General features: G+C 41.9%; 54 protein-coding genes, 2 pseudogenes, 2 riboswitches and 1 other annotated feature (2 of these 59 running past the window's edge). Of the genes and pseudogenes, 17 read left to right on the forward strand and 39 right to left on the reverse strand.

Annotation, left to right across the window (positions count from 1 at the left end; genetic code table 11):
* Both AAZR19_RS16490 and AAZR19_RS16495 read right to left on the reverse strand, forming a co-directional pair.
* A protein-coding gene (locus AAZR19_RS16490) for a heptaprenylglyceryl phosphate synthase (protein ID WP_041108669.1) crosses the window boundary here: on the reverse strand, nt 1–561 show its 5' portion. It extends 132 nt beyond the left edge of the window; 561 of the gene's 693 nt are visible here — the first part of the coding sequence; it begins with the start codon at nt 559–561; its stop codon lies off the left edge, out of view.
* Nucleotides 562–748: 187 nt separating this feature from the next.
* Nucleotides 749–1,264 (reverse strand): hypothetical protein, encoded by a 516-nt coding sequence (locus AAZR19_RS16495; protein ID WP_117612521.1) that lies wholly within the window; start codon nt 1,262–1,264, stop codon nt 749–751.
* 563 nt (nt 1,265–1,827) lie between these two features.
* Between AAZR19_RS16495 and AAZR19_RS16500 the strand changes: the two genes are divergently transcribed.
* Entirely contained in the window at nt 1,828–2,178 is a 351-nt protein-coding gene (locus tag AAZR19_RS16500; RefSeq protein ID WP_041108670.1) for a DUF2283 domain-containing protein, read from the forward strand.
* A 47-nt stretch (nt 2,179–2,225) separates the two neighbouring features.
* On the opposite strand, the gene AAZR19_RS16505 is transcribed toward AAZR19_RS16500, so the two are convergent.
* On the reverse strand, nt 2,226–2,456 hold the full coding sequence (locus AAZR19_RS16505) for a hypothetical protein (protein ID WP_039176971.1): 231 nt from the start codon (nt 2,454–2,456) through the stop codon (nt 2,226–2,228).
* 139 nt (nt 2,457–2,595) lie between these two features.
* Between AAZR19_RS16505 and AAZR19_RS16510 the strand changes: the two genes are divergently transcribed.
* Nucleotides 2,596–4,176 (forward strand): FMN-binding glutamate synthase family protein, encoded by a 1,581-nt coding sequence (locus tag AAZR19_RS16510; RefSeq protein ID WP_041108671.1) that lies wholly within the window; start codon nt 2,596–2,598, stop codon nt 4,174–4,176.
* 248 nt (nt 4,177–4,424) lie between these two features.
* Here the strand turns inward: AAZR19_RS16510 and AAZR19_RS16515 are convergent, their stop codons facing one another.
* Both AAZR19_RS16515 and AAZR19_RS16520 read right to left on the reverse strand, forming a co-directional pair.
* Nucleotides 4,425–4,739, reverse strand: a complete 315-nt coding sequence (locus tag AAZR19_RS16515; RefSeq protein ID WP_024424524.1) for a YerC/YecD family TrpR-related protein — start codon at nt 4,737–4,739, stop codon at nt 4,425–4,427.
* A gap of 560 nt (nt 4,740–5,299) precedes the next feature.
* Nucleotides 5,300–7,042 carry an adenine deaminase C-terminal domain-containing protein gene (locus tag AAZR19_RS16520; RefSeq protein WP_024426688.1) on the reverse strand — a complete coding sequence of 581 codons (1,743 nt, stop codon included), beginning with the start codon at nt 7,040–7,042 and terminating at the stop codon, nt 5,300–5,302.
* A gap of 125 nt (nt 7,043–7,167) precedes the next feature.
* On the opposite strand from AAZR19_RS16520, the gene AAZR19_RS16525 reads away from it, so the two are divergent.
* Nucleotides 7,168–7,389 (forward strand): YgaP family membrane protein, encoded by a 222-nt coding sequence (locus AAZR19_RS16525; protein ID WP_024426689.1) that lies wholly within the window; start codon nt 7,168–7,170, stop codon nt 7,387–7,389.
* 32 nt (nt 7,390–7,421) lie between these two features.
* Here AAZR19_RS16525 and AAZR19_RS16530 read toward each other — a convergent pair whose 3' ends face one another.
* The 4 genes from AAZR19_RS16530 to AAZR19_RS16545 are packed head-to-tail and all read right to left on the reverse strand — an operon-like array spanning nt 7,422 to nt 11,406.
* The gene (locus tag AAZR19_RS16530; RefSeq protein ID WP_226015358.1) at nt 7,422–8,687 is read right to left on the reverse strand and encodes a peptidase; all 1,266 of its coding nucleotides are present in this window, start codon (nt 8,685–8,687) and stop codon (nt 7,422–7,424) included.
* 14 nt (nt 8,688–8,701) lie between these two features.
* Nucleotides 8,702–9,367 (reverse strand): 3-oxoacid CoA-transferase subunit B, encoded by a 666-nt coding sequence (locus AAZR19_RS16535; RefSeq protein WP_041108675.1) that lies wholly within the window; start codon nt 9,365–9,367, stop codon nt 8,702–8,704.
* Nucleotides 9,343–10,029 (reverse strand): CoA transferase subunit A, encoded by a 687-nt coding sequence (locus tag AAZR19_RS16540; RefSeq protein WP_041108676.1) that lies wholly within the window; start codon nt 10,027–10,029, stop codon nt 9,343–9,345. Before AAZR19_RS16540 ends, AAZR19_RS16535 begins: the two co-directional genes overlap by 25 nt.
* Before the next feature lie 12 nt (nt 10,030–10,041).
* Complete coding sequence (locus AAZR19_RS16545) at nt 10,042–11,406, reverse strand: aspartate aminotransferase family protein (RefSeq protein ID WP_041108677.1); 1,365 nt, start codon at nt 11,404–11,406, stop codon at nt 10,042–10,044.
* Nucleotides 11,407–11,597: 191 nt separating this feature from the next.
* On the opposite strand from AAZR19_RS16545, the gene AAZR19_RS16550 reads away from it, so the two are divergent.
* Nucleotides 11,598–13,256, forward strand: coding sequence for a PucR family transcriptional regulator (locus AAZR19_RS16550; protein ID WP_041108678.1), 1,659 nt, complete (start codon nt 11,598–11,600; stop codon nt 13,254–13,256).
* Here the strand turns inward: AAZR19_RS16550 and ablB are convergent.
* The 21 genes from ablB to AAZR19_RS16655 all read right to left on the reverse strand — a co-directional run bounded on the left by ablB (nt 13,251) and on the right by AAZR19_RS16655 (nt 32,687).
* On the reverse strand, nt 13,251–14,096 hold the full coding sequence (gene ablB / locus AAZR19_RS16555) for a putative beta-lysine N-acetyltransferase (RefSeq protein ID WP_041108679.1): 846 nt from the start codon (nt 14,094–14,096) through the stop codon (nt 13,251–13,253). The genes AAZR19_RS16550 and ablB overlap by 6 nt on opposite strands.
* Before the next feature lie 21 nt (nt 14,097–14,117).
* Nucleotides 14,118–14,312, reverse strand: a complete 195-nt coding sequence (locus AAZR19_RS16560) for a hypothetical protein (RefSeq protein ID WP_041108681.1) — start codon at nt 14,310–14,312, stop codon at nt 14,118–14,120.
* 111 nt (nt 14,313–14,423) lie between these two features.
* Entirely contained in the window at nt 14,424–15,698 is a 1,275-nt protein-coding gene (purD, locus tag AAZR19_RS16565; RefSeq protein ID WP_041108683.1) for a phosphoribosylamine--glycine ligase, read from the reverse strand.
* Between the two features lie 12 nt (nt 15,699–15,710).
* Complete coding sequence (gene purH, locus AAZR19_RS16570; RefSeq protein WP_041108685.1) at nt 15,711–17,249, reverse strand: bifunctional phosphoribosylaminoimidazolecarboxamide formyltransferase/IMP cyclohydrolase; 1,539 nt, start codon at nt 17,247–17,249, stop codon at nt 15,711–15,713.
* Nucleotides 17,250–17,264: 15 nt separating this feature from the next.
* Complete coding sequence (gene purN / locus AAZR19_RS16575) at nt 17,265–17,834, reverse strand: phosphoribosylglycinamide formyltransferase (protein WP_041108687.1); 570 nt, start codon at nt 17,832–17,834, stop codon at nt 17,265–17,267.
* The gene (purM, locus tag AAZR19_RS16580) at nt 17,831–18,871 is read right to left on the reverse strand and encodes a phosphoribosylformylglycinamidine cyclo-ligase (protein WP_024424511.1); all 1,041 of its coding nucleotides are present in this window, start codon (nt 18,869–18,871) and stop codon (nt 17,831–17,833) included. The genes purN and purM overlap by 4 nt, the downstream gene beginning before the upstream one ends.
* A gap of 96 nt (nt 18,872–18,967) precedes the next feature.
* Complete coding sequence (gene purF, locus AAZR19_RS16585; RefSeq protein ID WP_024424615.1) at nt 18,968–20,398, reverse strand: amidophosphoribosyltransferase; 1,431 nt, start codon at nt 20,396–20,398, stop codon at nt 18,968–18,970.
* A complete protein-coding gene (purL, locus tag AAZR19_RS16590) occupies nt 20,374–22,605 on the reverse strand; it encodes a phosphoribosylformylglycinamidine synthase subunit PurL (RefSeq protein ID WP_041108689.1) in 2,232 nt (743 codons plus the stop codon). Before purL ends, purF begins: the two co-directional genes overlap by 25 nt.
* Nucleotides 22,589–23,272: a phosphoribosylformylglycinamidine synthase subunit PurQ gene (gene purQ / locus AAZR19_RS16595; protein ID WP_024426699.1), complete on the reverse strand. Its 684-nt coding sequence runs from the start codon at nt 23,270–23,272 to the stop codon at nt 22,589–22,591. Before purQ ends, purL begins: the two co-directional genes overlap by 17 nt.
* Complete coding sequence (purS, locus tag AAZR19_RS16600) at nt 23,269–23,523, reverse strand: phosphoribosylformylglycinamidine synthase subunit PurS (protein WP_003214349.1); 255 nt, start codon at nt 23,521–23,523, stop codon at nt 23,269–23,271. The genes purQ and purS overlap by 4 nt, the downstream gene beginning before the upstream one ends.
* Nucleotides 23,516–24,238: a phosphoribosylaminoimidazolesuccinocarboxamide synthase gene (purC, locus tag AAZR19_RS16605; protein ID WP_041108691.1), complete on the reverse strand. Its 723-nt coding sequence runs from the start codon at nt 24,236–24,238 to the stop codon at nt 23,516–23,518. The genes purS and purC overlap by 8 nt, the downstream gene beginning before the upstream one ends.
* A gap of 72 nt (nt 24,239–24,310) precedes the next feature.
* Nucleotides 24,311–25,606 carry an adenylosuccinate lyase gene (purB, locus tag AAZR19_RS16610; RefSeq protein ID WP_008355754.1) on the reverse strand — a complete coding sequence of 432 codons (1,296 nt, stop codon included), beginning with the start codon at nt 25,604–25,606 and terminating at the stop codon, nt 24,311–24,313.
* Nucleotides 25,603–26,745, reverse strand: a complete 1,143-nt coding sequence (purK, locus tag AAZR19_RS16615) for a 5-(carboxyamino)imidazole ribonucleotide synthase (RefSeq protein WP_087976377.1) — start codon at nt 26,743–26,745, stop codon at nt 25,603–25,605. The genes purB and purK overlap by 4 nt, the downstream gene beginning before the upstream one ends.
* Nucleotides 26,738–27,226 (reverse strand): 5-(carboxyamino)imidazole ribonucleotide mutase, encoded by a 489-nt coding sequence (gene purE / locus AAZR19_RS16620; RefSeq protein WP_024424506.1) that lies wholly within the window; start codon nt 27,224–27,226, stop codon nt 26,738–26,740. Before purE ends, purK begins: the two co-directional genes overlap by 8 nt.
* A gap of 169 nt (nt 27,227–27,395) precedes the next feature.
* A riboswitch (purine riboswitch) is annotated at nt 27,396–27,497 on the reverse strand.
* A 79-nt stretch (nt 27,498–27,576) separates the two neighbouring features.
* On the reverse strand, nt 27,577–27,777 hold the full coding sequence (locus AAZR19_RS16625) for an NETI motif-containing protein (protein ID WP_012009137.1): 201 nt from the start codon (nt 27,775–27,777) through the stop codon (nt 27,577–27,579).
* Nucleotides 27,774–28,328: a DUF2179 domain-containing protein gene (locus tag AAZR19_RS16630; protein ID WP_024424505.1), complete on the reverse strand. Its 555-nt coding sequence runs from the start codon at nt 28,326–28,328 to the stop codon at nt 27,774–27,776. The genes AAZR19_RS16625 and AAZR19_RS16630 overlap by 4 nt, the downstream gene beginning before the upstream one ends.
* A 204-nt stretch (nt 28,329–28,532) precedes the next feature.
* A complete protein-coding gene (locus AAZR19_RS16635; protein WP_226015361.1) occupies nt 28,533–29,324 on the reverse strand; it encodes a hypothetical protein in 792 nt (263 codons plus the stop codon).
* Nucleotides 29,325–29,545: 221 nt separating this feature from the next.
* Nucleotides 29,546–29,725, reverse strand: a complete 180-nt coding sequence (locus AAZR19_RS16640) for a YezD family protein (RefSeq protein WP_434703776.1) — start codon at nt 29,723–29,725, stop codon at nt 29,546–29,548.
* A gap of 11 nt (nt 29,726–29,736) precedes the next feature.
* Nucleotides 29,737–29,898 carry a hypothetical protein gene (locus tag AAZR19_RS16645; protein ID WP_434703778.1) on the reverse strand — a complete coding sequence of 54 codons (162 nt, stop codon included), beginning with the start codon at nt 29,896–29,898 and terminating at the stop codon, nt 29,737–29,739.
* Between the two features lie 205 nt (nt 29,899–30,103).
* On the reverse strand, nt 30,104–31,429 hold the full coding sequence (locus AAZR19_RS16650; RefSeq protein ID WP_056767517.1) for an NCS2 family permease: 1,326 nt from the start codon (nt 31,427–31,429) through the stop codon (nt 30,104–30,106).
* A 144-nt stretch (nt 31,430–31,573) separates the two neighbouring features.
* A riboswitch (purine riboswitch) is annotated at nt 31,574–31,675 on the reverse strand.
* A gap of 115 nt (nt 31,676–31,790) precedes the next feature.
* Nucleotides 31,791–32,687 carry a LysR family transcriptional regulator gene (locus tag AAZR19_RS16655; protein WP_326349907.1) on the reverse strand — a complete coding sequence of 299 codons (897 nt, stop codon included), beginning with the start codon at nt 32,685–32,687 and terminating at the stop codon, nt 31,791–31,793.
* A gap of 100 nt (nt 32,688–32,787) precedes the next feature.
* On the opposite strand from AAZR19_RS16655, the gene AAZR19_RS16660 reads away from it, so the two are divergent.
* On the forward strand, nt 32,788–33,975 hold the full coding sequence (locus AAZR19_RS16660) for an MFS transporter (protein WP_226015365.1): 1,188 nt from the start codon (nt 32,788–32,790) through the stop codon (nt 33,973–33,975).
* A gap of 18 nt (nt 33,976–33,993) precedes the next feature.
* Here AAZR19_RS16660 and AAZR19_RS16665 read toward each other — a convergent pair whose 3' ends face one another.
* The gene (locus AAZR19_RS16665; protein WP_202739351.1) at nt 33,994–35,439 is read right to left on the reverse strand and encodes a DUF4179 domain-containing protein; all 1,446 of its coding nucleotides are present in this window, start codon (nt 35,437–35,439) and stop codon (nt 33,994–33,996) included.
* Nucleotides 35,408–35,953, reverse strand: a complete 546-nt coding sequence (locus tag AAZR19_RS16670) for a sigma-70 family RNA polymerase sigma factor (protein WP_163115525.1) — start codon at nt 35,951–35,953, stop codon at nt 35,408–35,410. The genes AAZR19_RS16665 and AAZR19_RS16670 overlap by 32 nt, the downstream gene beginning before the upstream one ends.
* 179 nt (nt 35,954–36,132) lie before the next feature.
* On the opposite strand from AAZR19_RS16670, the gene AAZR19_RS16675 reads away from it, so the two are divergent.
* The 5 genes from AAZR19_RS16675 to AAZR19_RS16695 all read left to right on the forward strand — a co-directional run bounded on the left by AAZR19_RS16675 (nt 36,133) and on the right by AAZR19_RS16695 (nt 39,857).
* Complete coding sequence (locus AAZR19_RS16675) at nt 36,133–36,318, forward strand: hypothetical protein (protein ID WP_041108705.1); 186 nt, start codon at nt 36,133–36,135, stop codon at nt 36,316–36,318.
* Between the two features lie 4 nt (nt 36,319–36,322).
* Nucleotides 36,323–36,883, forward strand: a complete 561-nt coding sequence (locus tag AAZR19_RS16680) for a GNAT family N-acetyltransferase (protein ID WP_041108707.1) — start codon at nt 36,323–36,325, stop codon at nt 36,881–36,883.
* 748 nt (nt 36,884–37,631) lie between these two features.
* The gene (locus tag AAZR19_RS16685) at nt 37,632–38,561 is read left to right on the forward strand and encodes a S8 family peptidase (protein WP_159145461.1); all 930 of its coding nucleotides are present in this window, start codon (nt 37,632–37,634) and stop codon (nt 38,559–38,561) included.
* Between the two features lies 1 nt (nt 38,562).
* Nucleotides 38,563–39,411, forward strand: a complete 849-nt coding sequence (locus AAZR19_RS16690) for an SAR2788 family putative toxin (protein ID WP_041108711.1) — start codon at nt 38,563–38,565, stop codon at nt 39,409–39,411.
* Nucleotides 39,387–39,857 (forward strand): hypothetical protein, encoded by a 471-nt coding sequence (locus tag AAZR19_RS16695; protein WP_041108713.1) that lies wholly within the window; start codon nt 39,387–39,389, stop codon nt 39,855–39,857. Before AAZR19_RS16690 ends, AAZR19_RS16695 begins: the two co-directional genes overlap by 25 nt.
* Nucleotides 39,858–40,386: 529 nt before the next feature.
* Here the strand turns inward: AAZR19_RS16695 and AAZR19_RS16700 are convergent.
* Nucleotides 40,387–40,593: pseudogene (locus AAZR19_RS16700) on the reverse strand (glutamine-hydrolyzing GMP synthase); the annotation flags it as partial.
* An 88-nt stretch (nt 40,594–40,681) separates the two neighbouring features.
* Here AAZR19_RS16700 and AAZR19_RS16705 point away from each other — a divergent pair.
* From AAZR19_RS16705 to AAZR19_RS16720, 4 genes are all read left to right on the forward strand, one after another.
* The gene (locus AAZR19_RS16705) at nt 40,682–41,569 is read left to right on the forward strand and encodes an AraC family transcriptional regulator (protein ID WP_349905957.1); all 888 of its coding nucleotides are present in this window, start codon (nt 40,682–40,684) and stop codon (nt 41,567–41,569) included.
* Between the two features lie 220 nt (nt 41,570–41,789).
* Nucleotides 41,790–42,054 (forward strand) — a binding site (T-box leader).
* 57 nt (nt 42,055–42,111) lie between these two features.
* On the forward strand, nt 42,112–43,773 hold the full coding sequence (locus AAZR19_RS16710; protein ID WP_434703784.1) for a 2-isopropylmalate synthase: 1,662 nt from the start codon (nt 42,112–42,114) through the stop codon (nt 43,771–43,773).
* Complete coding sequence (locus AAZR19_RS16715) at nt 43,774–44,829, forward strand: helix-turn-helix domain-containing protein (RefSeq protein ID WP_434703786.1); 1,056 nt, start codon at nt 43,774–43,776, stop codon at nt 44,827–44,829.
* Between the two features lie 109 nt (nt 44,830–44,938).
* The gene (locus AAZR19_RS16720) at nt 44,939–45,415 is read left to right on the forward strand and encodes a YbaK/EbsC family protein (protein ID WP_326349905.1); all 477 of its coding nucleotides are present in this window, start codon (nt 44,939–44,941) and stop codon (nt 45,413–45,415) included.
* 88 nt (nt 45,416–45,503) lie between these two features.
* On the opposite strand, the gene guaA is transcribed toward AAZR19_RS16720, so the two are convergent.
* From guaA to AAZR19_RS16745, 5 genes are all read right to left on the reverse strand, one after another.
* Entirely contained in the window at nt 45,504–47,045 is a 1,542-nt protein-coding gene (gene guaA, locus AAZR19_RS16725; RefSeq protein ID WP_326349904.1) for a glutamine-hydrolyzing GMP synthase, read from the reverse strand.
* 186 nt (nt 47,046–47,231) lie between these two features.
* A complete protein-coding gene (locus tag AAZR19_RS16730; protein WP_434703788.1) occupies nt 47,232–49,436 on the reverse strand; it encodes a transglutaminase TgpA family protein in 2,205 nt (734 codons plus the stop codon).
* Between the two features lie 9 nt (nt 49,437–49,445).
* Complete coding sequence (locus AAZR19_RS16735) at nt 49,446–50,636, reverse strand: DUF58 domain-containing protein (RefSeq protein ID WP_326349902.1); 1,191 nt, start codon at nt 50,634–50,636, stop codon at nt 49,446–49,448.
* Complete coding sequence (locus AAZR19_RS16740; RefSeq protein ID WP_024424484.1) at nt 50,633–51,595, reverse strand: AAA family ATPase; 963 nt, start codon at nt 51,593–51,595, stop codon at nt 50,633–50,635. The genes AAZR19_RS16735 and AAZR19_RS16740 overlap by 4 nt, the downstream gene beginning before the upstream one ends.
* A 102-nt stretch (nt 51,596–51,697) precedes the next feature.
* Nucleotides 51,698–52,597, reverse strand: a complete 900-nt coding sequence (locus tag AAZR19_RS16745) for a cation diffusion facilitator family transporter (protein WP_434703791.1) — start codon at nt 52,595–52,597, stop codon at nt 51,698–51,700.
* A gap of 482 nt (nt 52,598–53,079) precedes the next feature.
* Here AAZR19_RS16745 and gabP point away from each other — a divergent pair.
* The 3 genes and pseudogenes from gabP to AAZR19_RS16760 form a co-directional block, all read left to right on the forward strand.
* Nucleotides 53,080–54,476, forward strand: a pseudogene (gabP, locus tag AAZR19_RS16750) (GABA permease); the annotation flags it as partial.
* An 89-nt stretch (nt 54,477–54,565) separates the two neighbouring features.
* Nucleotides 54,566–56,098, forward strand: a complete 1,533-nt coding sequence (locus AAZR19_RS16755) for a multicopper oxidase family protein (protein ID WP_202739357.1) — start codon at nt 54,566–54,568, stop codon at nt 56,096–56,098.
* Nucleotides 56,099–56,371: 273 nt separating this feature from the next.
* Entirely contained in the window at nt 56,372–56,743 is a 372-nt protein-coding gene (locus AAZR19_RS16760) for a carboxymuconolactone decarboxylase family protein (protein WP_041108735.1), read from the forward strand.
* 214 nt (nt 56,744–56,957) lie between these two features.
* Here the strand turns inward: AAZR19_RS16760 and AAZR19_RS16765 are convergent, their stop codons facing one another.
* A protein-coding gene (locus AAZR19_RS16765; RefSeq protein ID WP_076841145.1) for a hypothetical protein crosses the window boundary here: on the reverse strand, nt 56,958–57,671 show its 3' portion. Its footprint extends 336 nt past the window's final position; only the last 714 of its 1,050 coding nucleotides appear in the window; its start codon lies beyond the right edge, outside the window; it ends in the stop codon at nt 56,958–56,960.

Below are 57,671 nucleotides of genomic sequence, written 5' to 3' on the forward strand. Positions count from 1 at the left end.
GCCATAAAAAAGAACTGTTTCATCAAGCACTGCTTTTGTTTCTTTGACAAGCTCTATGTCTCCAAGCGTTCCGCTGTATTCCAGATAAAAAATGGGCAGCTTCATCAAATGCTCTGCCACTCTTGCATATGCCCTGACGTCATCGATATCCAGCGCTGTATTTGCCTCTGTGAGCTTGGCCGCTTTACAATCTTCATTTAAGATGACATAACCTTCAGGCACAATCTCTTCCATTGACATCAAATCACCGAATTCCTTCATTGCGTCCTTATGCAGCCCAACAATCCAGTCAGGGTGAGAGCTGTTTAAAACGGTCGGGATGAAATACAGATCAAAGCCAGGCACAATCATCTCATGTGTGGAGATTTCGAGCACACATGGCACTAGAAACCGGCGGACCTTTGACATCAATTGAAGCACATTGTCCTCTGTCACATGATCACTTCCGCCAATCAATATGGCATCCGTCCCAGATTCGCAAATCGCTTCTAGCTGTTCATCGGAAATTTCTTTATTTGGATCGAGTTTAAAGACATGCTTCCACTCGGTAACATCATACATGAAAAACGTTCCTCCATTCGTTTCATTCCATTTAAATATTATAACAAAATCAGTGTCTGCAAAAAATGGGTAACCTCCTTTAGCTAAAAGTTTCATTCTTTTGAAAATGGGTGGCGTAATTTAAAGATTTAGAAACAAAAAAGCAGATGCTAAGCATCTGCTTTTTTAATAAATGAACACAGTTTTTTTATTTTTCAAGTGGAGCAACTTGTGCTGTTGGTGCACCACATAGCAAGAAAAAGCCAAATAATACAGGAGGTGATACCGCAATTCCAGTTAAAGTTAGGAACCCTAGAACACTTAACCATTCACCTTTTTCAATAGCCTTTTGAACCTGATTTAAAGCCCCCTTGGTTATACCAAGAGCATCTTCAAGACAACGTTGAACAGTGTTTTTTTGTGTAGTAGCAATACCTTTTTGTTGATTCATATAGTTCGCAAAAGCGATCATGCCTTCTTTTTGATAAACTGGGTATGAAGCTTTTTCTAATTCCTTTTCGTTAACAACATAACCTGCTTCGTCATCAAATACTAGAATTTTAGTAAAGATATACTCTATTTCAGCTACAGATTTTTCAATTTGTTCTTTTGTTAACCCTTTCAATCCAGCCTCAGGATTTACTGAATTTTCAGCTGATGCTACTGGCACTATTGTTGCAATAGAAAGTAATAAAGCCAATGTGAATACAAATAATTTTTTCATCAATGTATAAACTCCCCTTTTCCTTAAAATAACCTAACAAATAACCATAAATTTGATTTTATGGTTATTTTTGATAATAACATATAGTGTTAGTTTAGTTTTCGTTTTAAGGTAGAAATAATTTGTTTTTACATAAATAGTGCTAATTCGACTTTTTTCGCAGAATTATGAGACTGTTAAAACCACAAATGAGATTCCCCAAGTTAATACTCCAAATAAAATAAAATATTTTAGAAAAAGTTCAAAATTAGTGAGCTTCCTCTCATTTCTAGTTTTCTTAAGTCTCCAATAAAAAGCATATGCGCACAACACAAGTACTATATGGCTCAGTTCAGACATTTTTTCAAAAAAATACAAATCCGCCATTTATAATTCATCTCCAATATAGTTAATTTATCCCTTTAAAGTATATACAAATATACATTCGTTGCACATCCTGCTATGTTCTTAATTTTAGTTTATTATAATAATTGATATTCTTTAATTTATCTTCGATACCCATTCATAATTTCAAATCTCGTTAATTAGCTACAGTTAAAATTAAAATGAAGCAGGTGACCCCATTGAAAAGAACGATTACATATGAACAAAATATAGACATCGGTTACATCTATATCACCCCGCAAGCGGAGCATATGAAAATCAAAGAAACCATTGAATTAGATGTCAATGAATGTGTCAATGTAGATATCGACAAAGAGGGCCGAGTGGCTGGCTTGGAGTTATTTGCAGAAGAATCCAAGGTCCTGCAGAACGTACCGGTTTATGAGGATGAGCTTTCTTTACGTTTGACGGATCAGGAAATTCTCTCAACCTATCAACTGTCAGGCGTTGAATTTCAATTCTCGACACCTGATCACAATGGGCTGATCGGTTTTACTATTGTCGATCCAATTCGCTATAACGTCAAATGAAAAACAAGAAAAACCCGTTTTGATCTTTCAAAACGGGTTTTTTCAAATTATTGTCTCGCTTCATTAAAATAATGGACGGATGTCATGGCTCCTTCGTCGACCATTTTGTTGTCTTGGATATCTAATGGATCTGGGTGGCCGGCTTTTTCAGGAACCTTTTCATCTGACCGGAACATGCTTGCCCATTTTTTCAGATGCTGTTTATTTTTTACCGCTAATAACACAGCTCCTCCAACCCCTAATCCTGCAAGTACATACGCATTTGGACGCTTATTCATGTATGTTCCCTCCCCTTATGATCTTATTTGTAAGTTACCCCGCCTTTTCATTTCTAAACGTCACAATATGCTGATGTGGTTTCTCTTTCATTAAAAAGTGGAATATCAACAGCAATGAAAGAGAAAAGAGGGGATCTTCATGACAACAACTTTAATTGTCATCGGCACATTGCTAGTCATTTGTTTGATCATCCCAATCATTCTATTGATCTGGATTTGGATGAGGGATGAAAAACAAGAAGAACATTCAGTTCTGCGAAATTATCCGGTCATTGGAAAGCTGCGGTTTATTTTTGAAAAAATAGGACCTGAGCTTCGCCAATATCTGTTTCTGAATGACCGAGAGGAGCTGCCCTTCTCAAGAAGAGAATACGAGCAGGCGGTCATGTCAGGGAAGTACAAAAGCCGGACAATGGGCTTTGGCTCAAAACGTGATTTTGACAAGCCAGGCTATTACATTCGAAACGTCCTGTTTCCAAAGCAGCGAAATGAACTTCGAATCGATCAATCTGAAAAAATCAAAACAAAAGTATATCAGATTGATCAAGACAATTTACTGCGAAGAAGTGAACATTTCAAAGAAGTCGAAGCAAATCCTTACTTTCTCCATCAAGAGGATGTACAAGTCATTGGCGAACACACATGTCAAAAGCCTTTCCGTGTGAAAGGACTGATCGGTCAATCTGCCATGAGCTACGGCTCCTTAGGCGACAGGGCGATTACAGCTCTATCCTCAGGATTAAAAATGGCCGGCGGGACGTGGATGAACACAGGTGAAGGCGGGCTTTCTCCTTATCACCTCAAAGGCGGTGCAGATATCATTTGCCAGATTGGGCCCGGTTTATTTGGCGTCAGAACAGAGGATGGCGCATTTTCCTTTGAAGAATTCAAGAAAAAAAGCGAACACGAGGAAGTCAAAGCCTTTGAACTCAAGCTGGCACAAGGAGCAAAAACACGCGGCGGTCATATTGACGGCGAAAAGGTGACGGAAGAAATTGCGAATATCCGTAAATTACCGCCTCACCAATCCATTGACAGCCCAAACCGCTTTGAGATGTTCCACTCCATTCCTGACATGTTTGATTTCATTGATCAGCTGCGGAGTATAGGCGGAAAGCCAGTTGGAATCAAACTTGTTGTCGGACATAAAGAAAATATTGAAGAGCTTGCCAGCTATATGAAAAAAAGCGGGAAACACCCTGATTTCATTACAGTGGATGGCGGAGAAGGCGGTACAGGCGCGTCCTTTCATGAATTGGCGGATTCCGCAGGGCTGCCGATTTTCACGGCACTCCCAATGGTTCATCAAATATTGAAAGAATACGGTGTCAGAGATCAAGTGAAGCTCTTTGCTTCTGGCAAACTTCTCTCGCCTGATAAAATTGCGATTGCCCTTTCAATGGGAGCTGACTTTGTGAATATTGCCAGAGGACTCATGTTTTCAGTCGGATGCATTCGCGCCCAAGTCTGCCACACGAATAAATGCCCAGTCGGGGTCGCCACGACTGACCCAAAGCTGCAAAAGGGTTTATCGATTGAAGAAAAAAAATACCGAGTGTGCAATTATATCCTGTCTCTTAGAGAAGGTTTGTTTAATTTATCCGCAGCTGCGGGAATAGAATCTCCTATTCATTTTAATGAAAAACATATTATCTTTAGACAAGAGAATGGTGAAACAAGCGAAGTGCCGATGTTCTCAGGCACACAGCCATCTGTCTAGCTCGAAAAGGTGCGGAAACGCGCCTTTTTTGACCTTTTCACTCAATCGCGTATAAAGTTTGCAAACAGTAGAGTTTAAGGAAATCATCTCTAGTGAAGATGGCATCTCCTATGAAGGAGAAAGATGGTTTATAGGCGAGCTAAAGTAAAAAAACAGGGACACTTTATCAGCCCCTGCCCGCCTTTTCATAAAAAAACTGCAAACAAGTCCATTTTTCGTGAAAAGGATTGTTTACAGTGAAAGCTGCTTTATTTTGTTTCGTTATTTTCCTGCTGTTCTGCTACGCGGTCAAGTGCCATCGTATAGGCATCGTTTCCGTAGTTCAAGCAGCGTTTGACACGTGAGATGGTTGCAGTGCTTGCACCTGTTTCCGTCTCAATTTTATGATACGTGTTTCCCTCGCGAAGCATACGCGCTACTTCAAGACGCTGTGATAAAGATTGGATTTCATTGATGGTACATAAATCATCAAAGAATCGATAACATTCTTCCAGGTCTTTAAGGGATAAGATGGAGTTGAATAACTGATCTAAGCTTTTGCCCCTTAATTTATCAATTTGCATCTTAATACATCTTCTCCTTTACTATTGCCACACCGCTTCGCACGATCTTCTTCTAAGAAAGCGGTATCTTTCCTGACTAATTTTTTAAAACCTCAGCAATGAGCTTTGAACAGATCATGACAGGTTTGGTTCCACGCTGAAAATGCCGTCAGGTTCTTTCGTAAGCCGAAGCTTCTTTATCGTAAACAAATTCGACAAGTTCTGTCATTTTCCTTGTATGACAATCTGACAAACTTGTTTGCTTCCGGTATAAAGATGACTTCTGCTTGGTTAGGTCTTCTGCCCTCATATACAGGCTTGCAGAAAGCTCGGCGAGACCACAAATATGCGCCCCGCCTTGCTCAGGTTATTCAAAATATGTTGGCCGGTCAGCGTAACCGGCAAAATCATTTTACAATTAAAGTACTTCATTCGTCATGTCAAAGCCCTCTGCTTTGTCAATAGCTCCACATAAGATCATTTTCACTTACATGGCAGTGAAGAGAACCATGGCTCACTTCTGCCCTATAACAGCAGTCAGAAAATGCGGCAAAGATGATACAGCTCCACTCTGTTATATTTTAACGCATTATAGACGGAAAGAGTACAGTTTTTTTCATGACATCAAATATTCCTCTTGGTGTCACTCGAATATACGGCAAATGTGTACTTTGGAAAAAGACAAGTGTATCAATTGGGCAGTCAAATGGATAGCCGCGCTCAATGAGCAGCTCACGCAATGTTTGTTCCTGCTGAAGAACAGTCTCAAACGGTTCAGCCGATGCACAGCCTGATAATTGCAGCGGGATTTCGTGCAAAATTTTCCCGTTCTCTGTGAGTACGATCCCCCCGCCAATTTCTTTCATCCGCTTATGTGCCAGCATCATATCTTCTTTATTTTTCCCGATCACTAAAATGTCACCCGTGAGCGAAAATGAGCTGACAAAGCCCTGCACTTTATTTGCGAACCCTTTTAGCATCGTATTCACACGCCACTCGCCTTTTCGGTCAATCAGGCTAAAGAAGCTTTGATCATGGTCACATGACAGCTGGTTGATTGAGTTATCAATTTCCACTGTATAAGGCTCCATGATGACAGCATTTCTCATCTTCACACCTAGCGGCATAGAGAATTGCAAATCACTCATCGTGAGGTCGTAGCTTAAATCTAATGGAGCAAGCCCGCCATTTTCCCATTTTGTTTCTTGGAATTGATGCTGGTTCTCGCCATCTAATTTGAGAATAACCCCTTTAGATATCACCGTTTCGGGATTTGGGTTCATTGGATCATCTAAAATATTTAAAGAAGCCAGCCGGCCTGGGCCAACAACGCCTAATAAATCATCAATTTGATAGTATTTTGCAATGTTAAATGTCGCCATATTATACGCATCAATGATCGGCACGCCTTCTTCAAGGGCAATCGAAATCAAACGGTTAATCATGCCTTCCTCATAAAAGTGAGGGGCAGCACCATCTGTTGTATAGAAAAAGTGATCATAGTGTCTAAAGTCACGCTCATGCAGTTCTCTTAAAATGTTCACTAAATCTGGGCGGATGGAAGAATGCCGCAATGAAACATGATAGCCAAGGGACAAGCGTTTTAACACATCGTCCGCATTCATCGCTTCATGATCACTGTCCGCGCCAAACAGCTTCATTTTTGTTAGCGTTTTCTCAGAAGCTCCAGGGAAATGCCCTTCAATTCGTTTTCTCTGCTTCTTTGTTTCTTGCATGCAATATAAAATGAGATCATCACCGTCCATCAATCTTGGCCAGCTTGTTAATTCGCCGCCTTGGAGGACGTCAGGATGATCAATCCATTCCTTCCGGTAGTTGACTGGCAGCATCTCATCTTCATATCTGACTTCCGTTTGAAGATCGTATCTGGACCACCAGAAATACTGAAATGGCTGCTTTTTTAATTCACATAGAGTGGAAAGCGCTTTCTTTTCATTGCTTTGCAAAAGAAGAAATAAGTTATCGCTGACCATTGTTGTTGTGCCAAATTGAGACACATATTCTGCAAGTGATTGGGGATTATAAATATGGAACGGATGCGCGTGAGGCTCTATATACCCAGGCACAATGTATTTCCCTTCACAATCAATCACACGTTTAGCTGATTTATTTTGAGGAAGCTCTGCTCCGACATAAACAATTCGATCATCATGTATCCAAATATTTGCCTTCACCCATTGCTTCAAAAACGGGTTAAGCACGAGTCCATTCGTTAAAAGGAGTGTTGGAACTATTTTTGAGTCGACTACATCGATTTGTGTGCGGATGTCATTGTTTCTCCAATTAAAAGTACGTTCGGACATTCACATACTCTCCTTCATTTGTATTAGCCCTATCGTAACATAACGAACTACGTTACGCATTAATGAAACGTTACAATTTCTTGAAATCACACTTAAAATAATTTAAAAAAGGAGATTCACCTTCAATGAAACCTAATCTCGGCTTAATGGAAGCGCTCATTAGAATTGCCTGCGGAATGACAATATGTACTGTGGCTGGATCCTTATATGCTAGAAAACCATGGAGTAAAATGCTGCTTTTTAGCATCATGTTTGGCGGTATGAAACTGGGATCTGGCATTCTTCGTTTTTGTCCAGTGACATATATGTGTGAGCAGCAGGACACACATAAAGAGAAGGCTGAGTAAGGCAGCCTTCTTTTTTTGTGATCATTTTCATCTCATTCCGCTGCTTCACACCATTCGACCATTGTTCCTGCAATAATTTCTGCTGCTTCAATCACATGCTCAATGTCGATGGATTCATTCGGAAAATGGGCAAGCTCCGTTGTTCCCGGTCCAAACACGATGATCGGAATACCCGCTGCCTGTGACAGTAATCCGCCGTCCGTTCCCCAAGGGGCGGCTTCGATTTTCGGCGGCTGCTTCATGACCGCTTCATATTGTTCCTTCAATAAACCTAAAAGAGGATGATCTGTATCGATTGAACCCGGAAGCCATCTTGCACCAAACCATTCGACCTCAACAGGATGCTCTTGGAACCATTCATCTTTTTCTCCGAGTCCTGCCATCCAATTTTCTAATTCCTTCTCTGCCTGTTCTACCGTTTCACCTGGCATCACCCCGAGCCTGCCTTCCATTGTGACAAGGTCTGCTACAGAGGATGGCCAATCGCCGCCTTGAATTTTCCCGATATTGATTGGGATCGGGATTGGGATATGCTGAAACAATGGCTCAGTGATTCGCTGATTTCTTTTTTCTTCAAGTGCCGCTATATGTGAAAGGACAATCGTGCTCTTTTCAATAGCAGAAACGCCGTGATATCTTGTTCCGCCATGAGCAGCCCTTCCTTTAATATGCAGTCTGAACCATTTAGATCCTTGCTGAATCGGAAAGATTTTCATATGACTTGGCTCTGGAATGATGGCTGCATCTGCTGTATATCCTCTCAGTATGGCTGCAAGGGTGCCTGCACCGCCGCTCTCTTCTTCGACAACACTATGAAACACGACATCTCCCTTCAGCGGAATCTGAAGCGCATGCAGTGCCTCAAGTGCAAAGAGTAAAGAAACGTTTCCACCTTTCATATCTGTTGCCCCGCGTCCATAAAGTCTCCCGTTTATGATATGCCCGCTGTAGGGCGGATATGTCCATTGTTTGTGATCTCCTGCCGGGACAACATCCACATGCCCATTTAATAAAATAGATTTGCCGCCCCCTTTTCCTTTCAATCGTCCGGCGACATTAGGACTTCCTTTAAAGGAACGTCTCGGGGAATAAAAATACGGGTGGTTCAGCAAGTCATCTCCGCCAATGTCCCACATGTCAACATCAAAACCAATGGCAGAAAGTTTATTTGCTACGATTTGCTGTACTTCTTGCTCATTTCCTTGTGTGCTGTCACATTGCACCATTTGCTGAAGAAGCGTCACGGCTTCCTCCTGATGCTCTTTCATCCAGTTTCTGATACGTGTGGTTGGCTGCAAGTCAGTCATCCTTTCTACACAACAGATTTGACATCAGGCGCTAAAATGAGCGGCGCCTCTGTCGCCCTCATGACATCTTCTGGCTGATACGGCGGCATGACTTCACGCAAAATGAGCAGCTGTGACTTGACCTCAATGACTGCCATATCCGTAATAATCAGGTCCACACAAGACTTAGCTGTTAAAGGCAGCGTGCAGGCTGCTTTTATCTTAGATTGCCCATGTTTATCAAGGTGGCTCATCACAACCACCACCTTTTTCGCTTTTTGCGCGAGCTCAATCGCCCCACCCATACCCGGCACTCGTTTCCCTGGCACAATCCAATTGGCAAGATCCCCATGACTGCTGACTTCAAGTGCACCTAAAATGGTCATATCCAGCATTCCTTTGCGAATGATGCCAAAAGCGGTTGTACTGTCCATATATGAGCCGCCTTTTGTTAACGTAATGGGGAAACCGCCGGCATTGCACAAATTCGGATCTTCTTCCCCTCGTGCTGGTGAAGCGCCTGCCCCCATAATGCCGTTTTCTGCATGCAGCCACACCTCGTAATGTGCTGGGATGTAGTCAGCTGCAAGGGTCGGGATGCCGATCCCAAGATTCACAATCATGCCATCTTCAATTTCCTGTGCCGCGCGTTTGGCTATGCGGTGTCTTAAATCGATGTCTCCCATGCCCATGTCCAGTTCACTCCTTTTGATTGCACGATCTGGTTCACAAATACGCCTGGTGTGACGATTTCCTCTGGATGAATCCCGCCCACAGGCACAATCTCTTCTACTTCCGCAATGGTCCAGTCTCCTGCCATCGCCACAATCGGGTTTGTATTCCGTGCACTTTTATCAAAAATTAGGTTGCCTGCTTCATCTGCTTTGAGGGCATTCACAATCGCGATATCCGCAGTCAGTGCAGGCTCAAGGATATACTTCTTTCCATCCAGCTGAACCAATTGTTTCTCATCAAGATTGAGACTATCCATGCCGACATCTGTCACAATGCCCGCTAAACCCATCCCGCCTGCCCTGATCTTTTCTGCTAGGATGCCCTGCGGGTAAAAAAGAACGTCTAGTGTACCTGCCTGCATTTTCTGCCCGGCAATTGGATTTGAGCCAATATGAGAGGCAATGATTTTCTTCACTCTTCCTTCTGTGATCAGCCTGCCAACACCGATTTCCGGGAAGCCTGCATCGTTTCCGATCAATGTCAGGTCTTTAATATTGGCTTCTAGAATGGCATCGATCAATGATGGCGGGGACCCCACACCGCCAAACCCGCCAAACATGATGGTCATTCCGTCTCTAAAATGCGTGATGACTTGATCAAAGTTCGCTGTTTTGTTCATCATCTTTCCTCCCTACATGGCAGATGGGAAAAACCCTCGATTGATGACTTCTTGCTCGACCTGCGTCATTGTCTGCCCGAATAAATGAATCAGTTCATCCATCTCCTGCTGCGTAATGGAAAGCGGCGGTGCGATCATGACCGCTGCACCTCCCACACCATCCTCTCCAGCGCTTGCTGGGTAAACAAGCAAACCATTTTGCTTGGCCGTCTCCACAACTAAATGTGTCATTTGAGCATGGGCAGGAAATGGTGTTTTCGATAATCGGTCTGCGACAAATTCAATGCCAATGAGCAGTCCCTTTCCTCTCACATCTCCTATGATGGAATGTTTTGTTTGCAAATCCTTTAAAGCATTCATTAAATATCGGCCAGACAGATCAGCCCGTTCTGAAAGCTGGTGTTTTTTCATATATCGAATGACAGCCAGTGAGACGGCTGCTGAAAGTGGATTGCCGCTATAAGTGTGGCCTGCCATCACAGAGCCCGAACCGCTGAGAATCGGTGCCATCACATGATCTGCTGAGACAGCTGCCGCAATCGGTGAATAGCCGGCGCTCATGCCTTTTCCGAGTACCATAATATCTGGTACGACGCCCCAATGTTCCATGGCAAACATTTTCCCAGTTCGTCCAAAGCCTGTCATGACTTCATCTGCAATCATTAAAATATCGTTTTCCTCACAAACTCGCTTCATCGCCGCAAAATATCCGTCTGGCGGAACAAGCGCCGCGCCCGCTGCTCCAACAATCGGCTCTGCAATAAAAGCCGCAATCCTCTCTTTTCCTATACGCTGGATGACGGTCTTAAATTCCTGTACATACCATTCGACCTGCTTGCTTTCTTCCTTTGGCAGCCACGAACGATAGCTGTATGGCGGAGACAGCACCGGGTGTTTTTCGAGCAGTGGTTCAAAGCGCTCTCTCCTTGCAATATGCCCTGACATCGACAGCGCACCGAGTGTGATGCCATGATAACTCATCCATCTTGAAATGATGTGATTCTTCTCACCCTTCCCCTGCTCCTGCCAATGCTGAATGGCAATTTTCATGGCGGTCTCTGTTGCCTCTGATCCGCTTCCGACAAAAAAAGACCAGTTCAGGTTCCCTGGGCAGAGCGTACTCAATTCATAGGCTAGTTCTTCTGCTGGTTCATTTGTGAATTGTGATCTGTACGTAAAGCTCACCTTTTCCGCTTGCTCTGTCATGGCATCAATGATGTCTCGTATGCCATGTCCAATACTCGCCGTGACAGCACCAGATGAGCCGTCTAAATATTTTTTCCCGTCCCGATCATATAAATAAATCCCCTCTCCTTTCACAGCCACAGGATAATGCTGATTCAACATCGGTTTGATTAAGTAATCCCGGGTCTCCACTTTGTCATTCCTCCCTCTCTCGTCAGCAGCTGCATCTTTCTTTTTTCATGAATCGCAAGAAAATTTTGTATACTTGTTATAAGATTAGCTTAATCAAGAGGGCAGTCATCCTCCATTCGCCACATGCCCGAATTTCACACGCATTTTTTATACATCGTGTATAAGAGTGTTCAAAAGGAGGTCATGAGTCTATGGCGATTCTCGTCAAAGATGCACTCTCGCTCGATATCATGAAGGAAACAAAGCTGCTTGCTGGGGAAAATGGACTAGACCGCCTCATTCAGTGGGTGACCATCGTGGAAATTATCGAAGATACTTCAAGGCTTTCAGAAGGGGAACTGCTCGTCACAACCGGCTTTGGGCTTGCAGACAATCAGGAAAGGCGCACCCGGCTTGAGGAGCTGATTCAATCTCAACGTCTATCGGCCATTGCGATTTATAAAGGCGTATACTTAACGGAAATTCCGGCATCACTGATCGAAGCTGCCAAAAACAGCGGCATTCCACTCATCGAGATTCCTTCACATGTCAACTTTTCAGACATTACAAAAGCCGTCCTAGAGCAAATCGTCAGCAGCCAGCTCCATCAGCTTAAATATTCTTCAGCGATTCACCAAAGACTGACCCATTTAAATGTCAGCAATAAAAATGTCACACAAATTACAGATGAGCTGGCACATCTCACTTCGGCGAACATCGTTGTGCTTGATGTTTTTTTACATCAAACAGCAGCTCATCTCATAAAAGATGAAGTGACGTACTCTCCTGCTTTTGGCTTTTTGACAGATCATGAACCAATCGAAACGACGCCTCTTCTTAAGCAGGCTGAGGAGAAAGGACGGCTCGTTTATGACACGTGCGGTGCGTTTGTCCTCGCTGCATGTCCGGTGATTGCGATGGGCGATATTTTCGGGTTTATTGTGTCTTTGAAGAAAAAGGATGCGTGGCATCATCTCGACGCGATTGCCATCGAGCATGCCGGGGCGGTGTATGCGATTGAATGGCTGAAGCAAAAAGCCATTCAAGATACAGAAAACCAAATGCAAGGTCATTTGTTAGATGATATTTTGCAGCAGCAATACACAGAAGAAAGCTATGTGGTCGAACAGGCAACAAAGCTGCAATACGATATGAGCGATGAGCAGGTGGTCATCTACTTTCAATTTCAGCATCAGCACACACAGCTCGATCACCAAATGATGCAGCGCCTATCTCAATTACTCACGTCGATATTTGAACGCAGACACATTCCTTTTTTACTTAAGACAAGGCTCGATTCCATTTTTGTTCTTACGCCAGCAGAAAAAAAAGCGTTTCAAGAAGCGGAGTGGTATCGTGCAGCAGAAGAGTGCCGGAGCACTTGGTCTTATTTTTTTCCCGTCCATCCGATTGTGATTGGCATTGGGAGAGCCTATGACCAGATCGGGCTCTTTGCAAAAAGCGCGAAGGAAGCACAGTATGCAGCAAGGCTTCTTCCACTTTTAAAGACAGACGAATGCATCATTCATTATCAAAAGCTCGGCTTATACGGGATGCTTCTTGAAATGAATGAAGCGGGTATGAATTTGCATGACTTTTACGTGGAGCTGTTAAGTCCCTTGCTTTATACGAAAAAACAGGGGGCTGACCTGATCCATACACTCGAAGTGTATTTGGCACACAATGAAAATATTCAAAAATCTGCGGGAGAATTGTTTATTCACAGGCATACATTAAGCTACCGGCTGAAACAAATTGAAACGAGAACAGGCTGCAGCCTCAAATCAACAGATGATCGGATGAAGCTGCAGCTCAGTATCATGGCGTACCGCCTATCTGGTCTGCTTGATCAGATGAGAACCATTTCATGATTCATTCGGCGTTTTCACCCATAGATTCATATCTTCAATTTTGTCAAAAATATAGCAGTTGTTTTGGAAACGCCCGGTATACGTATAGCCGAGCTGATAAAACACTTGGTTCATTCCATAGGACAGTGCACGTGCGAGAGAATAAAAGACATAGATGTGCATGGATTGAAGTTCTTTTTCGAGTGCTAGAATCAAATGATGCATGAATCCTAGTTTTCTGTATGATGGGAGGGTCGCACAATCTGTTAATTCCGCATGACCATACGGTGCATTGATTTCAGCAGATGCTGCACTCACAATGTGACCGTCAAGTTCAACGGCATAAAAGACGGTCCCTTCCTCCATCACCTTTTGGATGTAATCTGGCTCATTCATTGGCGTAGGATACGTTTCAAAAACGGTATCATAGAGCTTTGCCAGCTTGTGAATATCCTGCGTATCCGCTTTCCTCATCACATACTCATCCTGCCACATGCCTTGGTCTTTTTTGAGAGGCTTTTCCTGAATAGACGCAACAATTTCATCTTCCTTCAGCCAATACGGGCTGTTCATCCGTTCCTCCGTCAGAAAGAGAGACATGCCGTACGCATCACTTCCAAGAAAATAATGAGAAAACACGCCTTCAAGCCGAAAGCCTTTTTCTAAAAAAAGAGGCATATGCTCACGCCTGACTTTCACAATGACCTTAGAAGCCTTGCAGTCTGCCGCTTCCTTAAGAACCGACTGAATCACGTCCCGCACCCTGCCGCTGTAGTCATCCAAACGGATTCGCTCATTAAATGAATCAATACAGATCGAGGCAGAAAAACGCTCGTTTGCAAGTTCCTTCAATTGCACCATATACTCATCCTCTCTTATAAATCAGCTAATAAAAAAAATCCAAATGGAAAATGAAACAACGACGATACCAGAAAAAATCGACATGATCATATACCGAATGGCTGAGCCTTTTTTGGCTTTGTTTTGCTTTCCCGCTTCATACATGATGAGATTTGAGAACAGTACAAATAAAATAAGTAACACGATTGCAAATAGAATAATTCCTTGAATGACCATGCTCCCTCCTCATAAACTCGTCATCCCATACTACTTCTTCATATTCGAGCATCATCCCTTCTCATGAACAAAAAACACCTTTCCATCTCGTCAGATAGAAAGGTGTTTTGATTAAACGTTTTTCCCCGCTGCCTTCAGCGCACGGGCACCGATGTCACGGCGATAAAATAGACCTGGCTGTATGATTTCTTCAACCGCTTCATACACTCTTGATCTTGCCGCTTCAAATGTGTCGTCAAATGCGGTTACATTCGCTACACGACCGCCATTTGTGACGAATTGATCGTTTTCTTTTTTTGTTCCTGCGTGGAAGGTCACGACATCAGACACAGTCGTTTGCAAGGCACCGATCGGAGTCCCTTTTGCATAGTCTTCTGGGTATCCTTCTGATGCAAGAACCACACTGACAGCCGCAGTGTCTTTCCACTGTAAGTCCACATCTTTTCCATCAAGAATATCGAGGAAGACTTGGACTAAATCTGATTCAAGACGAGGGAGAACCACCTGCGTTTCAGGGTCGCCAAAGCGTGCATTGAATTCAATCACCTTTGAGCCTTCTGGTGTCAGCATTAAACCTGCATATAAAATGCCTGTAAATGGACGCCCTTCCTGCACCATCGCGCGAGCAGCCGGTTTCACAACGTCTTCCACCGCTTTTTGTACCACTTCATCTGAAATTTGCGGAACTGGTGAATAAGCGCCCATTCCGCCGGTGTTCGGCCCTTTGTCATCTTCAAAGGCCCGTTTGTGATCCTGCGCAATCACCATCGGGTACACCTTTTCTCCGTTGACAAAGGCCATGAGTGAAAATTCTTCGCCTGTTAAAAATTCTTCGATGACGACAGATGCACTTGCATCGCCAAACTTTTCATCCTTTAAGAAATCATGCAGACAATCGACCGCCTCTTCCAGCGTCATGGCCACTGTGACGCCTTTTCCTGCGGCAAGCCCGTCTGCTTTAATAACAATTGGTGCACCCTTTTCTTCCACATAAGTCTTTGCTTCTTCAAACGATGTAAAGGCAGCATAGGCAGCCGTCGGGATATCGTAATTCTTCATTAAATCTTTTGCAAATTCCTTTGAGCCTTCAATGACCGCAGCTTTTGCATTCGGTCCAAATACTTTTAGACCTGCTTCTTCAAATGCATCAACGACACCTGCGATTAAAGGAACCTCTGGACCGACAATGGTTAAGCCGATTTCGTTTTCTTTTGCAAAACGAATTAATGACTCATGATCGCCTTCGTCGATTGGTACAAGCTTCGCAGCATCTGTCATTCCATCATTGCCGGGTGCGACAAATACTTGGCTGACAAGTTCACTTTGATTCACTTTCCATGCGATGGTATGCTCTCTTCCGCCTCTGCCGATAATTAATACGTTCACACTGTCATCCCCTTAATGTTTGAAATGTCTAACGCCAGTGAAGACCATGGCGATGCCGTATTCATCTGCCTTTTGAATCGATTCTTCATCACGAATAGATCCGCCTGGCTGAATGATCGCTGTGACGCCTGCCTTTGCAGCAGCTTCCACTGTATCGCCCATTGGGAAGAATGCATCAGAGCCTAGTGCGCTTCCTTTTGCCTTTTCACCTGCTTGCTCAATGGCAATGTTCGCTGAGCCCACACGGTTCATTTGACCAGCACCGATCCCTGCTGTCATTTGATCTTTCGCAAGGACAATGGCATTTGATTTCACATGCTTGACCACTTTCCAAGCAAGCTTTAAGTCTTTCCATTCGTCTTCTGTTGGTTCTCTTTTCGTTGGAATAGAGATCGTTGCTTCCTCTAAGCCGTACGTGTCAATATCCTGAACAAGCAGTCCGCCATGGACACTTGTCAGCTGCTTTTCCTTTTTCCCGAGATCCGCTTCTACATCTAATGTTAATAGTCGAAGGTTCTTTTTCGCTGTTAACACGTCAAGTGCTTCTTGGCTGAACGATGGGGCGATGACAATTTCTAAGAAAATCGTATGCAGCACGTCAGCTGTTTGTTTGTCTACTTCACGGTTAAGTGCCACAATGCCGCCAAAAATAGACGTTTCATCTGCTTTGAATGCTCGGTCAAATGCTTCTGCAATTGTTTCTCCTGTACCAACGCCGCACGGGTTCATATGCTTCACAGCAACAGCGGCCGGCTCCGTGAATTCTCGTACAATTTGGAGTGCTGCATCTGCATCTTTGATATTGTTGTAGGAAAGTTCTTTTCCATGTAATTGCTTTGCAGTAGCCAAAGAACCTTTGGCTGGAAGAGCATTTTCATAGAAAGTCGCCGCTTGGTGCGGGTTTTCTCCATAACGAAGGGATTGTTTTTTCTCAAACGTGACAGTGAACTGCTCTGGCTCTGTTTCGCCCACAAAGTTTGTTAAGTAATCCGCAATCAGAGCATCGTAAGCAGCCGTATGACGGAATACCTTTGCAGCGAGCTCACGTTTTTTCTCGAGTGACACGCCGCCTTCTTTGATTTGCTGGATGACTGTATCATAGTCACGAGGATCGACAATCACTGTGACGTCTTGGTGGTTTTTTGATGCTGCACGAAGCATTCCCGGTCCGCCAATATCAATGTTTTCAATCGCTTCTTCATATGTCACATCGTCTTTTGAGATCGTCTCTTTGAATGGATAGAGGTTCACGACAACAAGATCAATCGGCTGAATGCCATGCTTTTGAATCTGTGCCATATGCTCATCGTTTTCTCTCACTGCTAAAAGTCCACCATGAATGTTCGGGTGAAGTGTTTTGAGTCGTCCGTCCATGATTTCAGGGAATCCAGTGACTTCTGAAATCCCAATGACATCAATGCCGTTCTCTTGAAGAAGCTTATGTGTACCTCCAGTTGAAATCACTTCAACGCCAAGTTCTGTTAATTCTTTCACAAAAGGTACAAGATTCGTTTTATCGGAAACACTGATTAATGCGCGTTTGATCGTCATGCCTTCGTCACCTCATTAAGATAATTCTAAAAGTGATTTGATCACTTTTGGATATAGTGTGTGTTCTAGTTCATGCATTCTTTTTTCAATCGATTCAAGCTCTTCCCCTTGTTCGATGTAAATCGACGCTTGGTCAATGATCGGACCTGTATCCATACCTTCGTCGACAAAATGGACGGTGATACCTGCCACTTTGACGCCTGCTTGATAGGCTTGTCCAATGGCATCCAGCCCTGGGAAGGCTGGCAGCAAGGACGGGTGGATATTGACAATTTTCCCTCTGAATGCTTCAAGTAATGTCGGACCAATCAGTCTCATATACCCAGCAAGGAAAATCCATTCCACTTCATGCAGCCTAAGCTGTTCAATGATCGTTTGTTCAAAAGCGGCTTTATTCGGAAAAGCCTTCGGGGTAAAGGCAAAGGAGGGAATGCCTTCTTTCTCAGCACGCTCCAGCACCTTTGCACCCGGTTTATCACAAATCACAATGGCGGCCTCTGCCTGCCACTGTTCTTTTTTTAATGTATCCATAATGGCTTGAAAATTCGTCCCGCTTCCAGAGGCGAAGATCGCAAACTTCTTCATGATAGGCTTCCACCGCCGAATGTGACACCTTCTCCTTTTTGAACACGGCCGATGAGAAATGCTTTCTCTCCGTCTTCTTCAAGTCCTCTGATCACTTCGACAAGGTCATCTTCTTTTACCGCTAAGACAAAACCAATGCCCATATTAAACACATTGAACATTTCTTCTGCTTTCAACTGTCCTTTTTCTTGAATAAAGGAGAAAATTGGCGGTACTGGCCATGAGCCGTTATCAATCTCAACGCCAAGCCCTTCAGGCAGCATACGTGGTAAATTTTCAATAAAGCCGCCGCCTGTCACATGTGCCATGCCGTCAATCTTGCCGGCTTTCACTTGTTTGAGAACAGGCTTCACATAAATTTTGGTCGGTTCAAGCAGTTCTTCTCCAAGCGGTCTTGTAAAAGGTTCATACGTTTGATGCAGGTCCAGACCAGCGTCTTCCAGCAATACTTTACGAACGAGGGAGTACCCATTGCTATGAATTCCGCTTGAGCTGAGTCCAATAAGCAAGTGCCCCTCTTTAATGCTCTCTCCTGTCACGATTTCATCCTTTTCAACGACGCCTACTGAAAAACCAGCAATATCATATTCATCTTCTGTGTAAAGACCCGGCATTTCTGCTGTTTCTCCGCCGACAAGCGCTGAACCAGACTGCTCACAGCCGTCAGCCACACCTTTGACGATTGATTCAATTTTTATCGGATCTGCTTTTCCAACTGCTAAGTAATCTAAGAAAAAGAGCGGCTCTGCCCCTTGTGCCAGCACATCGTTCACACACATCGCCACGGCATCTACGCCGATCGTATCGTGTTGATCCATTAAAAAGGCTAGCTTTAATTTTGTTCCGACACCATCTGTTCCTGAGACAAGAACGGGCTTTTTGTATGGCAGCTCAGATAAATCAAACATACCGCCAAATCCGCCTAGAGCACCCATGACGCCTGCTCTTTTTGTACGTTCTACGTGTGTTTTCATTCGTTTGACGGCTTCGTATCCTGCTTCGATGTCGACACCGGCGTTTTTATATGCTTCTGACATCCCATTCACTCCTTTTAGCTGCTTCTCTTCCATTTATTTTCAGCAGAATGAAAGAGCAGCATATCAAATCATCTTGACTGCTGCTCCTTTATTCGATTATTTCGTCAGTGCTGTTTCCTTCACATGCGGAAGAACAGTATCTTCATAAATTTCAGTCGGGTATTTCCCAGTAAAGCATGCTAAACATTGACCGCGCTGCGGATCATCATACTTCCTGCCAATCCCGTCCATTAAACCGTCTACAGATAAAAATGCAATGGAGTCTGCACCGATTTCCTGTCTAATTTCTTCCACTGAATGAGAAGAAGCAATCAGCTCTTCATGCGTGGACGTATCAATTCCATAAAAACATGGATGTGCGATGGGCGGAGAACTAATGCGCACATGGACTTCCGTCGCACCCGCTTCTCTTAGCATCGTCACAATGCGGCGGCTCGTAGTTCCGCGTACGATGGAATCATCCACCATCACGACACGTTTTCCCTCGACGACCCCGCGCACAGCTGACAGCTTCATGCGCACGCCCTGCTCACGCAATGCTTGAGACGGCTGGATAAAGGTCCGTCCGACATAACGGTTTTTAATTAAACCGAGCTCATATGGAATACCTGTTGCTTCGGCATATCCAATCGCTGCAGAAATACTCGAATCTGGTACACCTGTCACGACATCTGCTTCGACATGCGCTTCCTCGGCAAGCTTTTTGCCAAGGTTCTTTCTCGCACTATGCACGTTGATGCCATTGATATTGCTGTCAGGTCTTGAGAAATAAATGTATTCCATGCTGCACATGCTGCGGTTAATGTTCATGGAGAAGCGTTCAGATTTCAGGCCTTCATCATTAATGATCAGCATTTCTCCAGGCTCCACATCTCGTAAATACGTGGCACCGACAACATCAAATGCACATGTTTCAGAAGCAACAACATACGCGTCCCCAAGCATACCAAGTGAAAGCGGACGTAAGCCGTTCGGATCAAGAGCTACAATCATTTCTGTTTCCGTCATAATTAAGAAAGCATATGCGCCTTTAAGCATGGACAGAGCATTTTTGATCTGCTCTTTCAATTCAACATAGCCGCTGCGCTTAATTAAATGAGCGAGCACTTCAGTGTCAGAAGATGTTTGGAATATACTCCCCTGGTTCTCTAGCTGCTGCTTTAATTGCGTTGCATTCACTAAGTTCCCATTATGAGCAAGGGCAAGACTGCCGTTGTTTTGCGAGCGGAAGAAGAGGGGCTGCACATTTTCAAAGCCGCCTCCGCCTGCTGTCGCATACCGAACGTGTCCGATCGCTCCTTTTCCTTTTAAATCCTTTAGCTCACCGTTTTGAAAGACTTCCGTAATCAGTCCAAGGCCTTTATGTGCCGTCAGGTTTTCACCATCTGTTGCAATGATTCCCGCACCCTCTTGTCCTCGGTGCTGAAGGCTATGCAATCCGTAATATGTGATTTGCGGGGCTTCTTCGTGTCCCCAAACCCCAAAGACGCCACACTCTTCGTTTAAGCCTCTGATTTCAGCAAGCATGGGATCGCTCCTTTCCATGCACGTTCAAGCTCGTTGACCGCTGCATGAATCCATTGTTGTCCTTCTTGATTTTTGACAGTGAATACACCATCATTTGTGACCGTTCCAACTTCTTTCGCATCTTTGACAGCCGCAGCAAACGCTTCGCGGTGCTCTGGTTTCACTGTGACGACAAAACGTGACTGTGTTTCACTGAATAATGAAGCTTCGCTGTTTAAATCAATTTGGATATGAGCGCCAAGACCATCTGTTCCAAATGTACTTTCAGCAAGTGCGACACCAAGACCGCCTTCAGACACATCGTGTGCTGATTGAACAAGTCCGTTTTGAATCGCAGCAAGAAGGGCTTTCTGACGAGTGAGCTCGACATCCAAATCAATTTCCGGTGCTTTTCCGTAAATACGGCCTTCTGTCATCTTTTGAAGCTCACTGCCTGCAAATTCTTCCTTCGTCTCACCAATGACGAAAATCACATCGCCAGCCTGCTGGAACGATTGCGTCGTAATATGAGCTGTATCTTCAACCAAACCAACCATCCCAATGACTGGTGTCGGGTAAATAGCTGTTCCATTTGATTCGTTATATAAAGAGACGTTACCACCGATAACTGGTGTGCTTAGCTTGCGGCATGCTTCGCTAATACCGTCAGCAGATTTTTCAATTTGCCAGAAAATTTCTGGTTTTTCTGGGTTACCGAAGTTCAGGTTATCTGTTACTGCAAGCGGACGAGCGCCTGAGCACACAATGTTACGTGCTGCTTCTGCGACTGCGATTTTCCCGCCGGCCTCTGGATCAAGGTAGAGATAACGTGCGTTACAATCGGTTGTCATCGCAAGGGCTTTTTTCGTTCCGCGGATTCTTAAAACGCCCGCATCAGAGCCTGGTGCAACGACTGTATTTGTCCGAACCATGTAGTCATATTGATCATAAACCCATTCTTTACTTGCAATTGTTGGCTGCTGAAGGAGCTGCTTTAACGTGTCAGCTGCATCTGTGATAGCAGGTGCTTCCACTTTTGTTTCTAAAAACTCACGGTAGTAGGCAGGCTCACTTGACGGTTTGTGATAAACCGGCGCTTCTTCTGCAAGTGCATCAACAGGAAGCTCACATACTACTTCACCTTGATGGAGTAAACGAAGCATTTTATCGTCTGTCACATGACCGACTGATACCGCTTCAAGATCGTATTTTTCAAAAATATCAATGATTTCTTGTTCACGGCCTTTTTCAATGACCAAAAGCATTCTCTCTTGAGATTCAGACAGCATCATTTCGTATGCTGACATGCCTGTTTCACGCTGCGGTATGAGGTCTAGATTCATCTCGATACCAGAACCTGCTTTACTCGCCATTTCCGCACTTGAGCTTGTCAAGCCAGCCGCTCCCATATCCTGAATTCCAACGAGTGCATCGTTTTTGATGACTTCAAGGCACGCTTCAAGCAGCAGTTTTTCCATGAACGGATCACCGACTTGAACTGCTGAGCGTTTTTCTTCTGATTCATCAGAAAATTCCTCAGATGCAAATGTTGCACCGTGAATTCCGTCACGTCCCGTTTTGGCACCAACGTACATGACCGTGTTGCCGACACCTTTTGCCTGCCCTTTTTTGATGTCTTCATGGTTGATTAATCCAACACACATTGCATTTACGAGTGGGTTGCCTTCATAGCTTTGATCGAAATGGACCTCTCCGCCGACTGTTGGAATTCCGATACAGTTTCCATAGCCTGCGATCCCTGCCACTACTTCTTCAAACAAGTACTTCACGCGCGGTGAAGTCAGTTCACCAAAACGAAGAGAGTTTAATACAGCAATTGGACGCGCACCCATGGAGAATACATCACGGATAATTCCGCCGACACCTGTCGCCGCTCCTTGATACGGTTCAATCGCAGATGGATGGTTATGTGATTCGATTTTAAATACAACCGCTTGGTTGTCTCCAATATCAACGATTCCAGCGCCTTCCCCAGGACCTTGGAGGACGTGCTCTCCTTTTGTCGGGAATTTGCTTAAAACAGGCTTTGAGTTTTTATAACTGCAATGCTCTGACCACATGACAGAAAAAATGCCCGTTTCTGTGTAGTTTGGCAGCCTGCCAATAATGGATTCGATTAAAGCGAATTCTTCATCACTCAATCCCATTTGCTGATACAATTTCTCTTCTTTAATTTGCTTGTGACTTGGTTCAAGCAGTAGTGACATGAGTGTCCCTCCAATTTTTCACGATAGATTGAAACAATTTAAGTCCGTCTGCGCTGCCTAGTAATGAATCAACCGCGCGCTCAGGGTGCGGCATCATGCCGAGTACATTGCCCTCTTCATTCGTTACACCTGCAATACGATTCACACTGCCGTTAATATCGTCTCCATAAGTGAAAGCGATTTGGCCGCGTTCAATGAGCTTCGCTAAAGTGTCTTCATCACAGTAGAAGTTGCCTTCACCGTGCGCTACAGGAATCGTAATGGATTCGCCTTTTTGATAACCGCTTGTAAATGGCGTTTCGTTGTTTTCTACAATGAGTTCAACTGGACGACAGATAAATTTCAAGTCTTTATTTCGTCTCATCGCACCCGGAAGAATGCCTAGCTCCTGAAGAATTTGGAACCCGTTACAAACACCAAGAACAGGTTTTCCTTCCTCAGCTGCTTTTTTCACCGCCGGCATGATGTTCGAGAAGCGGGCGATCGCACCACATCTTAAGTAATCCCCATAAGAGAAACCGCCTGGTACGAGTACACCGTCAAATCCGTCTAGACTCGTTTCGTCGTGCCATACATATTCAACTTGTTCACCTAGCTCATCTTGAATCGCATGGTACATATCGATATCACAGTTAGAGCCAGGCAAGACGATCACTGCAAACTTCACTGTGCGACAACCTCCTCCACCTCATAGCGGTAATCTTCAATCACCGTGTTGGCAAGTAATTTTTCGCACATTTCTTTGACGACTGTGTCTAAATCACGATCTGATTTTTCAATGACAAGCTCCATGTATTTCCCGATACGGACATCCTTTACTTCCTGATAAGACATGCTGTGCAAAGCGTGCTGCACGGCACTTCCTTGTGGATCAAGAACGCTCTCTTTTAAGCTGACAAAAATTTTCACTTTATACATGTTTATGGCCTCCAAGTCTTTTGAAAATTTCTTCGTATGCATTCGTTAAGCCGCCCAGGTTTCGTCTGAACACGTCTTTATCAAGCTTTTCGTTTGTATCTTTGTCCCAAAGCCTGCACGTATCAGGTGAAATCTCATCAGCTAGCAAAATACGATTCTCGTGATCTATTCCGAATTCAAGCTTGAAATCAATTAAATTCACATGGCAGTCTGAGAAGATTTGCTTTAACTCTTCATTCACTTGTCTTGTGATTTTTTTCATTTCCTCGACCTGCTCTGGTGTCGCTGCATCTAAAATGCGGATATGATCTTCTGTAATGAGCGGATCGCCGAGTGCATCATCTTTGTAGTAGAACTCAATCAAAGGTGTGTCCAGTTTCGTTCCCTCTGGAATGCCGAGGCGTTTTGACATACTGCCTGCCACCACATTTCGTACAACCACTTCAAGCGGAACAATCTGTACCTTTTGAATGAGCTGCTCTGTTTCAGAAAGGCGTTTCAAAAAGTGATTGTTGATCCCTTTCTCATGCAGCATTTGAAAGATTAAGCTCGAAATTTCGTTGTTCAGTCTGCCTTTGCCTTCGATTTCAGCTTTCTTTTCGCCGTTAAATGCTGTAGCTGAGTCTTTATATTCGACATATAAAATATGCTCGTCATCGGTCTGATAGATTTTTTTCGCTTTGCCTTCGTAGAGAAGTTCTTGTTTCACAGTCATTCAGGTTGGCCTCCTAATTTGAATGTTGGCAATTTTCAGGATTGGGTGCCTGGCAAGCAGGCGGCCCATTTCTTACGCAAGACCTAGACGTTCGAAAATCATATCGACATTTTTCAAATGATAGTTGTAATCGAAGCAGTCAGCGATTTGTTCAGGTGTTAAACGTGACGTGATTTTTTCTTCTGCTTCTACTAATGAACGGAACGGCACTTGCTTCTCCCACGCTTCCATCGCCTTTGGCTGAACCGTGTCATATGCCTCTTCACGTGCCATGCCTGTATCGATTAATGCAAGAAGAACGCGCTGTGAGTAAATTAAGCCAAGTGTGCGGTCCATGTTGCGCTTCATGTTTTCAGGGAAAACCGTTAAGTTTTTCACGATGTTTGAGAAACGGTTGAGCATATAGTTCAGTGCAATCGTTGCATCTGGTAAAATGATGCGCTCAGCAGATGAATGAGAAATATCACGCTCATGCCAAAGCGGTACATTTTCATAAGCTGTCAGCATATATCCACGGATCACGCGGGCAATTCCCGTCATATTCTCAGAACCGATTGGGTTACGCTTATGCGGCATCGCTGATGATCCTTTTTGTCCTTTGGCAAAGAACTCTTCTACTTCACGTGTTTCACTCTTTTGAAGACCACGAATTTCAACAGCAAATTTCTCAATGCTCGTTGCGACTAAAGCTAGAGTAGCCATGTAATCTGCATGGCGGTCACGCTGCAAGGTTTGGGTTGAAATTGGTGCAGCTTTGATGCCAAGTTTCTCACATACATATTGCTCAACAAACGGGTCGATGTTCGCATATGTGCCAACAGCTCCAGAGATTTTGCCATATTCAATGCCAGCTTTTGCTTGTTTAAAACGTTCTAGGTTACGCTTCATTTCTTCGTACCAAAGAGCAAGCTTCAGGCCAAATGTTGTCGGTTCAGCGTGTACACCGTGTGTACGGCCCATCATGACGGTATATTTGTGCTCTTTTGCTTTTTCTTTTAGTATGTCAACAAATCTCTCAATGTCCTTGAGCAAGATATCGTTCGCCTGTTTTAATAGATATGAAAGCGCCGTATCCACTACGTCTGTCGATGTTAACCCGTAATGAACCCACTTTCTTTCTTCTCCTAGAGATTCAGAGACAGCACGCGTAAAGGCAACCACGTCGTGGCGCGTGTCTTGTTCAATCTCTAAAATACGTCCAATATCAAAGCTTGCATTCTTGCGCATTGTCACAACGTCTTCTTTCGGAATGACGCCAAGCTCTGCCCAAGCTTCACAAGCGAGAATTTCTACTTCAAGCCATGCATTAAATTTGTTTTCCTCTGTCCAGATTGCTGACATTTCTGGTCGTGCGTAACGTTCGATCATTTCCCGTTTCCTCCATCTCTTTCAGTCCATATCTTTGTGATGTTTGTCATCCACTCATCATCAAGCTGTTTCATAAACGTCATATGCCCCATCTTGCGGCCTGCTTTCACTTCATGCTTTCCATACAGATAAAGCTTCGCTTCTTTGAGAAGCTCAGGATGCTCTTTTGGAATGTCCACTTCATCGCCTAATAAATTCACCATCATTCCCTCTGATAAAAGGGCTGTACCGCCAAGCGGCAAACCACATATAGCGCGGACGTGCTGTTCAAACTGACTCGTCTCACATAAATCGAGCGTATAATGACCAGAATTATGAGGACGTGGTGCCAGTTCATTGACGAGCAGCTTTCCGTCATTTGTCAGGAACAGTTCTACAGCAAGAGTACCAACCAGCCCCAGCTTTTCAGCCAGTGTTGTTGCCAGTTCTTTCGCCTTCTCCTGAATGCGGTTCTCTACCCTTGCAGGCACAATGCTTTGGAACAAAATATTATGCTTATGAATGTTCTCAGCGACTGGGAATACTGCAATCTCTCCATGAACAGAACGTGTGACGATCACCGAGAGCTCCATTTGGAATGGAACCCAGCTTTCTAAAATACAAGTTCCATGTGTGAGCAGTGCAGCTGCTTCCTGAAGCTGTCCTTTTTCTTTCATGACGTACTGTCCTTTTCCGTCGTAGCCGCCTCTGCATGTTTTCAGCACGGCTGGCAAACCGAGCACGTCCACTGCGTCTTCCAGCTCTTTTTCATCATGAACAATGCGGTAAGGCGCTACTTCACAGCCTGCGTCTACAATTCCTTTTTTCTCGGTCTCACGATTTTGAGTTAAAAGGAGAAGGTCGCTTCCTTGTGGTAAATAGGCTTCTTCCTTCAGCTGATTCAGTGCATCATAATCAATATTTTCAAACTCATAAGTCACCACATCGCTGATTTCTGCCAGCTTTCGAATCGCTTCAAGATCACTATATGCGGCTGTGATTTCTTTATCGGCAACCTGTCCGCAAGGAGATTGTGCGACTGGGTCTAGAACTGCTGCCCGGAACCCCATTTGCTTTGCGCTGACAGCCATGTATCTGCCAAGCTGTCCGCCGCCAATGATCCCGATGGTTGCGTTTGGAAAAATGGTCTGCTTAGCCAAGCTGATCACTGCTTTCTAGTACAGTCTGTTTTGTCTGCTCTCTTCTTTCTTCAAGGCGAGCTGCGACCTTTTCATCAAATGCTGAAATCATTTGTGCGGCAAGAAGGCCTGCATTTGTTGCACCGGCTTTGCCAATGGCTACTGTAGCAACTGGTACACCGCCTGGCATTTGAACGATGGATAATAAGGAATCCAGCCCGTTTAGTGCCTTTGATTGCACAGGCACACCAATGACCGGCAGTGTCGTTTTTGCTGCGACCATCCCCGGTAAATGTGCTGCGCCTCCAGCACCGGCAATGATGACCTTTAGTCCTTTACCTCTTGCTTCAGTCGCATATTCAAACATCAAGTCAGGTGTCCGGTGTGCGGATACTACCTGTTTTTCATACGGAATGTTTAATTCCTCTAAGATGTCGCACGCATTTTTCATTGTTTCCCAATCAGATGTACTTCCCATGATGACACCTACAAGCGGCTTCATTTTGTCCCCACCTTTAAGCTGTTATTCGATTTTGTATCGTTTGACACGCTTCCCAAACCTAAGCAGCTTGTCAAACGCCGAACAAAAAGGCCCGGTCTGTATTGCATTGTTAGGAAGCAACACAAACCGGGCCATGGTAAGCGCTGTTCGCTTTTGAAACGCCATGTCAGTTTTGTTCACTATCCTGCATAGTCCAGTCATTTACGGTAACTGGGTAGAAACTTATGGGCCATATTCCCAAGATTATATGAGGCTCGTGTTTTGATTTCATGTTTATCTTAACAACGGATGTTCATGATGTCAACGGATTTATCGAACAATCTATGAAGTCGTCGTTTTAATGTTCGGATTTAGACTATTTTTCCTTCAAATACGATTTTTTTCCCAATCGGAATGATCTGAATCGACCCATTTTCCTTCTTTTCTTGAAAAATCGGTTCCTCCATTCGACGGACAGGCGAGTAGCCTTCCGCTGCCATCTGGGACAACACTTGATCAATCGTCATGTTGTCTTCCACATAGAATTTTTTCTTCTTTGGTTTTGCGGTCATTCTTTAATTCTCCTTTTCTTCACAGCCTTCACCCAGAAGCCGCCGTGAATCGATTTGGGCTCATATGAAATGATAAATGCCTTTGAATCCAGCGTCTTAATCGTTTCATATAATTGCAGTTCATATTTTCTCGGTGTTAAAATTTGCAATGCTGTCCGGTCTCCTTCAAGACCGCCTGCTACCCAGCTGGTGACACCATATCCTTTTTCTCTCAATTGTCTTGGAAGGTCGACATCCAATTCTTTTGTGATCACGTTAACAGTTGTGTAGCCAAGTGCCAGCTTCTCTTCAATTTTCATCCCGACAATGATCCCCATTCCATAACCTAGGGCATACGCAATGACATTTTGTATTTGATCTAAGTTATCTAGAACGATACTTAACCCAATGACATAAATGAGCATTTCGATCGTACCCGCAAAAGCAGCTGCGTACCGTCTGCCTTTCATTGTTAATATTAAACGCATGGTGGAAAAAGACACATAGACAATATTAATCACTAAAATGATTAAAACCATGGTGAACGCATTGGATAAAAGTTGTTGAAGCACGATTCGAACCCCCTGCACTAAAAAATCAAATAAAGCACCCCATATTCTACTAGAGAACATACCTTGATACAATCAAATTTACGCGATCAAAACACATATATCTTTCGACAACAAGGATGGTGTTTGTTACCAAGAGTTTACCCGTTTTTTTCTCTTCTCAACATGAAAACCCCCTTTTTCAAAAAAGGAGGTTTTCAGTGTGTTTTATCCAAATCGAACAGGAACAAGTGATGGAATCAAATACTCCCCGACTATGCCCCAGAGCAGCGCAATAATGACAAGCTCAACCAATAAAAAGATCCAGGCCGCATACATCAAATCTCCTCGTTCGGCATCATGCTCCGATTGAATCGAGCGAAAGAGCACGACCGCAATCAACTGAAGACCGACAAACATCATCACGGATAATATGACGGTCACATATGGAATATTCAGCATGGCAAATACAAGCCAAAGGATGGATAAAACCAACACCGGCACAAGCGCAGCACCAAACTTCATGATCACTTCTTTCAGTGATATGTTTCCTTTTAGCATGTACTTTCCGAGCAGCCAGACGGTAAGCATCATTAATGTCAACAAAATAAGTGTAAAGACCGCTACCTTCAAAAAGGCGTCGCCAAAAGAATAATGAATGCCAAATCCTAATAAACGGGTCTTTGACGCCTTTAATTGAACATAGTTGCCTAAAGCAAAAAACAAGCTGAATAACACAATCGAGATCCAGGCGTACTTCATACGCAATGTTTCCGCTTGATTGATGGTCCGGCTCGGTGATTTTAACATCGCCAGTCCATATGAACCATAACGCTTAAACGCGCCTCCTACACCTTGCAGTATACGCTGGATAGCTGAACGCTCATCACCCGCTGATTTTGAGGTTCTTCCACGTTTTGCAGCGCTGCGGCTGAGGCGGGATTGCCTTGTTTCTTGATCTATTGATGATTCTTCATTTTTCTTTTCAGATGTCCCCTGATCTTGATCTTTCTCTAACATCTCATATCAACTCCTATCCAATCCTTACAGTGCTAAAAGTGCATGAACTGTTCGGATGACTCCTCTTAAAGTAGCGGAGTCTCTCTATTCAGTCAAGATTCCTTGACGTTCATACGAATAGACGGATAAAAGGCAGCAGAGGTTTTAAAATGGAGAGAAAATAAGACAAAACAAAAAAGCTGACGGCCTCCATCAGCTTTTATCAATGTTGAAATTCATGGTCAACGATAGTGACTCCGCTTTTCTTGCTGGACCCGGATATTCTCCTGATGAGCGGGGAACCGAGTCTTTTTGGTCGTATCGACCTGTGTAATATGTCCATTATGAATGGTGATGACCACTGATCCATAGTCGATCCCTTTTAAGGCAGATAAAATATAATTCAGCTTTTGTTCATCCATCGCTCATCCCCCTATTTTTGTTTTCGCTCTTTTAAATAGAGAGCCTCATTTTCCAGCTCATGAATTGTATAATGCATGAGCGCTTCCTGTTTTTCTTCATGCCCCCATAAAAGGAGCTTTTGAATCAGCACCTGCTTTTTTCGTTCAATCACCTGTCTAAGCCAGCGTGACAAAAGACATCTCCTCCCCTTTTAAATGTCTGCAAGAAAAAAAGGCACCCTGAAACCTTCTATTAAAAGGAAATCAAAGCGCCTTTGGTGATCCAATCAGCGAATTATGTCTTTTTATCATAAACATATAATTCCTATAAGTCAACTATGTTTTGATTTTTTTAACAAAAAAACAGCAGCCCCATGAGCTGCTGTTTCAGATGTTCAATTAATGATTTAAGAAAGCAAAATATAGAATAAAGATGACAAACAATCCGTACATAATTGGATGCACTTCTTTCGCTTTCCCTTTAAAGATCATCGTAATCGGGTAGAAAATAAAGCCAACCGCAATCCCTGTTGCAATACTGTATGTCAGTGGCATCATAATCATCGTTAAGAACGCTGGTACCGCAATTTCAAAGCGATCCCATGCAATCTTTGCAAGCGGAGCGACCATCAGTGCACCAACAATAATCAAAGCAGGTGCTGTCACATTAGGTGTAACAATGGATAAAAGCGGTGAGAAGAACATCGCCAGCAAGAAGAAAATCCCTGTGACGACAGCTGCAAAACCAGAACGCGCACCAGCAGCAACACCTGAGCTAGATTCAACATAAGATGTCGTTGTAGATGTACCAAGAATAGAACCTACAACAATAGAAGAAGAATCCGCCAGAAGCGCTCTTCCTGCACGAGGCAGCTCATTATTTTTCATTAAACCAGCCTGTGTTGCCACAGCTACAAGCGTACCAGCTGTATCAAAGAATCCAACGAAAAGGAACGTTAAAATCACAATAAGCATTTGAATCGAGAATATTTCTGGTAAGTGAATCAAGGCTTGACCAAAGGTTGGAGACAAGCTTGGAATACTTCCCACAATTTGAGACGGTACTGGTATAAGACCAAAAATCATCCCGGCAATAGCAGTCACAAGCATCCCAATGAAGACACCTGAATTCACACGAAGAACCATTAATATAACAGTCACTACGATACCAAACACCGTTAACAGAACCGGACCACTATGAATATTTCCAATCGAAACGAGTGTATTATCATTATTGGCGATAATGCCAGAGCCTTGAAGACCGACAAACGTAATGAACAAACCAATACCTGCACCAACTGCCAGCTTCAGCTCAGCTGGAATGGCATTGATGATTTTTTCACGGAAACCTGTTAAAGAAAGAGCAACGAAAATCAATCCTGAAACAAACACACCTGAAAGTGCTGCTTCCCATTTGATGCCCATGCCAAGCACAACCGAAAAGGCGAAGAACGCATTCAGACCCATACCGGGTGCTATCGCAATCGGATACCTGGCGATCAAACCCATCAGAATACACCCTGCAGCAGAAGCTAACGCCGTTGCTGTAAAGACTGCCCCCTGATCAATTCGTAATTTATCTGGAAAATCCGGCACAGACACTAATGCAAGTGTGATCGGATTAACAAACAGAATGTAAGCCATCGACAAAAATGTGGTTAAACCACCGATGATCTCTCTGCGGTAATTCGTACCTAACTCATCAAACTGAAAAAACTGTTTCAAGCCAACTGACTCCCTTCATGTCCTTTTGCTTTAGCCTGCCCCATTCACTAGTCAAATAAAAAACGCCCCAACAATTTTGGGACGCTTGACTACATATGTGAATTCAGACCGTGACATAAAACAAGAACAATGCATGATTTATATCAAACGAGTGTGAATTGACGTAGTCAAGCCATTTACGGTAGCTTGGTAGAAACTTGCGGGCCATATCCCCGCGATTATACGACTTCTATCTATTTGATTTCTGTGTCTATTGTACCAACTTCATTTTTAAAACACAATACGAAAAGCGAACATTTTTCAAAGAAATGTCCGCTTCATTCGTCTTATTACACGAATTTGGAAATTTACATCTAGTTCTTTATACACCCTTCCCCAAATCCTTCTCTTTTGCAAAAACCGCTTCGGCTACATGGAAAAACTCTTTCACTGCCGGAGAAGCTTGAGAGAGCGACGGACAGGCAAGCGCAACCTCACGATGATGAGAGACATTCAGCTGGCGAATATGCACAAGCTGCTGCGTTTTTAAAAATAACTCCGGACCTATTGTGACGCCAAGTCCTTCCCCGACCATACGGGCAATGGTCGTACAATCATGTACTTCAAATAAAACAGCTGGCTTCATTTGAGCCTCCGAAAAAATATCCTCTACATGTGATTGATACATGCCAGTCGGCATAATAAATGGTTCACCCGCCAAATCTGTGATATCTACAATGGGCTGCTGCTCATATCGATGAAGTGGGTGATAGGCGACCACCATCTCATCTTTCATAAGCGGCAGTAAATCAAAGGCTTCATCCGCATGACCTTTTACAACAAATCCAACATCAATGATGCCAGAATCCAGCCACTCCAATATTTCTTCATACGTTCCCTCATAGAATTTAAATTCGATTTTTGGATGTTTTTTCTGATAGCTCACAAGCAGTTTAGGCAATAAACAAGCAGAGGCACTGACAAATGTGCCGATACGAATCAAGCCCGTTTCAATATTTTTCGTTAACGCAATTTCTTGCTGGATTTTCTCCACTCTATTTAACACTTCTCTAATATGCGGGAGAAGCGTTTGACCAATGTCCGTCAGCATAATGCCCTTTTTTCGGTCACGAATGAATAAAGACACACCCCACTCTGACTCTAAATTCGCCACTGCATGACTGACAGCTGACTGCGTCATATTTAATGCTTCAGCTGCTGCTGTAAAACTGCCAAGCTCCACAACTTTTGCGATAATATCAAAGCGAACAAAGCTCATGAGTATTTGCTCATCTCCTTCATGAAAAACATCAATTTTACTTATGTTAGCACGGAATTTAAACTAAAGACAACGCATCAACTTGAAGGAAGGGTTCAAAATGAAAAACACATCTCATCAGCTATTGATTATTCTTTTAGCTGTCGGTTCATTTGTCACAGGCACGTCAGAATTCGTTGTGTCTGGCATTCTAGATATCATTGCTGTTGATTTACACATCTCCATTCCTGCTGCCGGACAGCTCATCACCGTCTATTCTCTTTTTTATGCAGTAGGCGCACTCTTTTTAGTCATAGCAACGTCGAAACTAAACCGAAAAAAGGTTTTGTTATCAGCTATTTTTGTGTTTATTTTAGGCAATATGCTCGCCTTTTTCAGCCATCATTTTGTGCTGCTCCTGCTCTCTCGCGTCATCATGGCCATGAGCGGCGGCTTATATATTGTCGTCGCCACGAATTATGCAGCGCAGATCGCCCCGCCAGAAAAAAAGGGAAGTGCAATGGCGACGGTCATCACTGGATTCACCGTTTCACTCGTACTTGGTGTGCCGATTGGAACATTTCTATCAGGTCATGTGGATTGGCACTATATTTTTCTCATCATTGCACTAGGTACTGCTTGTCTTTTCTTGCTTCTTTATCAATTGCTGCCACGCATAGAGGGACATTCTCATCTGCCATTGAAACAGCAATTACACATCCTTCAAGACCGCAGGGTGATCAGCGGCTTAGCCACAACCGTCTTTTGGATCTTAGGCTACACGATGGTCTTTGCTTATATCTCTCCTTTATTGCGACAGACCGCTGGCTTTTCACTTGAAATGACAAGCATGGCCTTGCTCGTCTTAGGCATTTCTGCTTTTATTGGCTCACGCTTTGGCGGCTTCGCCGTCGATCAATGGGGACCAAACCGAACCATCACGATCAGCATCATGATCCAGATGTTCGCTCTCTTTGCCTTATTCTTTACGCAATTCTCTACAATTAGCGTCTTGATCACACTCGCCATTTGGGGCATCGCCACATGGACAACAACACCAGCAAAGCAATTTTATCTGATCTCCCTTAAACCCCAAGCATCAGAAACCGTGCTGAGCTTTAATACAGCGATTATGAACATCGGCATGATGCTCGGATCGTCTATGGGCGGTGTGATTATACAGTATACAAATGTAACCAATTTAAGTTGGATTGGTGGATTAGCTAGTTTTGTGGCGTTGATGTTGATTCGGTATTCGTTCAATCGTCATCGACTGGTGGAACAACAGACAAAAAGCGAACATGTGTAATCATGTTCGCTCTCTTATTTATTGACTAGCGTTTGATGTTTCTTTTTTGACTGGAATGGTTACCTTTATCGCTTTCTGTGGTGCCAACATATTCAGTTCTGACAAATCAAGGTAAAGCCCATATTCTTTAAAAGAAAAATGCTTTAATGATAAAGTTTCTAAATTCTTATCATCAAATTCAAAGGTGGATTGCATGGAAGCTGTCTTTAAATTCGTCATCTTCGCATGGTTCCCCTTCAAGTAATATCCGCTTTCATAGTCTGCTTGTGGATCGGGCCATGATTTCATCTTTTCAACATCGCCTAATCCAATGAATTCACCTATATTCTTCATCACATCCTGATCTAATTCTTTCTGGTCTACTCCAGTAAATTGATAATCAACAATCACAGAACGGTCTTTTTGCTCTATCTTATTGATTTTGATTCCGATGCCATTGTGTTTTGTTTTGAACTGAACAGGCAGCTTTGTCTTGAGAGGAATGATGTGGCTGTATTCTCGTTCGATATCCACAGATGTGTCAAATGTCAATTCGGTCGCCTTTGGATTGATCGGCTGATTCAAAATCGTCAAATGTTCTTTTCTATTTTTATCAGAAGTCAGTTGTTTTTTCCTTAAAACAGTTCCAATCTCAAGCTCATACTCATTTCCTAAATTATCTTTCATCCCATGTATACTAACTTTATCATCTTTGGCAAAACCATTGTAATCAATGGCATATTGAATAGCAGAGCCATTCACTCCATTTTCTACCTTTACATTTCTTATTTGATAACGTCCATTTAAAATAGACACGTCTTTTTGTCCCGCTAGTAAGGTGGTTTTTTGCTTGACCACAGGTAACTTGAAACGCCAATTCCCTGCAATATCCCCAATCTTCGAAATGACAAGTGGCACTTGCTGACCTTGTTTGATCGTTTGTCCATTTGTATAGACTTCCGTCTGCCCAACATAGCGGCCATCTTTTAATTTTTTCAACTCTGTTTTATCATAATTAAGTTGGAAGTTTCCATCGATTTTTTCTGCATTCACTCTGAACGAAACAGAATCTTCTTTTGTATGGAGATTCTCCACCGTGAACGTATAAACAAGCCGCCCGGCATCATAGTACACGCTGTTTACTTTCACAGTCACCCCTCTTGATTCAGCCCCTTCATTGACATGCTTCACCAAATCGCTCTGAAAAAGAGCCATTCCTACTTTATCGTGAAACATCATATAAAACTGTCCAATAATCGGTACACGTGCCATCGCTGTATTAAGAGAAGGAAAAAGGAAACCTGATGAAAAATAAAGGACGATGAGAACAATGACAGAGTATATTGGCGTTCTCCAGTTCCATTTGAACCACTGTCTTTTCTGTTCCGCTTTTACATCTCCTATTGCTTGGCGAATCACAGAGGTCACTTCAACTGTTGGTACATCAATCTCATCATAAAGCTTTTTCATTTCTTTTCGTTCCATCGACACTCTCCTCCTTCTCCAATGTTTGCTTTAATAACTTTCTTGCTCGATACAAATGAGTTTTAACCGTTCCTTCAGGCACACCCATCTGTTCAGACATCATCGAAATCGAATAATCTTGAAAATAAAATAGCTGAATCACGAGCTGATATTGCTCATCTAACACTTCAAGTGCATTTTTTAAATCGAGCTTGTCTTCTAAAAAATCATGGCGCTCAACGCTCTCATGATGCTGTTCAAACGGAACAACATCTTGCTGCTTTTTCTTCATCGCAAAAATCGTATGAATTAAAATCCGCGTCAGCCAGCTAGAAAAATAAGCCGGTTCTTTTAATCCAGATAGATGCTTAAACGCTTTAATGACCGTTTCTTGAACAGCATCTAACGAATCCTCTTTATTTCTTGTGTAGAGAAAAGCCGTTTTATATAAACGCTCCTGATTCATAAGCATTAATTTCTCAAATGCCGGGACATTCCCTTTTTGTGCTTTTTTAATTAGACGCACTTGCTTCATCTCACTCACACCTCCTACACCTGTTAGAGCAAGCTTTCTCTCAAACGGTTTCAACAAATGGAAATTTCTTTTCCTTAGCATATGTCGGACAAAAATAGAAAAAGTGAATAACGGGCCGCAAAGAACATGTCGAACATTTGATATAATGGAAGAAATATGTACAAAAAGGAGTAAGTCGATTGTTTCTATTTGAAGAACCCGCGTGTGCTAGCTGTCAAAAAAAGATAGAAGGAAACGAAGAAGTGTACGTCAAGCTGACCTACCCAAAGAGACGAGGGATGACAGAGGTGAAGGCTTGGCTGAGGAATGAAGGGGTTTTTTATTGTAAGGCATGTACAGAAAAAAAGACATCGCATGGAGGATAACCAAATGAACAAAATCAACTCTCCACAAACATTTCCAACAATACATACCGAAAGACTAATCTTAAAACAAGCAACGATCGAAGACGCTGAGGATATGCACATCTACTTATCCAATGAAACCGTGTGCCGCTACATGGGGATTGATGCTCATGAAACGATTGAAGACACAAAAGAAGAAATCAAGTGGTATCACGACATCTTCAAAGAACAAACAGGCATCCGCTGGGGCATTTCTCTAAAAGATGATCCTGCGATCATCGGCAGCTGTGGGTTTCTTAATTTGGAAAAACAGCACTGCCGCACGGAAATTGGCTATGAATTGCATCACGATCATTGGAGAAAAGGCATTATGAGCGAGGCGATTGCTGCGGTGTTACGATATGGGTTTCAGGAAATGAACCTGAATCGGATTGAAGCGATTATTGATCCAGCAAATACGTCCTCTATTCAATTATTGGAGAATGTTGATTTTGTTCGAGAGGGTTTATTAAGGGAGTATGATTTTGGTCAGAACGGGTTTGATGATGTGTTTATGTATTCGATTTTGAAGAGAGATTTCAAATAAACTGAATGATTTTTAAACAGAAGCGTTAAAGTGAATGAATTAAAATTGCACAATTACCCAGTAAGAAACCTCTAGTCAAGTTTATGACTAGAGGTTTCTTTGCATGGTAACCCTTCTAATTCACTTACAATTCCAGCAATATTCAACACCCTTTCTATAATTATTGTATCAGTAATAGTAAAAATTTTTGAACAAAATGCAGATCCACACTTAAGTAATTACACTATTTCACTTACTTTTCTTTTCTAGGTACAAGATTCAAATAAAAATAGCCTATTCTTTAATCTGTTTTAGTTAGAAGAATTCATATTCCAAAAAAAGAACTTTTGTCCATTTTCAATTTCACTGATTAATTTAGATTTTTCATTTTCAAAATCTATTTTTGTGACATTATTTTTATGTTTACTTGTTTCGCTTTCAATTTTGGAGAACGTTGGACATGTGGAATTGGAGTGAGGTTACAGCAAGTAATGAATAAACTTATTGTGTTATCAGGTCATAGCGGCAGTGGCAAAACATTCTTAATCAAAAAAATCATAGATAATTATTAAGTAAACGAGTCAAGAAGAAGAACTGGCATATTACAGTAGTACACGCATGGTAAATTTTAAATATATAAGGATATAATCCCTTAAATAACATTTACATCAAAATAAATATAGGTTAATATATTCTTGTATTTCAAAAAAAGGTAATGGAGGTATATTCTGTATTAATTCTAAATACTGCATGTGAGAAGGAAGCTTGAATGAAAAAGTCAAAAGCCTTATTACTATTTGTTTCGTGCCTAGTGATTCTTGCAATTGTATTATGTTGGGGACTATCTGGCGATGTTTCTGAGGATAATAGTAAATCATACAAGACAGAGAAGGAAAAAGACCTGCTATGGGGATATAAAGTTATAGGTCATGAAAAACCTAATAATCATAAGAATTATGTCAAAATTGCTATCCTTGATAGCGGTATTAATAAGTCGCATAAAGAGTTTAAAGATTTAACTTTTTATGAGTACAATGCTATTAAACAAAAAAAATCTATCGAAGATGATTATGGTCATGGTACAGCAATTGCCGGAATAATCGCTGCAACTGGTGAAGAAATAAAAGGTATTTCACAGAATCCCATTATTTATGATGTCAAGGTACTAAATAAAAATGGCAAAGGAAAAGTTGAAGATGTTGTCAAAGGGATTAAATGGTGTATTGAGCAAAAGGTAGACATAATTAATATAAGTTTCGGATTTGGAAAAGACTACGATGAATTACGAAATGTTATAAAAATTGCTTTAGATAACAATATAACAATTACAGCTGCTTCTGGAAATACATTAGGTCTAACTGTTGAATACCCTGCGAAATATGATGGCGTCTTATCGATATCCTCACTTAACGAAAAACTAAAAATTGATCCAATTTCAGCAAAAGGAAAAATTGACTTTTCTGCGCCTGGAGTAAATATTAAAACAACTGATATACACGGAGGATATACAAAAGTTAAAGGTACATCCTTTGCAACTGCGTTTGCAACAGGTGCTATAGGCTGTTTGTATTCTAAAAAATACAAATCTAAAGAGAATGTTCATCAAACACTCAAGAAAAATACAGTTGATCTTGGAAAGCTAGGTTATGACAGAGAGTATGGCAATGGGATGATTATTTGTAACAAGGGAGAGAATTAGATTGAAGAAGGTTTTAATAAAAATTCTTGTGTTAACATTGTTTTTGTGTGGAGTTGTTCCTGAATTTGCAAGTGCAAAATCAGGCGAAATTGATTCTGATGCTTTAAGAATAGAAGAGAATGCTAGTAAAGAATATGAAGTGAATGTTGAAAAAGAATTGGGGATAGAGCTAGAACAAGATATGTTAATGGAAGTTAAGGAAAGCCCAGATGAAGTTAATGTATCTACTCAGCTTGAAGCTGAGAGTATGAATGTCCAAACTGACATGAAAATTAATCATGAGACAGGTGAAATCACAGTTGATGGTATTACAGAGTTAGAAAATGGGGAAAAAGAAACTAACAAATTCAACGTGTTAATTGAAGAGATTGAAGGAAATGATTTTACAGCAACCTTTGTGGATGATGAAACAGGAAAAGAGTATAAAGTTAGCACCATAGAAGCTCAGTCATCAATTGTTCCAGCAATAATAGTTGGAATTGTTTCTAGGTTTGGTATTCAATATGCTATTAAAAAATACGGAAAGAAGCTAATAATAAAAACTTTTAAAAAACAGGTAATTAAACAAGGTATAAAAAAAGTTTCTAAGTTTTCTGTTAGCAACAAACATCTTAGTAATGCAAAAGGTAGATACAGAAAATTTGATACCAAAAGCAAGAGCACAGTGAATAAATGGATAAAAGAAGCCTTACAATCTAAAAATGTTTCGTTTACTATAAACAATAATAAAAAACTATCCTTTGTCATCACTGCAAATCTGAAAAAGAAGATCGGAACAAAAGGTGAGACAAAAATAAAAATAGTTATAGGTTGGGATGGTAAAATATGGACAGCTTATCCAATCAAGTAGAATTTAATTATATGTTCACATCTGATGAGAAAGATATTCCAAAGAACATGAAGAAAGATCCGTCAACAGCTCTAAGAGTAGAGGGAGAGTTTAAAATAGTTATAAATGGCGAAGTATATTTTGAAGAAAATATCGCCTTATTAGAATTTTATGCATCTTTGCACGACTGGATTAAAAAGATAAAGAAAAAAAACAAAGTTACAGAGTATAGATATTACACAATGGAGTATGAGGAAGACGACCCCATTATTTCAGTAATACCATTTGATAATAAGGCTCGACTCACCACTATTTGGGAAACTCAACAGTTATATAATGTCTTCGATCTTAATTATATAATTGAACAAATGAAGGTATTACATGAAAGCCTTGGACGTGACATTGAACAACATTATAAAATTTCACTAAAAAACTTTATTGGAAATATCCCATTAAGAAAATATTGAATAGAGAAAAGAACTCCTGGTTAGGGGTTCTTTTCAATGTTTTAGTAGGATGTTTTTAGAGGAGGTGTATTTTTGATTTTATATTTCTTAGCTGGTTTTATAGGAATCATAATAGCCACAATTATGCTAGGTATTGAATCTATATTTGTAGGATTGATATGGCTAATAAATCAAAACAGAGAAGAATGCTCAAAAATAGCAATAAAAATGAAGAATGAAAGCTCATTGTAAAATTCGTCGTTACAAATATCTTTTATACCTATATCTCGAATTGCAAGCGGTCTTCCATCATTAATTACAAAAATCTTTATTTGATTTATTTTAGATAACTCATTAAAAGCATCATCTCTTGAACTGAAATATGATAAAAATATCTCTTCCTTATTACTATTATCTTAAAAAAAGATTGTTCTATTAATCTTACATGGTAAATATCCCAAACTGTATTTAAAATGCGCTCAACAGTTTTTTTAGAGTACCCTTTTATTTTCTTGCCATTAATCAAAGTGATAGCACCGATACCAATTGTTTAGTCGTATATTCTGGCGTCATCCATGGCACCTTTGTTGCGGATGTCTGGGAGAACCTCAAAATATTGTCAGATGTCTCACTCAAAGCCCAAGGTGGTAATTTCTTCGAGTAGAATTAAATCTTATTCTCGGACGATTTCTAGATTTTCTTCAGAAACTCCACCCAGTACACGGATACCAAGTCCTGAACCAGGACTAGAAGGTCTATTCTAAAATTGCAACACAGCACAAAAAGTCAAGTTCCCTAAAAAGCATTTCCGCTATACTAAACTCGTAAGGCAAGGAGGTGCTCGGTTGTCCTATCAAGAACATGAGAAAACGATTCAAGAAACATTAAATTATATTGAACAGCATCTGAAAGATGATTTACCGCTTCAAACTCTAGCGAAACACGCTGGTTATTCTAGGTTTCACTTTCACCGTATATTCAAAAAAGTGATTAAGAAGTCAGTTGTTGACTATATACGGGAACGTCGAATGACCCAAGCGGCGAAGGATTTAATTCATACGGATCAGAGGGCGATTGATATCGCATTGCAGTATCGTTTTGGTTCACAGGAATCCTTCACTAGAGCCTTTAAGAAGATATATGACATGTCACCCGCACGTTATCGGAGATTACTAAGGAATGTCATTGATAAGGAGGAAACGAATATGGCTGCAAATAAGAACACACCTACTGGCTGGATTATGACGGGAGAAACACCATCTGATTATGAAACAGGTCTGGATGACAGAATTGTACACAGTGGTACTACCTCTGCTTACCTGAAATCAAAGGATGAAAAAGCACGAGGATTCGCGACCTTGATGCAGCAAATTAAGTCTGATCGTTACCGTGGAGAACGCCTTCAATTTTCTGCTTTTGTCAAAAGCGAAGATGTGAAAGGTTCAGCGGGTTTATGGATGAGGATTGACCATTCTTCAGGTGAAGTTCTTGCGTTTGACAACATGATGAACCGCCCCATTACAGGAACAAACGGCTGGAATCATTTTAGTGTAGTATTGGATGTTCCAGTCAAAAGTGAAGTCATTGCGTTTGGCATATTACTACATGGTCAAGGTCACATTTGGATGGACGAACTTAGTTTTAAAATTGTAGATGAAAGTGTGCCAGTGACAGAACAAAATACCGTGGATCATTTAGAGGATGAACCAGTGAATTTAAATTTTGAAGGCTAGCAGACTGAATTTAAGAGGAGGTTCATTGCCATGAAAAAAATTGGTGCGATTTTATTGTTCGCTATGAATTCACTCACCTTTATTTGTGGCCTTGGAATTTTATTTGGTGAAGAGGATTAAAGATAAGCACCCATAGAACAAAAAAAAATCAATTAAAAAAGATATCCCTATCACTATCTCTTTTTTGTAGACTTGGTATAATAGAAAAAATCAGAAAAATTAGAATGCGATGATAAGGAATAGTACTTGCCAAAATGTTTTCAGAAAGTTGCTGGTTGATGAGAAGCAATAACAAAAAGGCAGGGAACTCACCTTAGAGTATCCTTAGTGAAATGAAAAGTATTGATGTAGTTAAGGACGGCCCCCCACCGTTATATGGGAAGGATATCAGATGAAACAATCTGTATCCGAATAAGGGCATGATAATGTACGGTTATCATGAAACAGGGGTGGTACCGCGTAAGCAGAAGTCTTTCGTCTCCAAGGTAAATATTGGAGATGATAGGCTTTTTTTATATTCTATTTTCTAGGAGGAATCGATGATGTTTAACCACAAAAAATACGAAAAGAAATACTTTTTGCCACCGAACCTTACGTATGATTGGGTGAAGAAAGAAACATTAGAAAGTGCTCCGATATGGTGCAGTGTGGACTTGCGGGATGGAAATCAAGCATTACCTATTCCAATGAACTTAGAAGAAAAATTGGAAATGTTTCAGTTACTAGTAGAGATAGGTTTTAAAGAAATTGAAATCGCATTTCCAGCTGCTTCTGATACGGAGTTTAGGCTATTACGGACACTGATTGATCAAAATTTGATTCCAGACGATGTCACGATTATGGTGATCACACAAGCGAGAGAGCATATTATCCGCCGAACCTTCGAAGCCATTAAGGGGGTACAGAAAGCGATTGTTCATTTATATAATTCGACTTCAGAAGCGCAGCGCAGACAGGTATTTAAGAAAACAAAAGATGAAATTAAACAAATTGCCATTGATGGAGCTATTTTAGTAAAAGAACTTGCCGAAAAAACAAATAGTGATATTTATTTTCAATATAGTCCAGAAAGCTTTCCAGGAACAGAAGTTGATTATGCGTTAGATATTTGTAATAGTGTTTTAGATATTTGGAAACCGACACCAACTCATAAAGCAATCATCAATATTCCGACAACAGTTGAATATTCAATGCCTCATATCTTTGCAAGTCAGATTGAGTATATACACAAAAATCTGTCTTACCGAGACAGTGTGACATTATCTGTTCATCCTCATAATGACCGTGGCTCTGGGGTGAGTGATGCAGAATTTGGTGTTCTAGCTGGCGCAGAAAGAGTCGAAGGTACATTATTTGGTATCGGTGAACGTACAGGGAATGTAGACTTAATTACCTTGGCGATGAATATGTATTCACAAGGTTATGATCCAAAATTGAATTTCAATAACCTAGAAGCGATTCGTAAAAAATATGAAAAACTAACAAAAATCACTGTTCCCGAGAGGCAGCCCTATTCTGGGGAGATGGTTTTCACCGCATTCTCTGGTTCACATCAAGATGCGATATCTAAGGGTTTGAAATATAGAAAGGAAAATCATGTTGATAAATGGGACGTTCCGTATATCCCAGTAGATCCAGTTGACTTGGGGAGGAATTATCAAACGGATGTGATTCGAATCAATAGCCAGTCTGGAAAAGGCGGCATAGGCTATATACTCGAAACAAATTATGGCATTCAACTTCCTTATCAAATGAATGAAGCCATGGGATATGAAGCGAAGAAAGTATCTGATCAGGCAAGTAAGGAATTGTGTGTCGAAGAAATATATCATGTTTTTAAAGAACAGTATGTTGATTATCACCCTCATTTCCAGCTGCTTGATTATCAATTTCATAAAGGAGAAAAGCAGGAAGTTACCTTAACTTTGCTGAGAGATGATCAACAAATTGAAATACAAGGAACTGGCACTGGAAGTTTAGATGCAATCAGTAATGCGTTAAAAGCATATTTTCATCTCGAATATGTTTTGGAAGTCTATGAACAGAATTCTTTGGGCAAAGATTCCCAAGCACAAGCCTGTGCACAGATTGGCATTTCATATCAAGGAAAAATGCATTGGGGTGCTGGAATTGATAAAGATATTATAGAAGCAACAGTGAAGGCCCTGGTGGTTGCAGTAAATAAACTAGAGGTTTGGATGTAGATGGAAAAAGATAAACTTGAAAAACATGAAGTGATGCAATATTTAAGAGAATATAACGAGCAAGAAATCTTTTATCAACAATACCAACAGAAAAAGCATGACAATCAATCATTGCAATTATTTTTGAAGGATTATGATAAACACAATTTAATGCATAAGCAAATATATATAGAAGAATTTTTGCAAAAAGGGCAGAACGAATTTGAAAAAGAGGATACCATGTGGTTAGGTCAGGAGAAAGATATCGAAGTGAGAAAGTATAGCCGTTTTATGCCTCAATTGCCGGCAATCCATGATTTCTTTGAAATGATCTATGTTCTGGAAAATGAGATGTATGTAGAAGTGGAAGACAAAAAAATGACTTTAAAATCAGGAGATATTGCCTTTATTCCACCTGACACCATACACAAGCCAATTGTATTGGAGAATACAATCGCCATGCAAATCATGATCCGTAAGAGTACTTTTCAAAAAGTGTTTTTTAAAATGTTAAAAGGAAACAATGTCATTTCAGAGTTCTTTTTGAATGCATTGTATATAAAAGAAAATAAAAATATTCTTATTTTCCATAGTCACTTGGATAAACATTTGCTAGACTGCTCTCTTCAACTATTTACAGAAAATTATAATCGGTTCCCTAGTTACCAGTTGATTATGAATAATTTGTTTGAGATATTATTATGTCTCTTATTAAGATTCAAACCAAGTCATATGAACGTAAATCAGGTCAAACAATATCGTGATATACGTATTATTGAAATGCTCCAGTATATTCAGCAATGTTGTGAGCATATCACCATCCAGGAGATGGCAGTGGAATTTAACCTTTCACAATCTTATCTGTCAAAATATATAGCTCGTAAGCTTGGCAAATCATTTAGTGAGATTCGACAAGAAATAAGATTGGAAAAAGCCTGCGAAATGCTCACTGGCAGCAATTCACAAGTAGATCATATTGCGGCAGCCGTTGGTTATCAAAATGTAGAGCATTTCATTCGTTTATTTAAGAAAAATTATCACCTAACACCACATCAATATCGATTAAATAATAGATAATGATCATAATGACTCTATTGTATTAATACCTGGAGAGACTGTACTTTAAAAGTACAATTTTAAAAACGAGAAAAATTCAAATCAATACAAATAAAAAGGAGAAATCATCATGTCAATCAAACAAGTAAAAGATTATTTTAAACGATTTGATATGGATACTCGAATTCAAGAATTTTCAGTATCTAGTGCAACCGTAGAATTGGCTGCTTCTGCATTGGGCTGCGAACCTGAAAGAATCGCAAAAACACTCTCCTTTCTAGTAAATGGACAAGCTATTTTAGTTGTGACCTCTGGCGATGCAAAAGTTGATAACAAAAAATTCAAGGAATATTTTAAAACAAAAGCTAAAATGCTTTCTCCTCATGAGGTTGTTGACTTGGTCGGTCATGAAATTGGCGGAGTATGTCCTTTTGCTATAAAGAATGGCGTTTCCGTTTATTTAGATATTTCACTCAAACGTTTTGAGACAGTCTATCCAGCCTGCGGGAGCAGTAACAGTGCTATTGAACTCACAATAAAACAATTAGAAAAATACTCCGGTTATTCACAATGGATTGATGTGTGTAAGGGATGGAATGATGAATGAACACATGATGACGGAAGGAAAAAGTGCAGTTAAAAATAAAAAAGAGCTAGAAACCCTTGATACACAAAGGTTTTTAGCTCTTTTACAATTATTCCCACTCTATCGTAGCAGGCGGCTTACTCGTAATATCATACACCACGCGGTTAATATGCTTCACTTCATTCACGATACGAGTCGAGATCTTCTCAAGTACATCCCAAGGGATTCTTGCCCAGTCACTCGTCATACCATCAATAGATGTAACAGCACGGATACCGATTGTGTAGTCGTATGTTCTTGCGTCACCCATAACACCTACGCTGCGGATGTCTGGGAGAACCGTGAAGTATTGCCAGATGTCGCGCTCAAGGCCGAAGTTGGCAATTTCTTCGCGTAGAATTGCATCCGATTCACGGACGATTTCTAGTTTTTCTTCAGAAATTTCACCTAGTACACGGATACCTAGTCCTGGACCTGGGAATGGCTGTCTCCAGACAATGTCATCAGGAATGCCAAGCTCTGAACCTAGGGCACGGACTTCATCCTTGAATAGCGTATTGAGTGGCTCAATCAATTCGAACTGCATGTCTTCTGGAAGACCGCCTACGTTGTGGTGAGATTTGATTGTTTGTGCCGTTGCTGTTCCGCTCTCAATGATGTCTGTGTAAAGTGTTCCTTGTGCTAAGTAGTCGATTCCTTTTAGCTTGTCCGCTTCGTCATCGAATACATAGATGAATTCATTACCGATGATTTTACGTTTTTGCTCAGGATCAGACACACCTTTTAGCTTGTTTAAGAAACGATCTTTCGCATCTACTTTAATCACGTTCATGTTGAAACCTTCGCTAAATGTTTTCATAACCCCTTCTGCTTCACCTTTGCGAAGAAGACCATGGTCAACGAAAATACATGTCAGCTGATCGCCGATGGCTTTGTGGATCAATACCGCCACAACAGATGAATCCACACCGCCGCTTAGTGCGCACAATACTTGCTTGTCGCCTACTGTTTCACGGATTTTCTGCATTTCGATTTCAATGAAGTTCTCCATTGACCATTTGCCATCACAATCACACACGCCGAAGACAAAGTTTTTCAATAGGTCATTTCCGTACTCAGAGTGACGAACCTCTGGGTGGAACTGAACACCATAGAAATTTTTCTCAGCTAAGCTCATGGCTGAGTTTGGACAATGTGCACTTGTTGCATCGACTGTAAAGCCTTCTGGTACTTCCACAACGAGGTCACCATGGCTCATCCAAACGACTTGATCAGTTGGAAGGTCTTTGAATAAAGCAGGTGTTCCGTTAATATGGATATCTGCTTTTCCATATTCACGCTGGCTGGCCGCTTCTACTTTCCCGCCTAAATAGTGAGTCATGAGCTGCATGCCGTAGCAAATGCCTAGAACCGGAATGTCTAGATCAAAGATCTTTTCATCACAGCGGAAAGATCCTTCATCATAAACACTGTTTGGTCCACCAGAAAGGATGATTCCTTTAGGTGTCATTTCTTTAATTTCTTCAGCAGTTAAAGTGTGCGGATGAAGCTCACTGTACACACCAAATTCACGAATACGGCGTGTGATCAGCTGATTGTACTGACTGCCGAAATCGAGAACCAAAATCATTTCATTTACTAAATTTGTCATGGTGTCACCTCTATGTCCAATATAGTTTTTTATAAACGCACAGAAAAAATGAGAGGAGAAAACCTGCTCTCAGTGTGAATCACGCTTTTGAAGCGCCCAGACTCACATCCGAACGCTTCAATTTCATGTATTTTAGAAGGTTTTAATATTCACCTATTCTAACAACAGGAAGGTACGCGGTCAAGACTATCTCCTGTTTATTAAATTTTCCCATAACTTTGCCGATTGCTGCCAAAGCGCCGCCGCATCCTCTCGCCGGTAGAGCGCACGTTCATAAAGCTGTGTCAGCTCTGACATATGATGATCTCCATCCTTCTCATCAATCAACGAAGCGAATTCTCTTAGCGTCATACCTGGCTTTTTCTCGATCCCTCTGCGCCCTAGCTGCTTTAATAGAGCCGCATATGCATAGAAGAATGCTTCATCCTCTGGCAGACGTTTCACCTTTTTTACAATAAAGAATGGCAGCCATCTTGTTCTGAATCGATAAAGCATCCAGCTGATGAATCCAAGCAGGACAATAGCTCCTGCCGCATAACCTATAACCCAACCAACATGCACCATATTTGGCTTTGCCTGCGCTGTTTGTTCCTTTGGTTGTGCCGGCTGCTCTCTCTCCTGCTGCTGCGGCTGGTCTTGCTGCTTTTCTTCACTTGCATCAGAACTAGACTGATCTTCTTCTTCCTTTTGATCATCCGTTTGATCGCTTGAAACAGCTTCATTCGTAAATGTCTCTGGGTTTGTAAATCCTTTTGTCGGTTCAAAGGTGACCCAGCCTCTGTTTGGAAAATAAACCTCTACCCATGAATGCGCATTGTTATTGGTCACTTCATACACATTGTTTCCATCCATCTGTGTTTCATATAACTGACCAGACGTATACCCTTTCACCCATCTCGCCGGAATTCCGATCGAACGAAGCATCACAATCATAGAGGTTGAAAAGTTATCACAGTAGCCAATCATCGTATCAAATAAAAATTGATCCACATAATCTTCATTACGACCAGGCACAGCGACATTCTGCGTTTCATATGAAAACTTCGCAGATCCTAAATAATCTTCGATTGCTTTCGCTTTATCATACATATTGTCCTTCGTTTCCGTTAAGCTGTTTGCCAAAGTTTTCACACGCTCTGGAAGTGACGATGGAAGCTGCAAGTATTCACGGCCAACCTGCTGATTCACCTGCTTCTTTGTCGGTACTTTAATCCTTTGCAAATCCTCCAGGATAAATGTAGGAGATAAAAAGCTGACTTGATAGTTCCCTAAATTTTTGGGTGGGTTTTGCATAGACGGGACAATTTTCTCCGTTTTGCCCATGATTTGCAGCGGAATGTTTTCCATTGGCGTCAGCATGATCGTTCCAATAGGATACACAGCATGATTAAATCGATAATCCGATTCTATATCAATTCTTGTTTCATGCTCCTCTGTTTTCACTCGCTCAGTAAACCACCGATTCGGCACAGTGTCGTCCTTTAGCCGAGTAGGCTTCGTATCATTTGAAGCATCCTCCCAGCCCTTTCCTGTGTAAATACTTTTTGTCTCTACACGAAAGTAAGACGGCTCCTTTCCGCTCCATTTAAAGACAGGTGTGCGGTCCTCACTAAACGGTCCGCCAAGCGCCGAATCATCTGCACTATATCCTACTTTATTCTGCCCAGCTGCCCCATCTTGATTCGTGACCGCCTTAAAAAACGGGACAGGATCGGGCCATTTTGGATCTGACTTCGGCAAAGAAGCGCCGAGTGTCGCTGATAGGAGGACAAGCGCCAGCATGGGCAAAAACCACTTTAGACGCGCTTTCTGTGACACCCGAACGCCCTCAGCTGAACGCAGTCGATCGAAATACAGCAATCCAAGCAAACAAAAGCCAAATACCATAATACGAACGATCGCAAAGGTCGCATCATATGGCGTAAACGTATCAAGAATCGTGACATACACAATCGTCATCAGTAAAAAGAAAAAGATACGCTGCTGATAGACCACCCAATAATGAAGCAAGTAGACAAGCAGCCACAGCAAAATATAAAACAACAATGTGCGGAAAGACGGATACATGTCACTCCACATGCCCATGCTCATTAACGTGATATTATCCTTGATATCAGCAAACAAAGCAGCCGGATAACCTGGCGCTGATTGATAAAAGATCAAATATAAGGCGAGCAAAATCAGTCCAGCACAAATAGGAAACGTCACATACCACTTCAGACGAAAGAACGTAAACAAACACGTAAGCCCGATAAAAATGATGAAATAAGACGTATGGCTCGTCTCTGTAAAATCCTGAAGTGGACGAAGCCACTCCCATAGCAGCAGAAAAGCTACAGCATAATAGATGAACAATTCAAAACGGCTTTGCCGCAGATGCGTATGCAGCATAAATGTTTGTCACCTCACAGTTCTTTCGTGCAGCCGGTCTTCAAATAAAAGGGTGATGCGTATTCCAGAAGCCTTGAGCCGGTCTACAAGCTGTTTTTCTTTTGTCGTCAAATGGTCAACGGCTTTCTTCACTAAAAGCACGGTGATGTTCTTTCTGTTTCGATTTCCAAAGAGACCTGCCACAAGCTCCTCCTGCAGCTGACCCGTGACGACATATTTTCCTGAATGCTGGTACTCACTCGCTGCTAACGATTTATATTCTAGTGCCCGGGAAGACTGATGCTGCACCCTTGTTAAATAATAAAGTATGTCCTGTAAATGAAGTTCCCCTTGATCGACTCGAAAGGCTTGCTGATCTCCTAGAGGGACAAGACCTGAAGGCACTCCTTTTTTCACAGCCGTTTGAAGAACAGATGCTGTAATAGAGACGACTGTTTCAAAAACAGCTTGATCGGTAAAATCAGCAAACACGACAAGGTCCTTTGATTGATTCTGTTCAAATTCCTTTGTCATCAATTGGCCTCTTCTGGCCGTCGTCTTCCAGTCCACCCAAGCAAAACGGTCGCCTTGCTGATATTCCCGTACGCCTGTTGTTACATGGGCCGGTTCATTGAACCACGAGTGAACCGCTTTGCCTCCATTTTCACTCACTGACTCAGCAGGCTCTACAGGGATATCCAGCACTTTTGGGTAGACAAGCAGCTTTTTCTCTAACGGAATGATGATTTCCTTTTCAACAAATCCAAACATATCCCCCGTTTTGATTCTAACGGCTGTCAAATGATGCTCTCCCCGCATGACATCATTCAATTGATAGGATAATTGCCATGTTTTCCGAAACCAAGGAAAAAGCATTTGCTTCATTTCAATCTGTTCCTGTAAGTGAAAGGTCTCTGGCGGAGCATCCTCTATCATGACGTAAACGTACGGAAATGGATGGGTCCGCTTGATTTCAAGGTCAACGGACAGCACATCCCCCGCCTTCAAGCGGGTTTGCTGTAATGTCCTCTTGGCTGTCACGCGCAGTGGAACGAGCGCAAACAACAATGCATACAAAGCATATGGTAAAAATGCATAAAAAAGGAACCAGCTCACAAACCCTCCCTGAAACATGGCATAACAAAAGGCTGCCGCAGTGAGAATGATGAGCATCATCACCCTTAACCATAATGAAATTGCTACACGATGACGTGACTTCATTGAGTCATCGACTTTTGAACTGGGACGCCAATTTGCTCAAGCATTTGCCGCAGCAGTGTCTCCGCCTTCTTCCCTTCATATGTCGCTTCTGATGTCAAAATCATACGATGCGGTAATGTATAAGTCGCCAAATACTGTACATCATCAGGAATCACATAATCGCGCTGATTCAAAAGTGCATACGCCTGTGCCGCTTTCATCAGGGCGATCGATCCCCTTGGACTTACACCTAGATAAACAGATGGGTGTTTACGCGTCGCTTGAGCAATTTCAACAATATATTCTTTAATGGATGCATCCACATGAATGGTCTGAACAGCCTGCTGCAACGCATGAATATGTTCCTTTGTCATGACAGCTTGGAGCGTATCAATCGGGGATTGCTTCTCCTGCAAGTTGAGCACCTCCAGCTCCTCGAGCATGGTCGGATATCCCATCTGCAGTTTGAATAAAAACCGGTCCATTTGCGCTTCTGGCAGCGGATACGTCCCTTCATATTCCACTGGGTTTTGTGTCGCCATGACGAAAAAAGGATCCGCAAGCGGCATCGTTTCTCCGTCCACTGTGACACTGCCTTCCTCCATCGCTTCAAGCAATGCTGATTGAGTTTTAGGAGAGGTCCGGTTGATCTCATCAGCTAAAATAATCTGGCCCATGATCGGTCCTTGCCTAAATTCAAATTCATTCGTCTTTTTATTGTAAATCGACACGCCTGTTACATCTGAAGGCAAAAGGTCAGGAGTGAATTGGATTCTCTTAAACTCACAGCCAATGGATTTTGCCAAAGCACGAACCATCATCGTCTTCCCTACACCAGGCACATCCTCTAGCAGCACATGCCCCTTCGCCAAAATCGCAACAAGGCTTAATATCGCAATGTCTTTTTTCCCAACCATGACTTTATTGATGTTATCTACGATTTTTTGTAAATCTGAATGCATCGGTTCATCAAATGCCATCCTGATCCTCCTATCACGTTTCTGTCAAATTTCATATAGTCTAACTTTACCATACAACGCGCATTTGCATATAACATCAGCACGTATAAAAAAGAAGCCTTCTCACGATGGGAAAGACTTCTTCTCTTCTCTTGGCTTACTTGCTGGCTCCATATGAACATGAGAGTGTAAAATATCATGCTCCTGTTTCATTCTCCGTTCAATTTCATCTGCAATATCATGGCTTTCTGCTATGTTCAAGTTAGGCTCGACCTCAACCACTACATCCACATGGACTGTACTTCCAAGATAACGCGCTTTTATATCCTTTAAATCGCCCACTCCTGGTGTAGCTTCAATGGTCTCTTTATATTTAGACATATCTTTTATATGAAAACCGTCTGTTAACGAATGAGAGGCATCTCTGAAAATCTCCCACGCAGTTTTACAAATAATTAAGCCAATGACAAACGCTGCTAGCGTATCAATCCATGCCAGCTGAAACTGAGAGGAAATGATTCCTACAAATGTGCCAATACTTACATACGCATCTGATTTATTATCAGCAGCTGCCGCATGAAGAGCCTGGCTATTAATTCGTTTGGACAGATTGCGGTTATAAATATACACACCGTACATCACAACAGCACTTCCTGCTGCCGTCCAAGCCGCGATCATATCCGGCGTTTGATGCTCAGATGAGAAGAGCGACTGGCCTGCACTCAGCAAAACCTGGAGTCCAACAAGCATCATGATAAAGGAAGCCACAAGAGACGCAATATTTTCCGCTCTAAAATGACCATACGGATGATCTTCATCAGGCGGCTTTTGAGAAATACGCAGCCCAATCAACACAGCAAGGGATGCAATAATATCCGTCGTGTTATTCAATCCATCTGCCGAAAGGGCCTCTGAATGAAACACATACCCAATAATGAGTTTGACCGCAGATAAGATCACATAGGCAATGATGCTGACCCAAGCACCTGTTTCACCTTGTCTTAATTCGTTATAGCGCTCCATGTTGAACCGCGCCTCCTCACACATCACTTTTCTATTATTTATCTTACAAAGCAAAGCCCGTGTGGGTCTACAGCAACATGATTCGCTTATGTCAGCAAAATAGGATAAATAGAAATGTGTTGACCTAAGTAAACTTATTTTTACAAGGTCAAATGACCTCAAGACCTACTCCTATCAACCTTTTTCCAATTCTCTTCGAAATGGACATATCGTCAAATCACTCTTCTCTGGTAAATTATCAGAATAATTTTATTTTGAGACACAACTTCCCTCCTTCCTTTTTTATGCTATTTTAAAAATAAACAGAGGGAAAAGAGGGAACATAATCTCTCAAATACTTTCTACTTTTTAACACCATGTTAAGAGGTTTGAAATGTCAGTTTGATAACCTGTCCAATGCTGAATGACAATTCAGTATGATAAAATTTAAAATATTCTAAAAACAAATTCTCTATTCATGAGAAATGTTTGGAGGTAAAGAAATGTCCAACATGACAAACGGTCTTCAAAAAAACCTTAAAACAAGACATATTTCGATGATCTCCATTGCTGGGGTCATTGGGGCAGGGCTATTTGTTGGTAGTGGCGCTGTCATTCATTCTGCAGGGCCTGGATCCATTCTTTCCTATTCTTTTGCCGGACTTCTGGTGATCTTTATTATGAGAATGCTTGGAGAAATGGCATGTGCCTATCCGACAAGCGGTTCTTTCTCACAATATGCGAGCGATGCCATCGGTCCATGGGCCGGGTTTACAATCGGTTGGCTTTACTGGTTCTTCTGGGTGATCGTCATCGCCATCGAAGCCATTGCCGGTGCTGCCATTATTCAATATTGGTATGGAGATGCACCTGTTTGGCTCACAAGTCTTATCCTCACAATCCTCTTAACATTAACAAATATCTTTTCTGTTAAATCTTTTGGCGAATTTGAATATTGGTTTTCACTAATTAAAGTCGTCAGCATCATTCTCTTTCTACTCATTGGTTTTGCATTTATCTTTGGTTTTGGCGGTCATCATACTTCAGGTCTTGCCAATCTAACAGGGAACGGCGGTTTTCTTCCAAATGGATTCAGCTCTGTGTTACTCGGAATCGTCGTCGTCATCTTTTCCTTCATGGGAACGGAGATTGTGGCCATAGCGGCCGGTGAATCAGCAGACCCAGTCAAATCTGTGACGACAGCCACCCGCTCTGTTGTATGGCGTATTATCGTATTCTATGTCGGATCAATTGCTGTCGTTGTCACCTTGCTTCCTTGGAATTCCGCAAGTATTTTAACAAGCCCGTTCGTTGCGGTATTAGAATACATTGGTGTTCCATCAGCCGCTCAAGTCATGAACGTCATTGTCTTAACAGCTGTTCTATCTTGTTTAAACTCCGGTTTGTACACAACGTCCAGAATGCTTTATTCATTAGCAGAAAGAGGCGAAGCGCCGAAACGTTTTATGAAAATCAGCAAACGTGGTGTTCCTGTAGCGGCTACAGTCGCAGGTACCTTCTTTTCCTACATTGCAGTCATGATGAACTACTTTTATCCTGAAACCATCTTTTTGTTCTTAGTCAATGCATCTGGCGCCATTGCTCTTCTTGTTTACTTGGTCATTGCCGTTTCTCAATTAAGAATGCGACGCAAAATCGAAAAAGAAAATCCAGAACAGCTCAAAATCAAAATGTGGCTGTTCCCATACCTCACGTATTTTACCATTTTGGTCATTTGCGCCATCTTGGCATCGATGCTGTTTATCGAATCCATGCGGCCACAGCTCATTTTGACGAGTATCATTACCTTTGGCGTACTGGCTGCTTATTTTATCTTTAAACCGAATAAAAAAGTGCCTGCAAATGCGGCGCTTGAAAATAAACACCCGTAATTCTCCCGCTGAAAAGCGGGTTTTTTTATTTTATTCACCTATTTGGATGTCCGCACTTATACTGTATCAAATTGAATTTAAGTGAGGATTAGTCAACATGAACCTAGAAAAATTTGTTGACGAGCTTCCAATTCCAGAAGTCGCGGAGCCCGTCAAAAAGAACCCAAGACAAACGTATTATGAGATTGCTATGGAGGAGGTATTCTTAAAAGTTCATAGAGACCTGCCCCCAACCAAGCTATGGACCTATAATGGCAGCTTGCCTGGTCCAACCATTAAAGCCAATCGAAATGAAAAGGTCAAAGTGAAATGGATGAACAAATTGCCATCGAAACATTTTCTGCCTGTCGATCACACCATCCACTCCGGTCATCACGATGAACCAGAGGTGAAAACAGTCGTTCATCTGCATGGCGGTGTCACACCAGCAAGCAGTGACGGCTACCCAGAGGCCTGGTTTTCACGGGACTTTGAAGCAACCGGCCCTTTTTTTGAAAGAGAGACTTACGTCTACCCAAATCATCAGCAAGCCTGCACATTATGGTATCACGATCATGCGATGGCATTGACACGACTAAATGTGTACGCCGGTTTAGCTGGGTTTTATTTGATCTCAGATGCATTTGAAAAGTCCTTAGAGCTGCCGAAAGATGACTATGACATTCCTTTAATGATTATGGACCGGACGTTTCAGGAGGATGGCTCACTGTTTTATCCTAGCAGACCAAACGATACGCCAGAGGACAGTGACATACCAGACCCATCCATCGTGCCCTTTTTTTGTGGAGAAACGATCTTAGTCAATGGAAAAGTATGGCCATATTTAGAAGTAGAGCCGCGAAAATACCGTTTTCGTATTTTAAATGCGTCCAATACTAGAACTTACGAGCTGCATCTAGATAACGACGCTACAATCTTGCAAATTGGTTCCGATGGTGGCTTTTTGCCAAGACCCGTTCGCCATCAATCCTTTAGCATCGCACCTGCTGAACGTTTCGATGTCATCATCGACTTTTCAGCTTATGAAAACAAAACGATCACTCTCAAAAATACAGCCGGCTGCGGACAGGATGTGAATCCTGATACAGATGCGAACATTATGCAATTCAAGGTCACACGTCCACTAAAAGGGAGAGTACCTAAAACATTACGTCCGATTTTCAAACCGCTGCCATCGCTTCGGCCAAGTCGAGCTGATAGAGAGCGTACGCTCACACTTACCGGCACACAGGATAAATATGGCCGCCCTATCCTATTGCTCGATAACCAATTTTGGAATGACCCTGTCACTGAAAATCCTCGTCTTGGCAGTCTAGAGATTTGGTCTATCGTCAATCCAACCAGGGGGACACACCCTATTCATTTGCACCTTGTTCAATTTAGGGTTTTAGACAGAAGGCCATTTGATACAGAAGTCTATCAATCGACAGGAGAAATCGTGTATACAGGACCAAACGAAGCGCCTCCTTTACATGAACAAGGCTACAAGGACACCATTCAGGCGCATGCAGGTGAAGTCATTCGGATCGTTGCTCGTTTTGTTCCATACAGCGGCCGGTATGTGTGGCATTGTCATATTTTAGAGCATGAAGATTATGACATGATGAGGCCGATGGATATCATTCAGTAAAAATGAAACCACTCTTCCGCCAAATGCGTAGAACTTATGAAACTGCTGATTACAAAGGGGCTAACGGACATCTATTCATTAGCCCTTTTATGATCCATTTCAAAATGGAAAAATAAATCGCATGAATCATTCCTTTGAAGAGCGTTCCATACTTAAAAAGTTGACGCAGCAAACCGATAATACTACTATATACCCATTACATCTATCAAGAGGCACATAAGCCATAATGAACGAACAAATGGAAAATTGCGATAAAAAACGGAGGAGTTCAATTTGAATGAAGAAAAAGAGACTTGCCAGGTCAAACAAGAAACAGCGGCAGGTAACAGAGAGAAGCTTTCAATTCATGAGAACGAGAGCATTCGGTCAAACATTGAACAACTAACCATTGAACTCAGTGAACAAAAAGAATTCAATCACTTCATATTAGATGAAAAACAAAAGGCCATCAGCACATTATCTTCCCTCATCACAAAAGGCAATTGTGATGAAGACTTAAAGACTCATTTTGAACAAGCATTACATACCGGACTTTCTGTTATAGAGATTATGGAGATTATTAAACACTGTACAAAGGTTGCTGGCTTCCCTCACTCCATTAACGCCCTGTTTATCTTTCAAAACTTATTAGATGAAAACAAATAAAACAGAGAAAACGAGATGTCATCAGTCCTCTCGTTTTTTTATGTTCACTCATATTACTCTTTTCCTTTCTCTCTGTCACATAAGCAAAATATGAAAATAGCCCTCGTATCACTGCTTAAAAATTGATTTTCCATCTATAAACCCACCATTTCTCCAGCATTTCAAGAGACAAAATAAAAAAACGTCCAGTTAAATAAATAACTGAACGTTTCCTTTATCGATTGACAGTGAAATTGTTAACGATTCCGCCATCCTTCTCCCAAGCGGCTTCCACCGTTTTCTTCTTCATATTGTATTCAAAAATCGTTCTTACCTTCGCCTTTCGTCCAGTGTCATCCTTTAATTCTTCTGCGTTTTTTGCAACACCTAAGAAATAAACAGACGACCCGTCCGTAGAAAATTGCGGCTGTGCAGCACTTAAAATATGAACATCCTGGCTATTTTTAACGAGTGTCGCCGTTTTTCCTGTTTCTACATCAAGCATCTTAATCGAGGATATTTCTTTTTCTTTACGAACCTTTACTTCTGTATAAATCAATTTCTTATGATCTGGAGAAAATGAAATATCATTGATCGTTTGTGAGATGCGTGCAATGCGTTTCCCCTTCTCACCTGTTTGAAGGGTAATCTTCATGGTTGTTGGTTCAGGATCTCTGCCCTTTTCATTTGCTTCATCGGTTTTTTGATAATCTTCTTTTAAAGAATAATGCTGGATCGCCAAATCATTTGAAGTCGGATCATATGCAAAAGAACTCACTGTATCATCCTTGCTTTTTTCCGGATACAGCTCCTTCATTTTGTGTGTTTTCAAATCAAAAGATGCGACATAAAATTGCTCTCCAGAATCCTTGTTATACCTTAGAAATAACTTCTTTCCGTCACCAGACAGCCTCATACTGTCGATAGAATCATCACTCGTAAACAGTGT

Origin of the sequence: Bacillus sp. Je.9.29.b (assembly GCF_051129925.1) — a bacterium.
GTDB classification, from domain to species: Bacteria; Bacillota; Bacilli; order Bacillales; family Bacillaceae; genus Bacillus; species Bacillus safensis.

Coding starts and splice junctions, on each gene's coding strand:
- AAZR19_RS16625 (WP_012009137.1), bottom strand. CDS start 27,777: ATGACCGCAAAACCAAAGAAGAAAAAATTCTATGTGGAAGACAACATG.
- purB (WP_008355754.1), bottom strand. CDS start 25,606: ATGATCGAACGTTACGCACGACCAGAAATGTCAGCAATCTGGACAGAG.
- AAZR19_RS16540 (WP_041108676.1), bottom strand. CDS start 10,029: ATGAACAAAACAGCGAACTTTGATCAAGTCATCACGCATTTTAGAGAC.
- AAZR19_RS16745 (WP_434703791.1), bottom strand. CDS start 52,597: ATGGAGCGCTATAACGAATTAAGACAAGGTGAAACAGGTGCTTGGGTC.
- AAZR19_RS16735 (WP_326349902.1), bottom strand. CDS start 50,636: ATGAAGTCACGTCATCGTGTAGCAATTTCATTATGGTTAAGGGTGATG.
- guaA (WP_326349904.1), bottom strand. CDS start 47,045: ATGACAAATTTAGTAAATGAAATGATTTTGGTTCTCGATTTCGGCAGT.
- AAZR19_RS16670 (WP_163115525.1), bottom strand. CDS start 35,953: ATGAAGCAAGTGCGTCTAATTAAAAAAGCACAAAAAGGGAATGTCCCG.
- AAZR19_RS16495 (WP_117612521.1), bottom strand. CDS start 1,264: ATGAAAAAATTATTTGTATTCACATTGGCTTTATTACTTTCTATTGCA.
- purC (WP_041108691.1), bottom strand. CDS start 24,238: ATGACTGTGAAACAAGAACTTCTCTACGAAGGCAAAGCGAAAAAAATC.
- AAZR19_RS16550 (WP_041108678.1), top strand. CDS start 11,598: ATGGCGATTCTCGTCAAAGATGCACTCTCGCTCGATATCATGAAGGAA.
- AAZR19_RS16710 (WP_434703784.1), top strand. CDS start 42,112: ATGTTTAACCACAAAAAATACGAAAAGAAATACTTTTTGCCACCGAAC.
- AAZR19_RS16635 (WP_226015361.1), bottom strand. CDS start 29,324: ATGTTAGAGAAAGATCAAGATCAGGGGACATCTGAAAAGAAAAATGAA.
- AAZR19_RS16740 (WP_024424484.1), bottom strand. CDS start 51,595: ATGGCATTTGATGAACCGATGCATTCAGATTTACAAAAAATCGTAGAT.
- AAZR19_RS16755 (WP_202739357.1), top strand. CDS start 54,566: ATGAACCTAGAAAAATTTGTTGACGAGCTTCCAATTCCAGAAGTCGCG.
- AAZR19_RS16680 (WP_041108707.1), top strand. CDS start 36,323: ATGAACAAAATCAACTCTCCACAAACATTTCCAACAATACATACCGAA.
- AAZR19_RS16660 (WP_226015365.1), top strand. CDS start 32,788: ATGAAAAACACATCTCATCAGCTATTGATTATTCTTTTAGCTGTCGGT.
- AAZR19_RS16520 (WP_024426688.1), bottom strand. CDS start 7,042: ATGTCCGAACGTACTTTTAATTGGAGAAACAATGACATCCGCACACAA.
- AAZR19_RS16685 (WP_159145461.1), top strand. CDS start 37,632: ATGAAAAAGTCAAAAGCCTTATTACTATTTGTTTCGTGCCTAGTGATT.
- purH (WP_041108685.1), bottom strand. CDS start 17,249: ATGACGATCAAACGCGCATTAATCAGTGTTTCCGATAAAACGAATCTT.
- AAZR19_RS16510 (WP_041108671.1), top strand. CDS start 2,596: ATGACAACAACTTTAATTGTCATCGGCACATTGCTAGTCATTTGTTTG.
- AAZR19_RS16640 (WP_434703776.1), bottom strand. CDS start 29,725: ATGGATGAACAAAAGCTGAATTATATTTTATCTGCCTTAAAAGGGATC.
- AAZR19_RS16655 (WP_326349907.1), bottom strand. CDS start 32,687: ATGAGCTTTGTTCGCTTTGATATTATCGCAAAAGTTGTGGAGCTTGGC.
- purF (WP_024424615.1), bottom strand. CDS start 20,398: ATGCTTGCTGAAATCAGAGGCTTAAACGAAGAGTGTGGCGTCTTTGGG.
- AAZR19_RS16535 (WP_041108675.1), bottom strand. CDS start 9,367: ATGGGCATGGGAGACATCGATTTAAGACACCGCATAGCCAAACGCGCG.
- ablB (WP_041108679.1), bottom strand. CDS start 14,096: ATGGTGCAATTGAAGGAACTTGCAAACGAGCGTTTTTCTGCCTCGATC.
- AAZR19_RS16505 (WP_039176971.1), bottom strand. CDS start 2,456: ATGAATAAGCGTCCAAATGCGTATGTACTTGCAGGATTAGGGGTTGGA.
- purM (WP_024424511.1), bottom strand. CDS start 18,871: ATGTCAGAAGCATATAAAAACGCCGGTGTCGACATCGAAGCAGGATAC.
- AAZR19_RS16715 (WP_434703786.1), top strand. CDS start 43,774: ATGGAAAAAGATAAACTTGAAAAACATGAAGTGATGCAATATTTAAGA.
- purN (WP_041108687.1), bottom strand. CDS start 17,834: ATGAAGAAGTTTGCGATCTTCGCCTCTGGAAGCGGGACGAATTTTCAA.
- AAZR19_RS16515 (WP_024424524.1), bottom strand. CDS start 4,739: ATGCAAATTGATAAATTAAGGGGCAAAAGCTTAGATCAGTTATTCAAC.
- AAZR19_RS16695 (WP_041108713.1), top strand. CDS start 39,387: ATGGACAGCTTATCCAATCAAGTAGAATTTAATTATATGTTCACATCT.
- purL (WP_041108689.1), bottom strand. CDS start 22,605: ATGTCACTACTGCTTGAACCAAGTCACAAGCAAATTAAAGAAGAGAAA.
- AAZR19_RS16560 (WP_041108681.1), bottom strand. CDS start 14,312: ATGGTCATTCAAGGAATTATTCTATTTGCAATCGTGTTACTTATTTTA.
- AAZR19_RS16720 (WP_326349905.1), top strand. CDS start 44,939: ATGTCAATCAAACAAGTAAAAGATTATTTTAAACGATTTGATATGGAT.
- AAZR19_RS16665 (WP_202739351.1), bottom strand. CDS start 35,439: ATGGAACGAAAAGAAATGAAAAAGCTTTATGATGAGATTGATGTACCA.
- AAZR19_RS16730 (WP_434703788.1), bottom strand. CDS start 49,436: ATGCTGCATACGCATCTGCGGCAAAGCCGTTTTGAATTGTTCATCTAT.
- purE (WP_024424506.1), bottom strand. CDS start 27,226: ATGAAGCCGCTTGTAGGTGTCATCATGGGAAGTACATCTGATTGGGAA.
- purS (WP_003214349.1), bottom strand. CDS start 23,523: ATGTATAAAGTGAAAATTTTTGTCAGCTTAAAAGAGAGCGTTCTTGAT.
- AAZR19_RS16525 (WP_024426689.1), top strand. CDS start 7,168: ATGAAACCTAATCTCGGCTTAATGGAAGCGCTCATTAGAATTGCCTGC.